General features: G+C 63.3%; 33 protein-coding genes and 1 pseudogene (1 of these 34 cut by a window edge). 20 read left to right on the forward strand and 14 right to left on the reverse strand.

Annotated features, from left to right (window positions below):
* Together BLR85_RS07285 and BLR85_RS07290 are read left to right on the forward strand one after the other, a co-directional pair.
* Window positions 1-1,086: the 3' portion of an aminopeptidase P family protein gene (locus BLR85_RS07285; RefSeq protein ID WP_093152802.1), read on the forward strand. 123 nt of this gene lie to the left of the window's left edge; only the last 1,086 of its 1,209 coding nucleotides appear in the window; the start codon falls outside the window, past its left edge; its stop codon occupies window positions 1,084-1,086.
* Window positions 1,087-1,175: 89 nt separating this feature from the next.
* On the forward strand, window positions 1,176-1,709 hold the full coding sequence (locus BLR85_RS07290) for an HD domain-containing protein (protein ID WP_093152649.1): 534 nt from the start codon (window positions 1,176-1,178) through the stop codon (window positions 1,707-1,709).
* Here BLR85_RS07290 and BLR85_RS07295 read toward each other — a convergent pair.
* From BLR85_RS07295 to BLR85_RS07305, 3 genes are all read right to left on the reverse strand, one after another.
* Complete coding sequence (locus BLR85_RS07295; protein WP_093152654.1) at window positions 1,706-2,866, reverse strand: MFS transporter; 1,161 nt, start codon at window positions 2,864-2,866, stop codon at window positions 1,706-1,708. The two genes, BLR85_RS07290 and BLR85_RS07295, sit on opposite strands and share 4 nt — an antisense overlap.
* Window positions 2,859-3,620, reverse strand: a complete 762-nt coding sequence (locus tag BLR85_RS07300) for a DeoR/GlpR family DNA-binding transcription regulator (protein ID WP_093152662.1) — start codon at window positions 3,618-3,620, stop codon at window positions 2,859-2,861. Before BLR85_RS07300 ends, BLR85_RS07295 begins: the two co-directional genes overlap by 8 nt.
* Window positions 3,621-3,864: 244 nt before the next feature.
* A complete protein-coding gene (locus BLR85_RS07305) occupies window positions 3,865-4,653 on the reverse strand; it encodes a DUF6635 family protein (RefSeq protein WP_093152667.1) in 789 nt (262 codons plus the stop codon).
* 452 nt (window positions 4,654-5,105) lie between these two features.
* Here BLR85_RS07305 and BLR85_RS07310 point away from each other — a divergent pair, with 452 nt between their 5' ends.
* On the forward strand, window positions 5,106-5,627 hold the full coding sequence (locus BLR85_RS07310) for a glutathione peroxidase (RefSeq protein WP_093152672.1): 522 nt from the start codon (window positions 5,106-5,108) through the stop codon (window positions 5,625-5,627).
* Window positions 5,628-5,693: 66 nt separating this feature from the next.
* Here the strand turns inward: BLR85_RS07310 and BLR85_RS07315 are convergent, their stop codons facing one another.
* Entirely contained in the window at window positions 5,694-6,416 is a 723-nt protein-coding gene (locus BLR85_RS07315; protein WP_093152681.1) for an SDR family NAD(P)-dependent oxidoreductase, read from the reverse strand.
* Window positions 6,413-7,186, reverse strand: a complete 774-nt coding sequence (locus BLR85_RS07320; RefSeq protein ID WP_093152805.1) for a DUF1365 domain-containing protein — start codon at window positions 7,184-7,186, stop codon at window positions 6,413-6,415. Before BLR85_RS07320 ends, BLR85_RS07315 begins: the two co-directional genes overlap by 4 nt.
* A gap of 169 nt (window positions 7,187-7,355) precedes the next feature.
* Here BLR85_RS07320 and BLR85_RS07325 point away from each other — a divergent pair, with 169 nt between their 5' ends.
* The 9 genes from BLR85_RS07325 (at window position 7,356) to groL (ending at window position 16,017) form a co-directional block, all read left to right on the forward strand.
* Window positions 7,356-8,684 (forward strand): NAD(P)/FAD-dependent oxidoreductase, encoded by a 1,329-nt coding sequence (locus BLR85_RS07325; RefSeq protein ID WP_093152685.1) that lies wholly within the window; start codon window positions 7,356-7,358, stop codon window positions 8,682-8,684.
* Window positions 8,635-9,795 (forward strand): SAM-dependent methyltransferase, encoded by a 1,161-nt coding sequence (locus tag BLR85_RS07330; RefSeq protein ID WP_093152693.1) that lies wholly within the window; start codon window positions 8,635-8,637, stop codon window positions 9,793-9,795. Before BLR85_RS07325 ends, BLR85_RS07330 begins: the two co-directional genes overlap by 50 nt.
* A complete protein-coding gene (locus BLR85_RS07335; RefSeq protein WP_093152700.1) occupies window positions 9,785-10,279 on the forward strand; it encodes a hypothetical protein in 495 nt (164 codons plus the stop codon). Before BLR85_RS07330 ends, BLR85_RS07335 begins: the two co-directional genes overlap by 11 nt.
* Complete coding sequence (locus BLR85_RS07340) at window positions 10,276-11,541, forward strand: MFS transporter (RefSeq protein ID WP_093152705.1); 1,266 nt, start codon at window positions 10,276-10,278, stop codon at window positions 11,539-11,541. Before BLR85_RS07335 ends, BLR85_RS07340 begins: the two co-directional genes overlap by 4 nt.
* Window positions 11,542-11,543: 2 nt before the next feature.
* A complete protein-coding gene (locus BLR85_RS07345) occupies window positions 11,544-12,122 on the forward strand; it encodes a DUF3833 domain-containing protein (protein WP_093152810.1) in 579 nt (192 codons plus the stop codon).
* 22 nt (window positions 12,123-12,144) lie between these two features.
* Window positions 12,145-12,672, forward strand: coding sequence for a DUF3833 domain-containing protein (locus BLR85_RS07350; protein WP_093152710.1), 528 nt, complete (start codon window positions 12,145-12,147; stop codon window positions 12,670-12,672).
* Between the two features lie 209 nt (window positions 12,673-12,881).
* Window positions 12,882-13,424, forward strand: coding sequence for a sigma-70 family RNA polymerase sigma factor (locus BLR85_RS07355; RefSeq protein WP_244520643.1), 543 nt, complete (start codon window positions 12,882-12,884; stop codon window positions 13,422-13,424).
* 1 nt (window position 13,425) lies between these two features.
* Window positions 13,426-14,061 (forward strand): ChrR family anti-sigma-E factor, encoded by a 636-nt coding sequence (locus tag BLR85_RS07360; protein WP_093152714.1) that lies wholly within the window; start codon window positions 13,426-13,428, stop codon window positions 14,059-14,061.
* Between the two features lie 330 nt (window positions 14,062-14,391).
* Complete coding sequence (gene groL, locus BLR85_RS07365; RefSeq protein WP_093152718.1) at window positions 14,392-16,017, forward strand: chaperonin GroEL; 1,626 nt, start codon at window positions 14,392-14,394, stop codon at window positions 16,015-16,017.
* 287 nt (window positions 16,018-16,304) lie between these two features.
* Here groL and BLR85_RS07370 read toward each other — a convergent pair whose 3' ends face one another.
* Window positions 16,305-17,066, reverse strand: a complete 762-nt coding sequence (locus BLR85_RS07370; RefSeq protein WP_212635031.1) for an Hsp20/alpha crystallin family protein — start codon at window positions 17,064-17,066, stop codon at window positions 16,305-16,307.
* Between the two features lie 64 nt (window positions 17,067-17,130).
* Here BLR85_RS07370 and BLR85_RS07375 point away from each other — a divergent pair, with 64 nt between their 5' ends.
* The 3 genes from BLR85_RS07375 to BLR85_RS07385 all read left to right on the forward strand — a co-directional run bounded on the left by BLR85_RS07375 (window position 17,131) and on the right by BLR85_RS07385 (window position 22,578).
* Complete coding sequence (locus BLR85_RS07375) at window positions 17,131-17,556, forward strand: DUF2267 domain-containing protein (protein ID WP_093152721.1); 426 nt, start codon at window positions 17,131-17,133, stop codon at window positions 17,554-17,556.
* Between the two features lie 84 nt (window positions 17,557-17,640).
* Window positions 17,641-18,084: a DUF3775 domain-containing protein gene (locus tag BLR85_RS07380; RefSeq protein WP_244520642.1), complete on the forward strand. Its 444-nt coding sequence runs from the start codon at window positions 17,641-17,643 to the stop codon at window positions 18,082-18,084.
* 465 nt (window positions 18,085-18,549) lie between these two features.
* Window positions 18,550-22,578: a chemotaxis protein CheB gene (locus BLR85_RS07385; RefSeq protein WP_170844475.1), complete on the forward strand. Its 4,029-nt coding sequence runs from the start codon at window positions 18,550-18,552 to the stop codon at window positions 22,576-22,578.
* A 74-nt stretch (window positions 22,579-22,652) separates the two neighbouring features.
* Here the strand turns inward: BLR85_RS07385 and BLR85_RS07390 are convergent, their stop codons facing one another.
* Complete coding sequence (locus BLR85_RS07390) at window positions 22,653-23,894, reverse strand: Crp/Fnr family transcriptional regulator (RefSeq protein ID WP_139188325.1); 1,242 nt, start codon at window positions 23,892-23,894, stop codon at window positions 22,653-22,655.
* Window positions 23,895-23,964: 70 nt separating this feature from the next.
* Here BLR85_RS07390 and BLR85_RS07395 point away from each other — a divergent pair, with 70 nt between their 5' ends.
* Complete coding sequence (locus tag BLR85_RS07395; protein ID WP_093152736.1) at window positions 23,965-24,708, forward strand: response regulator transcription factor; 744 nt, start codon at window positions 23,965-23,967, stop codon at window positions 24,706-24,708.
* 110 nt (window positions 24,709-24,818) lie between these two features.
* Here the strand turns inward: BLR85_RS07395 and BLR85_RS07400 are convergent, their stop codons facing one another.
* Window positions 24,819-25,508 (reverse strand): dienelactone hydrolase family protein, encoded by a 690-nt coding sequence (locus BLR85_RS07400; RefSeq protein WP_212635032.1) that lies wholly within the window; start codon window positions 25,506-25,508, stop codon window positions 24,819-24,821.
* 229 nt (window positions 25,509-25,737) lie between these two features.
* Window positions 25,738-26,265: pseudogene (locus BLR85_RS07405) on the reverse strand (universal stress protein).
* Window positions 26,266-26,439: 174 nt separating this feature from the next.
* Here BLR85_RS07405 and BLR85_RS07410 point away from each other — a divergent pair.
* Window positions 26,440-27,972, forward strand: coding sequence for a bifunctional aminoglycoside phosphotransferase/ATP-binding protein (locus tag BLR85_RS07410; RefSeq protein ID WP_093152745.1), 1,533 nt, complete (start codon window positions 26,440-26,442; stop codon window positions 27,970-27,972).
* 18 nt (window positions 27,973-27,990) lie between these two features.
* On the opposite strand, the gene BLR85_RS07415 is transcribed toward BLR85_RS07410, so the two are convergent.
* Entirely contained in the window at window positions 27,991-29,334 is a 1,344-nt protein-coding gene (locus tag BLR85_RS07415; protein ID WP_093152750.1) for a nicotinate phosphoribosyltransferase, read from the reverse strand.
* A 184-nt stretch (window positions 29,335-29,518) separates the two neighbouring features.
* Between BLR85_RS07415 and BLR85_RS07420 the strand changes: the two genes are divergently transcribed.
* Window positions 29,519-30,340 carry a universal stress protein gene (locus BLR85_RS07420; protein ID WP_170844476.1) on the forward strand — a complete coding sequence of 274 codons (822 nt, stop codon included), beginning with the start codon at window positions 29,519-29,521 and terminating at the stop codon, window positions 30,338-30,340.
* Window positions 30,341-30,631: 291 nt separating this feature from the next.
* On the opposite strand, the gene BLR85_RS07425 is transcribed toward BLR85_RS07420, so the two are convergent.
* Window positions 30,632-39,025 carry a GH36-type glycosyl hydrolase domain-containing protein gene (locus BLR85_RS07425; protein WP_093152758.1) on the reverse strand — a complete coding sequence of 2,798 codons (8,394 nt, stop codon included), beginning with the start codon at window positions 39,023-39,025 and terminating at the stop codon, window positions 30,632-30,634.
* Window positions 39,025-40,056 (reverse strand): universal stress protein, encoded by a 1,032-nt coding sequence (locus tag BLR85_RS07430; protein WP_170844477.1) that lies wholly within the window; start codon window positions 40,054-40,056, stop codon window positions 39,025-39,027. Before BLR85_RS07430 ends, BLR85_RS07425 begins: the two co-directional genes overlap by 1 nt.
* A gap of 304 nt (window positions 40,057-40,360) precedes the next feature.
* Between BLR85_RS07430 and BLR85_RS07435 the strand changes: the two genes are divergently transcribed.
* Together BLR85_RS07435 and BLR85_RS07440 are read left to right on the forward strand one after the other, a co-directional pair.
* On the forward strand, window positions 40,361-40,867 hold the full coding sequence (locus BLR85_RS07435; protein ID WP_093152766.1) for a CBS domain-containing protein: 507 nt from the start codon (window positions 40,361-40,363) through the stop codon (window positions 40,865-40,867).
* Window positions 40,868-40,878: 11 nt separating this feature from the next.
* Complete coding sequence (locus BLR85_RS07440) at window positions 40,879-41,430, forward strand: HPF/RaiA family ribosome-associated protein (protein WP_093152834.1); 552 nt, start codon at window positions 40,879-40,881, stop codon at window positions 41,428-41,430.
* Window positions 41,431-41,513: 83 nt separating this feature from the next.
* Here BLR85_RS07440 and BLR85_RS07445 read toward each other — a convergent pair whose 3' ends face one another.
* Together BLR85_RS07445 and BLR85_RS07450 are read right to left on the reverse strand one after the other, a co-directional pair.
* Window positions 41,514-42,308, reverse strand: coding sequence for a Crp/Fnr family transcriptional regulator (locus tag BLR85_RS07445; protein ID WP_093152770.1), 795 nt, complete (start codon window positions 42,306-42,308; stop codon window positions 41,514-41,516).
* Between the two features lie 349 nt (window positions 42,309-42,657).
* A partial coding sequence (locus BLR85_RS07450; protein ID WP_139188328.1) for a transposase occupies window positions 42,658-42,983 on the reverse strand: 326 nt, incomplete at its 5' end.

Genomic DNA, 42,983 nt, shown 5'->3' on the forward strand with positions numbered 1-42,983 from the left:
GAGGCAGCGGTTGTTACGTCGATGCATTCCATCGCCTATTATTCGGGCTTTCTCTATTGCAGTTTTGGCCGGCCATACGGGTTGGTCGTGACCGCGACGGATTGCGTGACGATTTCCGCCGGTATCGATGCGGGCCAGCCCTGGCGGCGCTGTTTGGGTGACAACATCACCTATACCGACTGGAGTCGGGACAATTTCTGGCGCGTGGTGGCGCAGGTCGCCGGGACCGGGCGCGTTGTTGGCGTGGAAGAAGACCACCTGACGATCGACGCCGCCGGCAAGCTCGCGACTTTTCTCTCCCCACGGCAGACCATCAACATTGCCCCCGCCTCCATGCAACAGCGGATGCGCAAGAGCCCGGCCGAGATCGCGTTGATACGTGCCGGCGCGGCGGTTGCGGATGTCGGCGGGTACGCCATCCGGGATTCGATCCGCGAGGGTGCCCGCGAGATCGATGTCGCCATGGCCGGGCGCGATGCGATGGAGTTGGAAATCGCGAGGCGTTTTCCGGAGGCCGAGTATCGCGACACCTGGGTCTGGTTCCAGTCCGGCATCAATACCGATGGTGCGCATAACCCTGTGACAGGGCGCAGGCTGAAGCGCGGAGATATCCTGTCGCTCAACACCTTTCCCATGATCTCGGGCTACTACACCGCTCTGGAGCGTACGCTTTTCGTCGGCGAGCTCGATGAAGCCTCGCGCGCGATCTGGGAGGCGAATATCGGCGCGCACGAGTTGGGCATGTCGCTGCTCAAACCCGGTTCCTCCTGTTCCGAGGTCACCGCCGGCGTGAATGCCTTTCTCGAAGAGCGCGATCTGCTGCAATTCCGGACCTTCGGCTATGGCCACTCCTTCGGGGTGCTGTCGCATTACTATGGCCGGGAGGCTGGGCTGGAGTTGCGCGAGGATATCGACACGGTGCTGGAACCGGGCATGGTGATCTCGATGGAACCGATGTTGACCCTGCCCGAGGGCATGCCGGGCGCGGGCGGTTACCGGGAACACGATATTCTCGTGATCACCGAGGATGGCTGCGAAGATATGACCGGCTATCCCTACGGTCCGGATTTCAACGTGGTCGGATAGTCGCACTTGCCCGACCGGGCGTTGCGGCATAAGTTCGGGGTGGAGACAGGGATGTCTCCGCTTCCCGACAATTGAAAACGGAGAATGCCATGACCGATCTGGTTCTGGCCGCCCGCAGCTTTGCCGAGACCCGCCATGCGGGTCAGTTGCGCAAGGATGCCGAGGGCAGCCCCTATTTTATCCATCTCGAGGAAGTCTCCGCCCTGACCGAACGGTTCGGTGGCGACGAGACGGCCATCTGCGCGGCCTGGCTGCATGACACGGTCGAGGACTGTCCGCCGACTTCTGTCGAGGAGATTGCCGCGGCCTTCGGTGCCGAGGTTGCCTCGGTGGTGGCTGAACTGACCGACGACAAGGCCCTGCCGAAAGCGGAGCGCAAGCGGATGCAGATCGTCAACGCCGTGAAGAAATCGCCGCGTGCCTGCCTCGTTAAGGTTGCCGACAAGAGCAGCAATTGCCGTTCGGTGCTCGAAACGCCGCCCTCGGACTGGAGCGACGCGCGCAGACTCGAGTATATCGATTGGTCCGAACGGGTGGTTTCCGGTCTTGCCCATTGCCCGCCAGAAGCGCTCGATCATTTCGAGGCGCTGGTGATCCGTGCGCGCCGCGAGATCCGGCTCTAGGCTCGTCTCAAGACTCGAGCGAATACCGTGATGGTGAGAGCCAGCACGGCCAGCAGGGCAAAGGCCAGGCGCAGGGAACTGGCCTCGGCCACGAAGCCGATCACCGGTGGGCCCAGCAGCAGCCCGCCATATCCCAGCGTTGCCACCGAGGCGATGGCCTGTCCGGGCGGTATGTTCGCGTCGATGGCGGCACGGCTGAAAGCGAGCGGCATGACCGCGGCGTAGCCAAGCCCCATCAGGACGAAGCCGGCAAGCGTCATTGGCAGCGTGGCGAAGCTGACCACAAGCAGCAATCCAGACGCCGACAGCACCCCACTGGCCTGTGCCATGCGGACCGGGCCGAATCGCAGGACCAGTTGGTCCACGACGAGCCGCATCGCCACCATTGTCACTGAGAAGACAGTGAAGCCGAGCGCGGCTTGGGACAGGTCCGTGCCGACGACATCGGCGAGGTAGATTGCGCTCCAGTCGGCAACGGCGCCTTCGCCCACGGCCGCCGAGAGCGCCATTATTCCAACCATAACCAACGCGCCACGCGGGATGGCGAAGATCGGCGCGTTCGGATCGTGCGGTCGCGTCGCGGATGTCCAGGGCAGGCTCAGGAAGGGCAATAACAGACCGGCCGAGAGCAGCGAGCCAAGGGTGAAATGCAGCTCGATCGACCAGCCAAGGCGTGTCGCGGCATAGCCGGTTGCGGCCCCGAGCCCGGCGCCGAGGCTCCACATCGCGTGGAAGGACGACATGACCGAGCGCTTCATAAGTTTCTCGACCTCGGTCGCCCATGTGTTCATCACCACGTCCATCGAGCCGTGCGCCATTCCGAAGACGAAGAGCGCCGCGCCGAGCCAGGCGGGCGAGGGCGCAAGCGCAATGAGCAGCAGCGTGAAGACATAGGCCGCCGAAACCGCTCGCGTGATCCGGACCGCCCCGAGCCCATCGGCGAGCCGGCCCGCCAGGGGGAACGAGACCAGTGCCCCAAATCCCATGAACAACAACAGCAGTCCAAGCTGTGCTTCGCTCAGACCGTGGCGGTCCACGATTGCCGGAATCCGGGAGGCCCAGATGCCGAGAAGGATCCCGTTGAAGGCAAAGGCCGCGGCAACGGCGCGCCAGGGGCTGCGCAAGGCGGTGACGCGGGGGAGGCGAATGTCAGACATGGCGGATTTCCAGGCCGGTTTCAGCAATCGGGGCGGTAATCTCGGGCGGGGCGTCGGTCACGAGCAGGTCCAGTTCATCGCAGCGGCAAACGCGGTGGCGCGCGCGGCGGCCAAGCTTTGCCGCGCCTGTCAGCACCACGGCTCGGTTGCTTGCGGCCCGCATGGCGCGGCTCACCGCCGCCTCGTCGGCATCGTCACCGCCGAGGCCGAACGCCGCGTCCAACCCGCAGGCACCGAGCAGGCAGAGATCGGCGGCAATGTCCGAGATCGCCGCGACCGCTTCATGCCCGACGGATATGCCGCCGAAGGCCGAGAGCCGCCCGCCGATCAGGATGGTTTCCGTGCCCCGCGCGAGCAATTCGGTTGCCACCACGGGCGAGGGCGTGACAGCCAGCGCCCGTGGCAGGGGCGGCAAGGCGCGCGCCAGCCGCGCCAGCGTCGTGCCGCCATCGAACATCACCACCATGCCGTCCCGCACCAGATCGAGGGCCGCATCCGCGATACGGTCCGCCACTTCCTGGCTGGCCTGCAGACGTTCGCGCAGCGGCGGGGCGGGGCGCGAGACGGGCAGGGCGCCGCCCCGCACCCGTTGGACTGCCCCTTCGGCTTCCAGCGCCAGCAGGTCACGGCGGATCGTGTCCGCAGAGACGCCGAACTCTTCGGCCAGCCGGACCAGCACCAGAGGCGCGCCCGACGCGGCGCGGGTTTTCAAAATACCCTGCCGGGCTTCGGGGCTGTTGAGTATCGGGTCCATGGGGCGAGTCGTATTCTGCTGCGTTTTGCACTGGTATGCGCATCTGTGCAGTAAATTGCAATATACCGCAAGGCACCCGTCAGCCGGAAGTCGCGGGCAGGCTTCCGCGCTTCGCGGCAACGGTGCTCTTGATGCGAGAGCCTGTAGGAATGACGCAGGTCTCACTGCGCGTGAATGCCGGTCAGCGCGCTTCGGTCTGGCCTCATCTACGTTTCTATCCGCACGCGCGGCGTATCGGCCTTCGTCAGCGCAGGATTCGGAAGAGGCTCACGCCCGCGTCGGTCAGATCCGCCAGCCGCGCCAGTGCATGTTCCCGCGCAAGGACCGGCCCGACCGAATCATTTGCTTCCAGGTTGTTGAGCAGTCGCGACAGGCGGCGGCGGTGAATGCCAAGATGCACCTGGATCGGATCGGCGACGATGCCGGCGAAGGTCGTCACCAGCGAGGCGATTGCCGCGAGGCTCACCCCGACGGTGATCACGTAGGTTATGGAGCGTTCCGGCGGAAAGACCCCGTACCACAGGTTTCCGAGACCCTGTCCGAGCGGGAAATGTGCGATTGCCGAGCTTTGTGTCATGTAGTCGGACACGAACGGGGTCAGCGAGACGACGCCCGGAGTCGGGTTCCGGAACATGAAATAGCCAAGCGCCAGCACCACAAACGTGGTGAAGATCTCGGAGACCGAGGTCCGGACGCTGGTATAGTCCCGCAGCAACCGCCTCTGGCGGTCGTTCATCGGCGTATTGGGTGGCCAAAGCTCCGTTTCGACCCGCTGCTCGACGGCACGCGCGACGGCCGAGTGAAGGAAGATCGGTTGCCGCAGGATCCACTGGCTGCCGCGGTGAAGGCGGAGAACGGACAGAAAAAGCGCGGCAAGGCGGGACAGAAGGAATATCGGCGCGAGCATCACGTTGAGCGGCGCAAAGAGCAAGTCCCAGCCGAGCGCGCTTCGGTGCAGCCGAAACGTTCCGGCAATGCCGAAATGTTTCCGGACAAAACCGTTCACTTTCTCATGGTCGCCGTCGTCTTGCATCTCGTCCTAACCTGTCCGGAGAACTCGCCCGCTCATCGCCCGGGTGTAGCGCGCCAAGGTGGCCTCGCTGCGAAGATCGGCAACCCATGTTGCCGACCGGCGAGCCCTGAACAAAGCGGCCTCTGCTGATCGACTAACTTAATGGCGATGCCCCCGCCATCCAACCTCTTTCGCCGGATATTGTCTTTGACGAAATGTCCGCCAATTCCCAAATCCACGTCTGTTCCTGTGCTCTGCTTGGCCGGACCCTTGCGCAAATGGCGCCTTGTCCCGACACCCAGTGTGGAGTGGATCCTGAGACGGGATGCTTCGGACAGCCCTTCAGACGCCGACCGAGGCGTCCTGCACGTGGCTACCACCGAGGCGGCAGCTTCAGCGGTCCGCGGTTTGCCGGTTTTTGTGATCCGATTGTCCGCCTGATCCGTATGTGATTGCGAACAGGAGGACACGGGATGTTTCGTATCATGTTGCTCACATTTCTGATCGGGTTCGGCCATCAGGTGAACGCGGGTGCCGTGTCTGGAGAGTTCCCTTCCATCGACGGCGGAACCATTTCGCTCGAGGAGTGGCGCGGTGGGCCGGTTCTCGTTGTCAACACGGCCTCTCGCTGTGGCTTCACCCATCAATATGACGATCTCCAGGCGCTCTATGATCGTTACCGGAAGCGCGGTTTCCAGCTGCTCGCGGTCCCTTCGAACGACTTCAAGCAGGAACTCGCGACCGCCGAGGAGGTCAAGGATTTCTGCGCGGTGAATTTCGACCTCGACCTACCGATGACCGAAATAACCCATGTGCGGGGCGCGAATGGGCACCCATTCTACAAGCAAGTCCGCGAGGCGACCGGATTTGTTCCACGGTGGAATTTCAACAAGATTCTGATCGGTCCCGATGGGGAAGTCGTGAAAACGTGGCGCTCGCGGGTGAACCCGTTGTCGGACCAGATCACCGGCGAGATCGAGGCTCTGTTGCAGTGACCGACGGCAAAAGAATCGCAATAACAACGCGGGTCGGCGTCCGGCAAAACGGGCGAAAGCGTCCGTTCAGCCTAGGCGAAAGGCCACGAAATCGGGCAAGAACTGAAGCCCGCGAATGATCCACGAAAACGGGGCCGGAAAGTCGGTGCGAAAACGTCGGGATTTCATGGCGCGCACCACGTGTCCGGCGGCCTGATCGGGCGACATCAGCATCGGCATCCGAAACGTGTTCTTTTCCGTCAACCGCGTGCGGATGAAGCCCGGATTGACGAGGCGGACAGTGACCCCACTTCTTTTCAGGTCATAGCGCATCGTCTCCGCGAGGCTGATCAATGCCGCCTTGCTGGCGCCATAACCCACCGCCGCGGGAAGCCCGCGATATCCGGCAAGCGACCCCACGAGGGTGATGTCCCCCGAACCCTGCTTGACGAATCCCGGCACGACCTCGCCAAGCATCCTTAGGGCGCCGAGATAGTTGACGTCGCACATGTTCAGCGCCTGATCCGTGTTCCAGTCGCCTGTCCGCATAGGGTCATAGGCGCCCGCATTGTATATAACGCCGTCGAGTGGCCCGACGGCTTCGGCGGAACGTCTCACAGAGTCTGAATCCGTCACATCCATTGCAACTGCGCGGGCGTTGGGAAGCTCGGCCACCAACGCCTCCAGCCGCGCAGCGTTTCGGGAGGAAACGACCAACGTGGCGCCTTCCTGTGCCAACTGCCGTGCAAGGGCGCGGCCCAGTCCTTCACTGGCGCCAACGAGCCAGTAGGTCTTTCCCTGAAATGTCATGCCTCGTTCTCCGACAGGGCATGACCATTGGAGACAAGCGTCTCTGGCGGCGGCTGCCGTTTCAGGAAGGGCGCGCGTTTCAGATAGAGGATCAACGCCTGCCAATGGATCAGCGCCAGTACACGCGCGGCACCGAAGGGCCGGCGCAGGGCGGACCAGGCCAGCGAATTGTTCGTCGCCGGGCGGCGGTTGCCCTTCAGCGTGGCGATCACTCCCTCGCGCCCGTTTTCATAAGTGATGCGGATATCCACCGAGCTGTCGGTCAGTCCGAAATTGAAATGGTACTCCCCGGCAATCTTCTGAAAGGGCGAGACATGCATCAGTTTCGTGGCTGTCAGCCTGTCCGTTCGTAGGATCGGACGAAAATCGTCATGGGCGCAGACGTAGCAGTGGCGCTGGCCGAAAGTGCTGTTGACCTCTGCCACGAAGGCGCAGGGCTGGTCGTCGCGCAATGCGATCCAGAAGCTCACGGGGTTGAATTGGAACCAGAGAAAGCTCGGCTGGGTCAGCAGCACAAGTCGAGCCCCCTCGAGAGGGAAGCCGCGCGCTGCAAGTATGTCCCTGAACCAATCGACGCCCCGACCGTGGCCGCGCGGCCCGCCGTGGTCACGGTCGGAAATATGCCAGAGGTTGAAGCGGTTGAACGACAGCAGTCCGGGCCCGTCCGCCGCAGGCAGATCGGCAAGCACGAAATCCACGCCATACTGAAAGGCGTTCTTCAGTTGCCCGCGTCGGGCGTGGAATGTCTGTCCGGCGATATGATCGATCATGTTTCCATTACGCAGGATGCCGGCCAGCGGATCGATCTTTTTTCGAAATCCGTAACGGGCAAGCCTTTTCCGGCCCTGTGGCACCGATGTCCGGGAGATTTCGCAAGAGAATTATTGATCCGATGCAACGCACCCTCCGTAATGCCTCGAAACACTGCTTGAGGGTCTCATGTTCGATTGCCAGCCAAATCCACGGAAAAGGATCGCCATCGTCGGCGGTGGAATCTCGGGCCTTTCGGCGGCCTATTACCTCTCACCGCACCACGATGTGATCCTCTTCGAGGCGGGCAGCCGGTTGGGCGGGCATGCTCGCACCGTCACCGCCGGGCTTCGTGGCGATCAACCGGTCGATACCGGCTTCATCGTGTTCAATTACGCGACCTATCCCAACCTGACCCGGCTGTTTAACGACCTCGACGTGCCCGTGATGCGCAGCGACATGAGCTTTGGCGCGAGTATCGATGGCGGCCGGATCGAATACGGCCTCGGTAGCCTGAACGGGCTGCTCGCGCAGCGCAGCAACCTGATGCGGCCGCAGTTCCATGGTATGGTGGCCGACATTATTCGGTTCGGAAAACGTGCCGAGGCGGCCGCGCGTGATGACAGCGTGTCTATCGGCGAGCTGGTCGAGGAACTGAAGCTGGGCCGCTGGTTCCGCGACTATTACCTGATGCCGATGTGCGGCGCGATCTGGTCGACCTCGGTCGATGAGGTCGACCGTTTCCCCGCGCGGTCGCTCGTGCGCTTCTTCCGCAACCATGCGCTGCTGGCGGGCTCCGGCAAGCACCAGTGGTGGACGGTTAAGGGCGGCAGCGTCGAATACGTGCGTCGTTTGCGGGACTCCCTCATGGTGCGCGGCGTCTCGATCCACCTGAATGCGCCTGCCATCGGCCTCAAGCGCGATGCCTCAGGGGCAACGTTGCGCATCGCTGGGGGACATGAGGCGTCTTTCGACGAAGTGATCCTTGCCTGTCATTCGGATCAGGCGCTGGCGATCCTCGGCGCTGACGCGCGACCGGCAGAACGCGTCCATCTCGGCGCGATCCGTTACCAGACCAACAGCGCGGTCCTGCACCGGGACCCGGCCCAGATGCCGAAGCGGCGCGCATGCTGGTCGAGCTGGGCCTATCGCTCGCAGGACGGGGCGATCGGCGTGACCTACTGGATGAACCGCCTGCAGAACATTCCCGAGAGCGATCCGCTTTTCGTCACCCTGAATCCGTCTTCGGAGATTCCCGATGACCTGGTGTATGATCGCAAGGACTTCGCCCACCCGGTCTTTGATGGTCCGGCGCTGAAGGCGCAGAGCGGATTGCAGGCGATCCAGGGAGAAAATCACACCTGGTTTGCCGGTGCCTATAACCGCCACGGCTTCCACGAAGATGGCATCGCCAGCGCGTTGCGTATCACGCGCAGGCTCACCCCGACACAGACAGAGGATTCACGCAATGAACCTGACTTCGAAAGCACTGAAGACCGAATTCCTGTCGACCTGTGAACGGTTGAGCGAAGGACGTCTGACCATCCGCACGCCCGACGGCGAGACCTATCACTTCGGCAGCCACGGCGCCGAGGCGGAAATGGAGATCCGCGACTGGTCGGCCGTGGCCGCCATCGCCGCGCACGGGCAGGTCGGGCTCGGAGAGGCCTATGTGCAGGGATTGTGGGACACGCCCTCGGTCGAGGGCCTTGTCACACTGGCCATGCGCAACCGGGAAGAAATGGGTGCTTACGATCATGCGGGCGCGTTTAGCCGGCTGAAGTTTCGCCTTGTCGATACGGTCCTGCGGGCCAATTCCCGGCGCGGTGCCCGCCGCAACATTCGCGCGCACTACGACGTTGGCAACGAGTTTTACCAGCTCTGGCTGGACGAGGGCATGACCTATTCCTCGGCGTTGTTCGACAACGGCGCCAACAGTCTGGCCGAGGGCCAGTTGCGCAAGAACGCGCGCGCGCTTTCGCGTCTTTCGGAGGGTTCCCGGGTTCTGGAAATCGGCTGTGGCTGGGGCGGGTTCGCCGAACAGGCCGCCGAATCCGGTCGGGACGTGTCCGCGGTTACCATTTCGCGCAGCCAGCAAAGCTATGCAGAGGCGCGGCTGGATGGGCGCGCGGACATCCAGCTTCGGGACTATCGCGATATCAAGGGGCGGTATGACAACATCGTCTCAATCGAAATGATCGAAGCGGTCGGTGAACGCTACTGGCCGAGCTATTTCGGCACTATCCAGCGCAGCCTCACCGAAGGCGGGCGGGCGCTGGTGCAGGCGATCACCGTGCCGGACGCGTTCTTCGAGACCTATCGCAACTCGTCGGACTTCATCCGGCAATACGTTTTCCCGGGTGGCATGCTGCTGTCGGACCGCGTTATCGCGGAGCAAGCGAGCGCGGCCGGGCTGGCGGTTCAGAACAGCTTTGCTTTCGGCCATGACTATGCCCGGACCTGCCGGATCTGGGCCGATCGCCTGGCCCGGCAGAAGCGCCGGATCATCGCGCTCGGCCATGACGAGCCCTTCTTCCGCAACTGGCAGTATTACCTCGAGATCTGCGCCGCGTCCTTCGCGGTCGGGCACACCAATGTCGTGCAGGTGGAACTGGCCCATGCGTCGTAGGGTTCTGTTGCTGGCCGCGCTGCTTGCCGCGAGTGTTGCATCGGTCTCTTCGGCGGATGCAGCGTTTTCGGGGGCCAGCGAACGTGGCAGCGCCGTCTATCGTCACCTCGGGTTCCCGGTCTACGAGGCGCGGCTCTTCACCAAGGGCGGCGCGCCTCTCGACTGGAACCGGGATTTCGGGCTGGAGCTGCGTTACCTGCGCAACTTCACCCAATACGACCTCGTGGAGAGCACGATGCGCGAGTTGAACCGCACGGGCGCCCCCTTGCCAGTGCGTTCCCAGCTCGAAACCTGCTTCTCCGACGTGCGCAAGGGCGATCGCTACCTCGCTGTGACGGACGGGCCAGACCGGATCTCCTTCCGGCTGAACGGCACTCGAACATGCACCTTGTCGCATCCGCAGATCACCAACCGCTTCATGGGGATCTTCCTTGGCGAGAACAGCCGTTCCGCCAGCTTCACCCGGAAATTGCTTGGACAATGAGCGAGCTCGCGCAGGCAGAACCGGTGCAGTCCACGCAGATTTATCCGCGCGTGAGCCTCTATGCGCTGATGCTCGCGGCGGCGGGGATTCCGCTCTACATCCACCTGCCGCGCTTCGCCTCCGTTCACCTCGATATCGGCCTGGCGGCGATCGGAACCCTGCTACTCGCAATCCGCCTCGTGGATCTCGTGCAGGATCCGGCGCTCGGCTGGGCGATTGACCGCTGGCCGAATGCGCAACCGCTCTTTGCGATGCTGGCCGCAGCCGGGTTGGCGATTGGCTTTCCGCTCCTGTTCCTGTTGGAGCCCGGCGCCCATGTGCTCTGGCAATTGATTGCGGTGCTGCTGCTGCTCTTCTCGGCCTACAGCCTCGGGATGATACTGCTCTATGGCCGCAGTTCCACGCTTGCCGCCAGTCCGGAGCCGCGCGCGCTGTTGACGCTCGCGGGATGGCGCGAAGCGGGCATGCTGGCCGGTGTCGTGCTTGCCGCGATGGCGCCGGCGCTGCTGGCAGGCCCGGGCGATGAGCTTACGGGCTACCGCGCTTTTGGCCTGATGCTTGGCGGCATAGCCTGCATCGTCGCCGCGGCAACCCTGCCGATGTGGCGCCGCCCTGTACGCCCAAGCTCGCAATTGACGATATCGGGGTTGCGCCAAGCGGGTGCGCTGCGCCTGCTGGCCCTTGCGCTGGTCAACAGCCTGCCCGTCGCGATCACCTCGACGCTGTTCCTGTTCTTCGTGGAAGACAGGCTCGCGCTCTCCGGCATGGCCGGGCCCTTCCTGATCCTGTTCTTCGTCTGTGCCGGGCTGAGCGTGCCGGGCTGGGCGCGGCTGACCAACCGCATCGGCCCCCGCGCAGTGTTGCTGATTGCCATGCCGCTTGCGATTTTGGGTTTTGTCGGCGCCGCTTTCCTCGGCCCGGGACAGGGCACCGCTTTCGCCGCGATCTGCATCGTTTCCGGTGCGGCGCTTGGCGCGGATATGGTGGTCCTGCCGGCGATGTTCTCAATCGCGTTGACCCGCTCCGGGCTCAATGCTTCCGCCGCCTTCGGCATCTGGTCCTTTGCCGGAAAGCTGGGGCTGGCGCTTGCCGCCTTTCTTGTCTTTCCCGCCCTGCAATCCAGCGGTTTCACCCCCGGGCAGGAGAACGCGCCCGACGCCCTGCGCGCCCTGACCATCGCCTATGCGATCATCCCCTGCCTGCTGAAATTACTCGCCATGGCCTTCGTCCTGGCGCTTCCAACCGAGGAGCCATCCCGATGAAGATGACCATCCTGCTGATAATAGTCGTTGGTGTGTTCACCATCATGTCCGCGCGCTCGCTGTTGCTGAGCTTTCGCGCCCAGCGACCGGCCGACTATGCCGCCACAACTCCGGCTTTCGATCTGAAGAAACACCTGGGCGGCCCGATCTTGTCAGAGGGGCTGATCTATGGACCCAACGGCCGGATGACCAACAGCTTCGTTGCGCAGATGCATGGCGAATGGGAAGGCAACACCGGCACGTTGAGCGAGGACTTCACCTATTCCAACGGCAAGCGCATGCAGCGAAAGTGGTTCCTCACGCTCGGCCCCGGCAATGCGTTCACCGCAACCGCCGATGATATCGAGGGAATGGCGACCGGGGAGATCTCGGGCTCCACTGTGATGATGCGCTACCGCATTCGCCTGCCAGAGGACGCGGGCGGACACGTGCTGAACGTGACCGACTGGCTCTATCTCACCGAGGGTGGCGTGATCATGAACCGCTCGGAGATGCGCAAGTTCGGCATCAAAGTGGCCGAACTGATCGCCACGATGCGGCCCGACCCTGCCGAGGCCCAGCAATCCATCGCAGCGCAATAGCTCCAGTGAAATGGGACATATCATGATCAGAATACTCATCACCTTTGCGCTGCTCCTGACCCTTGCCGCCTGTTCCGGGCGGCCCGGTCCGAAGGATGCCGTGCTCTCGGACAGGCAACTCAACCTCGAGGAATTCTTCGAGGGCCGGACCATTGCCCATGGCCAGTTCCAGGACCGGTTTGGCACCGTTCAGCGGCGGTTCGTCGTCGAGATAGAGGGCACCTGGGATGGCAGCAATCTGCGGCTGGTCGAAGATTTCACCTATGACGACGGCGAGACGGAGCAGCGGATCTGGACGCTGAAAAAGACCGGCGAGGACAGCTGGACCGGAACGGCGCCCGGCGTGCTGGGCGAAGCCAAGGGCGTCGAACGCGGCGACAGCTTCAACTGGGCCTACCGCATCGACCTGCCGGGACGCAAAGGCACCATGCGGGTCGATTTTGACGACTGGATGTGGCTGATGACGGATGATCGCCTTCTCAACCGGGCCTATGTCTCGCGCTTTGGCGTCACTCTCGGCGAGGCGATCATCATGTTCGAGAAGCTGTGAGCGGCCGTCCTAATACGCCGAACAAACGGAATACGGTTTCCCGAGAGTGGCTCCGTACATGGCGGATCGATTTTCAAAACTTTATTGATCCGCTCTCGCCAATCGAACGTAGCTAGACCATGCTGTCCGAAGTCCTTGATATCCACGATACGCCTGCCCATTACTTCTCAAGGGCCGAGGGGAGCGTGAAATTGGTTTCGGAACCAGAGATGGACATGTCGCCGGAGACAACGTGGATGCTTGCCGTGCGCGACAAGCGCTGCCGCGAGTCGTTCGGCGCGCTGTTCGATCACTTCGCACCAAGGCTCAAGGGGTTCATCATGCGGTCGGGAACGACAGCGGATCAGGCAGAGGAAATCGTGCAGGACGTCATGTTGACGGTCTGGCGCAAGGCGTCCCATTTCGATCCGCACAGGGCTCAGGTTTCTGCCTGGATCTACCAGATAGCCCGCAATCGCCACATCGACATCATGCGCAAGGAACGGCGCCCTGTTCCGGAGGCTCTGAAGGAAGAGCCGAACACGGAACCGGATGCAGGCCAGATACTGGCGCTTGAACAGGAAACACGGGTACTGAAATTGGCTATCTCACGCCTCAGCGAGGATCAGCGGGACTTGATCGAAAAAGCCTATCTGGGCGAGCTATCCCACACGGAGATCCAAGAGCAAACGGGCCTGCCGCTCGGAACCGTGAAGTCGCGGATCCGGCTCGGGCTGGAACGGCTGCGGCACGAATTGCGGGAGCTGCGATAAGATGACATCGATACATCACCATATCCCCGACCATCTCCTGCTGGCCTTTGCTTCGGGAAACCTCTCGCATCCCCTGGCGGCCGCTGTCGCCAGCCATGTCTCGATGTGCCTGGAATGCCGCGCGGCTCTCGAAGCGCATCAGGCGATCGGTGGCGAGTTGATCGAGGCCAGCCCGGATACCGCGTTGTCTCGGGACATGAAATCGAGCGTGCTTGCGCAGCTGGACCTGCCGGAAGCGCCGGTGCCGGAATATCGCCGGTCCGGGATCTACCCCGCGCCCGTGATGGAAGCTCTCAAGGGCCGCCAACCGAGATGGAAGAAGCTCGGTGCCGGCGTTCGTCAGTGCATCCTGTCGCACGGAGTCGAGGGCTCCGTCAGGCTTCTCCACATCCCCCCGGGAATGGCGGTGCCAGACCATGGGCATAGCGGCCTTGAAATGACCCTTGTCCTGCAGGGCAGCTTCAGCGACGAGACCGGTCATTTCGGGGTCGGTGATATCGAGATTGCCGATGACGATCTCGAACACACGCCCGTTGCCGATCAGGGCACCCCCTGTATCTGCCTCGCGGCGACGGAAGCGCCGCTGCGGTTCAATGCGTTTTTGCCCCGTCTGCTGCAGCCGATATTCCGAATCTGACAGCCAGACTGCGGATCGGATCCGGTGCCAGGCATTGGCGTGCCGCGTATGGGCCATGACAATCGGTATTTTCGTACGGGCATGACCGGGAAAGGGCTGTGACCCGCTCCCCCGAAAGTCCGCTTTTGACAGAGCGGTCGTCTACTTGCTGTGCTACGCAACGCGCCCCTGGCGGTTATCAGAGTTCCTGCGCTTTGATCGCGCGCATGGGCCGTCGAAGCAGTTGGCTGGGGAGATTTCGAAGATGAAAAGATGGTTTGACGGCCGTCATTGCCCTCGTCAGCGCGACAAGTCATACTGATTTCCGAAGTTATTCGCGGGAGTGCTTGAATGGCTTACAAGAAGCTCCTTTTCCATTCTGCTGCTCGGGAAAAGTTGCTGAGAGGCACACAATCCCTGGCGGACGCAGTCAGGGTCACACTCGGGCCGCGGTCGAAATCGGTTCTCATCCAGAAGAGTTTCGGGGCCCCCATCGTCTGCGACGACGGGGTTACGATAGCCAGGGAGTTCCGTCTCCGGGAGCCGGAAGAGGACATGGGCGCCCAGCTCCTGCGGCAGGCCGCCGAGCGTACCGGTGACGCTGTTGGGGACGGGACGACGACATCGACGATCCTCGCGAACGCGCTTTTCTCCGAGGGCCTTCGGAACATTGCCGCCGGCGCTTCCGGGGTCGATCTGAGGCGTGGCCTCGAAGACGGCCTTGCCGGCGCGCTGGCGGCGATTCAGGAACTGTCGCAACCGGTGAAGTCGGTGCAGGAAAAGAGACAGGTCGCCACCATTTCCGCGCACGGCGATGCCGCGGTGGGAGACCTGGTCGCCGAGGCGATCGAGAAAGTCGGTGACGACGGCGCCATCATGGTCGAGGAATCCCGCACCACCGAAACCGTTCTCGAAGTGGTCGAGGGGCTGCAATTCGATCGCGGCTTCATCTCGCCCTATTTCGTGACCGACCCCGAGTCCCTGACGGCGCGGCTCGAACAGCCGGCGATCCTGTTGCACGAGAAGAAACTCAGCGGGCTGAGACCGCTGATACCGCTTCTCGAGGCCGTGATGCAGGCCGGCCGCCCGCTTCTGATCGTCGCCGAGGATCTGGACGAAGAAGCGCTGGCAACCCTGGTGGTCAACAAGCTTCGCGGCACGCTCAAGGTGGTCGCGGTCAAGGCGCCGGGTTTCGGTGACCGCCGACGTGCGATGCTTCAGGACATCGCGGTGCTGACCGGATGCCAGGTCGTCTCTCCCGATCTCGGGCTGGATATCGAGAAGGTCACGATCGAGCAGCTGGGCGGTGCGACCTCCGTCACCGTCGACCGCGAGAAGACGACGATCGTCGGGGGAGAAGGCAACCGCACCGAAATCGAGGCGCGCATCGCGCAAATCCGCCATCAGGTCGAGGAAAGCACGAGCGACTATGACCGTGAGAAACTGCGCGAGCGGTTGGCCAAGTTGTCCGGTGGGGTGGCCCTGATCCGGGCCGGTGCCGCGACCGAGGCCGAGCTCAAATCGCGCAAGGAGGCGCTGGACGACGCGATCAGCGCGACCAAGGCGGCCGTCGAGGAGGGCGTCGTTCCCGGAGGTGGACTTGCGCTGGTGCGGGCCATGGATGCGGTGGAGGCCGTCGCGAAAGGCCTCGATGGCGACAGGCGAACCGGCGTGCTGTGCATGGTCCGGGCTCTCGCCGCGCCCGCGCGGCAAATTGCCGAGAACTCGGCGATGGATGGCGGGGTCGTTCTGGCCGAGATGCGGAAGGGCACGGGCGCGTGGGGCTTCGATGCCTCGCGCAACATATTTGCCGACCTTCTGGAGGTGGGGATCATCGACCCGACGAAGGTCGTTCGCATCGCGCTCGAGAACGCCGTCTCCGTGGCGGGGACGCTGCTTCTGACGGAAGCCACGATGGCCGAGGTCACCGAGGAGGCAGATAAGCCTCTCCACCGGCCCGTCGACGATTTCGTCTGACACTGAGTATCTGGCGTCGGTGCCACCGGCGAGGAATGCCAGGGTCGTTGCCCGGCGTCGGGATAATTCGAGCTTGCTCGCCTCGCAGGGCGTGGACGGGTTTCGTCTGTGGGCCTGTGGGAATGCGGCAGGTTGAATGTCTCGATGTTGATGGGTCAAAGGAACTGGAAGCCGTGCTTCGGCTTGTCCACCGCGGCGGAACTCCGCGTACCTGACATTCAAGGTATTTGACGGGCACTCTGAAAAGTCGAGTGCCCGCCCCGCGGTCATGGCATGTGAAGGCGCGGTCAGGCAGCCTTGATCTTGATAACCTTTTCGGAGGCCTTCGCCTCGGCAGATTTCGGCAGCTTGATCGTCAGCACGCCCTTGGCGAAGCTTGCCTCGATCTTGTCGCGGTCAACGTCCCGGGGGATGCGAATCGTGCGCTGGAAGCTGCCCCAGCGGCGCTCGCTGAGGTGGAAGTTCTTTCCTTCCGACTTCTCTTCCTCATGCTTCTCGCCACGGACAGTCAGCATTCCGTTGGAAAGCTTGACCTCGACATTCTCCGCGTCGAGGCCCGGCAGTTCGGCTGTCATCTCGTATCCGCCGTCGGTTTCGCAGAGATCGACGGCCGGAGACAGCGCCACCGCGCTTCTGATCAAGGGCACCGCCAGCGGCCGCCGTGTGAACCAGTCGCGCGGCTCGAAGGTGTCGAACAGACGGTCGATTTCCTCGCGCAAATTCGTGAGCCCTCCCCATGTACCTGTTTCGTGCAGCGCCGGAGCGTCGCTGGCCTCGCGCGTGACGGGGACATCTTTCTTCTTGCTCATTTCCAGACTCCTTGTGCAGCCGGGGTACCGGCCGGATTCTAAAAAATATGGAACCCGGCCGGCGGTTCGCCCTCTGGCAGCCTCAAAATGGAGCGCCGCTCTCGTGGTTGCCTCCTCCCCCTCAAGGCCCTTCGGCAACCAGCGATTCTTCAGAAAGCGCTCCAAAATATCGCCTCTTCCCTGCTTTGGAGCATTGATGGCCGTCAATGCTCCAAAGTTCGCGTCGGGATTGACGATCATCAATGATCGCCTCCCCCGCTTTGGTCACGATTGGTCCAGTTATTACGCGGGAGGACGAAACATCATGGCACATACCGGTCACCCCGCCATCGACGAGGCACCGCAGGTGGTGGCGGAATGGGTGAACCTGCTGTGCGAAGACCTCGAATGGGATGAAAAGCGGCGCGGCTACCTGCTTCTGCACGAGACGCTGCATGCAATCCGCGACTTCCTGACGGTGGATGAAGCGGCCGATCTTGCGGCCCAGCTTCCGTTGATCATTCGTGGAATCTACTACACGGGCTGGAACCCGTCCGCGACACCGATCAAGCCGCGCTCCAAGACTGCGTTTCTCGATCGCGTCTCCCGCCATTTCGACAAGATACCGTTGGAGGATCCGGAACGCGCGGTTGCGGCGGTCTTCGACCTGCTGCGCCGCAAGGTCTCGTTCTCGGAACTTCAACAGGTGAGCCACGCGATGCGCGGTCCGTTGCAGGATCTGTGGACGTGAAGGACACCTAAATGTTGGGGAGCGTCGGGTGCCATTGGGTCTGCCCGTTGCGTCGGACGCCATGCCAGGAGGAGGTAGCAGGCGATGAAGGATGACGCGAACACGGTGATCATGAGTTCTGAGGAGGAAATCGAAAGAACCGTTCCGCTCGATACGGTCTGCTTCATCATTGCAAGGGCGTGGGAATTGCAGGGCAAGACCGCCAGCACGGCCAGCGATGATGATAGTGACGATGACGACGACCCGGAAGTGCTGATCCTGGAAGACAGGGGCAACGATGCCGTCGAGGAAGAACTGACATCGGTGATCTGTGATCTGAGCGAAGAGGCCCAGGCGGATCTCGTGGCCCTGATGTGGCTGGGGCGGGACGGTGGCGATTGGGCGGAGCATCGCGTTCTTGCCGAACAGGAGGCCGGAGCGCCGACGGCCGAATACCTGCTCGGAACACCGCTTCTGGCAGACTACCTCATGGAGGGGTTGAACGCGCTCGATCTGGATTGCACGGACTGGCTGCTCGAAAACGAGTGAAAAATGATGCCCATCAATGAAACGGCGCCGTCCTTCCGTTAGATTGAGATTCTCGAAAAGGGGAGCCGACCCGGAGACGGGAGGCCGATGAAACGTCCTCTGGACGCGGAATGGCCCGACTATGGACCGGCGCAGCGATGGCCCTTGGCGAGCGGGAGCCGTCAGGTTCGGGTGAGCGCCCCGGGGGAGACCTTGGGAGTGGAAACCGGACCGGGCGGCTCTTGGGTTTGGAGCAAGGCTGGTGTGCCGTTTACCCCATGTGCCTTGAACGACTGTTTTCGCCGGGAGACCGCATTCGTACCGCCCGCGAGCGGGTTGCCTGTTCCCGGCGGAAGGAAACGGAAGGCAGGTTGTCCATTTGGTTTCCAAGGCCGAAAGCTGTGTTAAGACGGAACAGCGTGTCGAAGGACGGAGGCCACATTCATGAAAAGGCCGGGTAATCCAGGGAATTTCGGGACGAACCCAGTGGCCGGTCATCCGTTCACTGTTGCCATCGGCAGTTCGGCCGGTGGGCTTGCGGCGCTCAAGTCCCTGTTCGAGGCGCTTCCGCCGGATCTCGGCGGATCATACGTTGTCGTCGCCCATCTTGATCCTGACCACGCCAGCGAACTCGCGTCGATTCTCTCGCGGCATACCCGGATGCCCGTGGTGGAGATGCGCAAGACGCAGAGCCTTCAACGCGACCATGTCTACGTGATTGCACCCAACAGCGAGATCGTCGCCACGGATGGCGGGATCGTTTCCCGCGCTTTCGAGGCCCCCCGAGGGCGGCGCTTGCCGATCGACCGTTTCTTCCGGTCGCTGGCTGAGTTGCATCACAATGATTATGCCATCGTCCTGTCGGGGACCGGGTCGGACGGATCGATTGGTGTCCGCGCCATAAAAGATGCTGGCGGTTTCGTGATGGTACAGGATCCCAGCGAGGCGGAATACCCGCCGATGCCGCGAAACGCCATGGCAACCGGCTGCGCGGATATCGTCCTGCCGGTCAGGGAGCTGGCCGCGAAACTGGTGGAACTTGTGCAGGCCCGGAACCGGCTCGGCGCACAGGATTTCGGGGGAGGCGATCAGGCCGTCAGCGAGGACCGCAACGAGCTGCTGCGTCGAGTCATCGCTGTCCTTCGCGCCCTGACGGGGCATGACTTTTCCAGCTACAAGACTCCGACTGTCGAGCGCCGCGTCGCGCGGCGCATGCAGCTCAACAATCTCGACAGTATGGAAGACTACCTGGAACTGGTGCGTACCAGGAACGACGAGGTCGAGGCGCTGTTCGGCGACCTGTTGATCTCGGTGACGACCTTTTTCCGCGACCCGCCTGCTTTTGAAGCATTGGCCGAGCGGGTGATCCCGGAACTGCTGAAAAAGCCTGTAGAGGATGGGCCGGTGCGCGTCTGGGTTGCGGGTTGCGCCACCGGGGAGGAGGTCTATTCGCTTGTCATCCTGATCCTGGAAGAAGCGGCCAAGCGCGAGACCGTGCCCGACCTTCAGATCTTCGCGACCGATATCGATGCGCCCGCGCTCGATTTCGCCCGCGAGGGGCTGTATCCCTGGGCGATCGAGGCGGACGTGTCCGAAGAGCGCCTTGCGCGCTACTTCCGTCGGGAGGGCGACCACTACCGGATCAAGAAGAACGTTCGCGATCTTGTCATGTTCGCGGATCACAGCATCCTGAAGGACCCGCCGTTCTCGCGGCTCGATCTCGTCTCCTGCCGTAACCTGCTGATCTACCTCGAGCGCGACATCCAGAAACGTGTCCTGGCAACGCTGCATTACGGGTTGAACACGGGCGGCTACCTTTTCCTGGGCTCGGCAGAGACCGCCGATGTGCTGAGCGAACGGTTTTTCGCAGTCGATTCCAAGGCCCGCATCTACTTGGCGCCGGCCCCCGCAAGGAGGACGGCGCCGCTGTTGCAGCGAGAGCTGTCCACGCTCGCTTCTCTCGGCTCGAGCGGAAAGACAATTCCCTCCTACCCGGCGAGTCCGGCGGATGTCGATTTTCACCGTGATGCGCTCGAGGAGTCGGCGCCCCCAAGCCTGTTGGTGGACGCGAACCACAACGTCCTGCACCTATCCGAGACCGTGGGGCGCTTCCTGCGGCTCCCGGGCGGGACGCCGTCCAGCAACGTTCGAAAGATCGTTCTTCCCGAGCTCAAGCTGGATCTTGGCCGTGGCCTGCAGAGGGTCTTTCAGAGCGGCGAGGCGACCATCAGCATGCCGATCCTGGTGAAGATCGACGGAGTGCCTCGGCATGTCGTCCTGCAGGTTCGGCCGGTCAGGCGCGAGGACAAGGTTTCCGGGGCGCTCGTCCTTTTCTGCGAGGGCGCGGTTCAGGACCTGGAACGGGCCACGGGCGCAGAGGCGGGAACCGAAGGGACCCCGGACGGGCTCGTTGCCCGCCTGCAGGAGGAACTGGAGATCGCATACAAGCGCTTGCGGTTGAACCAGGCGGAATTCGAAACGACGAACGAGGCATTGCGGGCGACCAACGAAGAGCTCCAGTCGGTCAACCAGGAATTTCACTCGACCTCGGAGGAACTCGAGACCAGCAAGGAAGAACTGCAATCCATGAACGAGGAATTGCGGGCTCTCAACACGGAACTGAAGGTCAAGGTCGACAGCGTCAGCCAGGCCAATGCCGACTTGAAGAACCTGATCGCCGCGACGGAAGGCGGCACGCTCTTTCTGGACACGCAACTCCGCATCAAGCTGTTCACCGCCGGCGTCGGTGAACTTTTCAACATCACCGCCGGCGATGTCGGCCGGTCGATCACTGATTTCACGCATAACCTCAACTACGATCAGGTCGCGGAAGACGCAGCGACCGTTCTCCGCGACCACGCGCCGAAGGAGCGCGAGGTCACCAACGAACGGGGCGAATGGTTTCTGCTGCGGATGCGGCCCTACCGGACCCTGGAAGACCGGATCGACGGCGTGGTGGTTACCTTCGTGGATCTGACGGAACTGCACAGCATGGAGCGAGCCTATCGGAAGGCAAACGAACGATTCCGCGCGCTTGTGAATGCCACGTCCTATGCCGTCTATCGCATGAGCCCGGACTGGACGGAAATGCGCGAACTCGACGGCCATGGCTTCATGCGCGACATGACGGAACCCAGCAGCAACTGGCTCGACGAGTACATCGATCCCGCGGACCAGCCACGGGTGATCGCGGCGATCCGGCAGGCCATCCAGACGAAGTCTATTTTCGAGCTGGAGCATCGGGTCAAGCGACCAGATGGCACTCTTGGATGGACGCTGTCGCGCGCGGTCCCGATGCTGGACGAAACCGGGGCCATCGTGGAGTGGTTCGGCGCGGCGCGCGACACGACCCTGAAACGCCATACCATCGACGAGTTGGCCCGCAGCCGCCGGATCGAGTCGATCGGACGGCTGGCCGGTGGGGTTGCGCATGATTTCAACAACCTGCTGACAATCATTACCGCCAGTATCGAGCTCGCGCAGATGCGTGTGCAGGATGAGCAGGTCCGCGAGCTTCTCGACCGTGCCGCGAAAGCGGCGGATCTTGGGGCGAGCTTCAACGCGCGGTTGCTGTCTCTCACCGGTGCGGGCGTCCTCGAACCGCAGGAGATGGTTCTCAATGATGTCGTCGAAGACATGTGCAAGCTTCTCTGCCGGGTCCTTGACGAGCGGATCGAACTGGTCTGCGACCTCGCAACGGACCTCTGGCCCGCCTTCGTGGATACCGGCGAGGTCCAGAATGCCCTGCTGAACCTGGTGCTCAACGCCAGGGACGCTATCCATGACAGTGGGATGATTACCATCCGGACCCGCAACGGGACGCTTGATCCCGAGCGCGCCAAGACCCTGGAGGGCATTCTCCCGGGGGACTTCATCTGTCTTGAGGTGGCCGACACGGGCACCGGCATGTCCAAGGAGGTTCTCGAACAGGCCACCGAGGCCTTCTTCTCGACCAAGACCGAGGGAACAGGGGTCGGGCTCGGCCTCTTCAGCGTGCTGGAATTCGTCAAACGGTCCGGCGGGTATGTGGATATCGGAAGCACGCCCGACAGGGGAACCGTTGTTTGCCTCTTCCTGCCAAGGTCGGTTGGTACCCGCTCTGCGGCGATAGGGTCGGTTGAGCCGGAAGCGGCCATGCAGCGCGGAAATGGAGAAGTCATTCTCGTGGTCGAGGACAACGCGGATCTTCGCGACTCGACGCGTCAGCGGCTGGAAGCTCTGGGGTACAAGGTGCAGGAAAAAAGAACTGTCGCCGAAGCCAGAAGACTTCTCGACTCCGGTGCCGGGATCCGGCTGGTCTTCAGCGATGTGATACTGCGCGGAGACGAGACCGGGGTGGACCTCGCGCGATGGGTCAGGTCAACGAAACCGGGGATCGCGGTTCTGCTTTGCTCGAGCTACAGCAAGGAAGTCCGGGATCTCGCGGAAAACGGCTTGCTGGGCGAGCAACGCGTGCTCAGCAAGCCCTACTCTTTGGCCCAGCTGGCCCGCGCCGTCAGCGACGCCTTGCAGTGATGTGGCAACAGGAGCCTCTGCGGTGCGGGCCGGGATCGCGAGGGTCCTTTATCCGTTTCCCATAGCGCGGAGCCTCAGCCCTGCTTTTCGTCGGAGGACGCGTATGTGCGGGCTCCCAATCGGTCGAGTGCCGCGAGAGACGGAATGCGGAACCGGTTGGGAGAGAGGATTTCGATTGCGCCGCATTGCTGAAGCCCATGCGTGACCCGGCTGAACGTCTCCACCGTGGTTCCGATGAGGTCGGCGATTTCCGGACGCGGGAGAGCGAGCGTCAAATCGCCGCCACCTTTTCCGTCGGGACGGAATCCGGACTTGGCGGCCTCGAACACAAGATATGCCGCGACCCGCTCCGGTGCGCTGAGCGCGGCGATCAGGTTCCGTTGCAGGGTACGATCGAAGCGTTCCGCACCATCGCGCATAACCGCCCGGCACAGGCTTTGGTCGTTTTCCAGGAGCCGTTCGAAACCGGCGGTATCGAAGCGACACAGCTCGGCCGGTGTTACGGTTTCCAATTCGAATCCCGCCGGTACCCCGTTCAGTTCGATTACGAGATCTCCGGGTTCGAAGATGTCCGCGATCTTGCGCTTGCCGTTCCTTGTATAATGCACCAGGCGCAGCCAGCCATGGCGCACGACACCGGAGAAACCACCCTTGTCACACGCCCCTGCAACGGTGCAATTCGCCTTGAAATGGACGCGCCGCGAAATCTCCCTGAGCCGGCCAAGCGAAGGGCCGGCCAACTGCGTGCATAAACGCGTGCCTTGGAGCGGGCAATTCCCGCAAGCCTCCGAAACCGCTCCGTCGTGAAGACCGTTGCAAATTCCAGTTTCTAGCCTTTCCGGCCCGGTAGAGCCGGATCTGGTGTGGCAGGGGGCGCGATGGTAGCGTCCGGGGCCGGGAATTTCGTGGCCCCAGGCAGATTCTCCGATATCCGGTAGTTTCGAAATGTCGTTCGGCATTCGGCTGGGCAATGCCTCCTTCCGTATTTCAAGAATACATAATTCAACAAGAAAACGTCTGAACGCGGACCCGTGGGAGGCAGGTTTTCGGGTGTGTGCCGCGAAGGCGCCTTGTTGGATCTTGCAAAGCATGCGACCGGACCAACGCTTCGCAAGAACGACCGGAGTGCGTTTCATCTCCGGAAAGGCACTCCCGGCGCGCAGCTTCCACCTGGAATTGCCCGTTCCATGGGCGCAACCGACGGAAATGTTTACTGACGGCCTATAATCACACAAAATTCCCGGCAGATGACCGCGCAAGGGAATCGAAACGGAATCGGATTGAATCCGATAATTGCGGCTGCCGGGCAAATACACTTTGGGAAGCAGGCGCGCCTGTTCGCGGCATCGGGAGGAAGAGCCCGTTCGAAACGGGAAGGGAGGTGGGATGTCAAAGGCTACGCCATCTTGGAAAACCCATATCGTGGTTGTGGATGACGAAAAGGCGGTTCGGCAGACCCTGCGGGACTGTCTCGAAGCCGGCGGCTTTCGGGTTACCGAGGCCAGGGGGCGCGAGGAACTTTTCGACGTCCTTTCCCGCGATCCGGCGAACCTGATCACCCTCGACCTTTGGCTCGGAAAGGACGACGGGATCGATGTCGCCCGCGAGATCCGCACCCGTTGGGACGTTCCCATCATCATGGTGACCGCGAAACGCGACATGATTGATCGGGTTGTCGGGCTCGAAATCGGCGCGGACGATTACGTGACCAAGCCATTCCATGTCCGCGAACTCCTTGCCCGCATCCGCAGCGTCCTGCGCCGTTCGCAGCACGACCATACCGGACCCTTCATCCCCGCGGACGGACCCAGTCGCATCTCGTTCGACGATTGGGTCCTCGATTGCAGGCGTCGTTCTGTCCTCTCTCCCGCCGGCAAGTCCGGCACGCTGACCGCGGCCGAGTTCGAATTGCTCAGGCTCCTGCTGCTCAACCCGAACCGCGTCCTGAGCCGAAACGAGATCATGGACAAGCTCAAGGGACCGGGCTGGATCGCCAATGATCGCGTCATCGACAACCAGATCAGGCGGCTAAGGCACAAGCTCGAAAGCATGAATGGCGAGATCGACATGATCCAGAGTATCCGCGGAAGCGGCTACATGCTGAGCGCCAATGTCGCCGAAGAGGCGTAACGACGGGGCTGGCCGACGCCGGAAGTTTCAGCCCGTCGCTTTCATCTGCGCCGGAAGCCGTTGAAAGACGTCGCCTATTCCGGGACTGTCGCCGTTTATGGAGAGGTCTCCTAACGGCTTTGCCCGAGGTAATGCTCGAACCACTCGCAGGCGATCCGGGTCATTGCTTCGAGCGTTCCCGGTTCCTCGAAGAGATGCCCCGCACCCGGGACAATCCGGAGCAGCTTGTCGCAATACAGCTCGCCAAGCGCATGCCGGTTGAGGGCGATAACCTCGCTGTCAGCGCCTCCCACGATCAGCAGCGTGGGGGCCGTCACCCGGTCGAGTTGCCCTTCCGCCAGATCCGGCCGGCCACCGCGCGAGACCACCGCACTGACCTGCGTGCCCAGTTTCGCCGCGGCCACAAGCGCGGCTGCTGCGCCCGTGCTGGAGCCGAAGAGGCCCATCGGCAGCTTGTTCACCTCGCTCTCTCCGACGACGTGGCGCACCGCCTCCGTGACGCGATCCGCCAACAGCGGGATGTCGAAAACATTGCGCCGGTCCACAGCTTCGGCCGGGGTCAGCAAGTCGAAGAGCAAGGTCGCGAGACCGTGGGCATTGAACGTCGCTGCCACCGCCCGGTTGCGCGGGCTCAGATGGCTCGAACCGCTGCCATGCGCAAAAAGCACGATACCGCGCGGGTCTAAGGGCACGACCAGTTCGCCTTCGAGCCCGTGCGGTGCAATCGTGACTATCCGGTGTGATGGCGCAGTTTCCTGTGATCCTTGTGGGTGGTTTCGGCCCTTTTTCAGCTGGTTCATGGTATCCTCGTCGCTCATCTGGTGGACGTCGCCGCAAGAGCCGCCAATGCCTGGAAAACAGGTCGCCGGATTGAGGCATGGGACCCGGTCGGAAAGCTGTTCGAATTCTTCGGCCACCTCGCTCCGGAACATCGTTTCCCTGCGCTGCGCCAGGGCTCTCTTTTCCGGCCGGATAACGCCGGGATCGCTACGCTTCGCGCAGGGCAACGCTTTCCAAGGACAACCGGCATCATCGCGCCACAACGACGGTGCAGTTTGCGCGGTGCAGGACCTTTTGCGACACGCTTCCCACAAGGGCTTCGCGCAAGCGGCCGAGCCCGCGGCTGCCAACGACGACGATCGCCGCTTTCTCGGTTTTTGCGGCATTGATGATCTCGTCGGCGTAGTCCCCCGCGAGCAGCCGGGTCTTCACGTTGCGGGCGCCTGCCGCTTCCGCGCGTTCCTTCGCCTGGCGGACGATAAGCTCGCCAAGGGCTATAATATCCCAGGCGTGCTGCAACTGGTCCTCGGTCGCCATTCCCGACAGGTCTTCCTCTGGTTCGAGCGCATCAGCTCCTGCGATTTGCCCTGCCGCGAATGTTTCGAGCATTTCCCGTGCTCCGGGAAGCCGGGCCAGCTACTTCGGCGAGTAATCGTGGAGGTAGACATGCACGATGCAGAGATTTCGGGAGAGATTGGCGGACAGATCCGCTGCAAAGTCGACGGCATGGTTCCCACCGTCGGAGCCGTCGGTTGCGACAAGGATTCCATTTGGCATTCGGATATTCCTTCCGATGGAATTCCTTGCAGTCTACCGCCCGGGGCACTGGCGCTCATTGAGCGCTGTCAACGAATAATCTTGCCTCGGATGGAAGTTGGCATCGATCAAGGCGGATGCCGTCTCTTGGCTGTAGAGTGACAGCACAGAGGTTATCAGCGAAGCGAGACCGAGTTGATCGTCGAGGACCAGAGCCAAGTCATTGCCTTCCTGTCGGATGCCGATAGCCACGGCGGAGTCGGGCCGGTGGAAGTCATCCAGACCCATATTTCAGCGGTCTTTCTTGTTGGCCGAACGGCCTACAAGCTCAAGAAAGCCGTGCATTTGCCTTATGTGGATTTCTCGACCGCCGACATCCGGATCGCTGGGTGCGAGAAGGAAGTCGCGCTGAACCGGGCCACCACGCCGGAACTTTACCGCGGCGTGCGCCGGATTACCCGCGAGCCCGGGGGACTTGCTTTCGACGGGCCCGGCCCGCTCGTCGACGCTGTGGTCGAGATGGAGCGCTTCCCGCAGGACGGGCTGTTCGACGAACTGGCATTGCGCGGCGAGTTGACCCGGTTTCTTCTGGCCGAGCTTGCCGGAGCGATCGTCTCCGCCCATGCCGGTGCCCGTGTCATCCGGGGCGAGCGCGGATCGGAGAACGTCGCCGCGGTTCTCGACATCAATCGCGCCGGTTTCGGCGAGAGCCAGGTGTTCGACGCGGCTGAGGTCGCCCGGATCGACGACGCCTTCCGGGAAGGGTTGGAACGTCACGCCGCACTGCTCGACGCACGTGCGGAGGCCGGGGCAATCCGGCTGTGCCATGGCGACTTGCACCTGCGCAATGTGTGCTTGTTCCAGGGGCGGCCGGCCCTGTTCGACTGTATCGATTTCAACGACCGGATCGCCACGATTGACGTTCTCTATGACCTCTCATTCCTGGCCATGGACCTCTGGCACCGCGGGATGCGGAACGACGCGAGCTTCGTGACCAACCGCTACCTGGACATGGCGGGGCAGGAGGACGGCGTGCCGCTGCTGCCATATTTTACCGCGCTGCGGGCGGCGGTACGGGCGCATGTTACCGCGACCCAGGCCGCGGGCATGAAAGGCGAGAGGGCCGAGACGGCGTGTGCGGCAGCGCGGGCTTACTACGATCTTGCGCTCGACATCCTGACCCCACGCCCTGCCAGGCTCGTTGCCATCGGAGGGTTGAGTGGCAGTGGAAAATCCACCATTGCGGCGGCGCTGGCGCCCAGGCTCGGCGCGCCGCCCGGTGCGCGCCTGCTGGAGAGCGATCACCTGCGCAAGGCAATGTACGGAGTGCGCCCGGAAGAGCGCCTGCCGGAGCAAGCTTATACCGCCGGTATCTCGGACACGGTCTATGCCGACCTTGCGGAGCGGACGCACAGGCTGCTCGAAGGGGGGTGTTCGGTCGTGACGAATGCGGTCTATGACCGTCCGGAACGCCGGGACGCGCTGGAGCGGGCCGCCGAGGCTGCACGGGCACCCTTCCTCGGGATCTGGCTTGAGGCCGACCCGGCGCTTCTACGGCAACGGGTCTCGACGCCACGTGACGGCGTCTCCGATGCCACGGTCGAGGTTCTGGAAGCCCAGTTGGCGCGCGATACTGGCCCCCTCCATTGGGCGCGCGTGCCGACCGCCGGACCGCTTTCGGAAACGCTTTCCGCCATTGACGCTCTTCTCGCTGGCGAGCGGTCGTGAAACGGCTGCCGATACTTTCTACGTGGGATTGACGATCCGGTCGGCTTCCTGCGCAAGCGCGACAAGCGCCGGCGCGATCTCGACCGGAAAGTGCGCGCCGGGCGTCAGGCGCCGGAGTGGCTCCGGCAACCGTTCGAGGCCGGATGCGGTGGTTGCGCGGATTTCATCGAGCGACGGAGGCGGCAGGACCCGTTCACCCGCGCGCATTACCTGTTGCAGGAGCGGTGTGCCCTCTCGCGGCTCGCCATCAACGGAAATGGTGTCGCCCGCGATCCGGCCGTCCGGTCCGATGCTGCGCCAGACCTGCTTGCGCCCGGGCCAGGTGGCCTTGCCCGTGGACCGCTTTCGCCGCGGTAGACCGGCATATTCCTGAAGCTTGTAGGCGCAATCGAGCGCAGCGGCGTCCGAGGACGTTGTGAGGCTCGTGCCGACCCCGAAACCGTCTATAGGGGCGCCGTTCCGCAGCAGCCGGGAGATCTCTGCCTCGTCGAGCCCGCCGCTGGCCAGGATCCTGACGGCGCGCAACCCGCCGGAGTCGAGGATCTGCCGCACCGAGACCGACAGCGCGCCGAGATCGCCGCTGTCGAGCCGCACGGCGCCGATCGTGATCCCCATCTCCCGAAGTCGCGGGGCGAGCGCGACGACCTTCCGCGCTCCGGCCTCGGTGTCATAGGTGTCGATCAGAAGGACGAGGTTCTCGGGCCGCGCCCGGGCGAATTGCTCGAAGGCAAGGGTCTCGTCCGCAAAGCAATGCACGAAGGAATGCGCCATCGTGCCGAAAGCCGGCACGCCGAAGGCCCGCTCCGCTTGCACGTTGGCCGAGCCGTCGAAGCCGGCGAGATAGGCCGCACGGGCGGCCAGCAGGCCGGCCTCGGCTCCGTGCGCCCGGCGCAGCCCGAAATCGATCAGTGTCCGGCCCTTGGCGGCCAGCACCATCCGCGCGGCCTTCGACGCGATGAGCGTCTGGAAATGCAGCAGGTTGATCAGCCGGGTCTCGACATATTGTGCCTGCGGCAGGGGGGCGGTAACGCGCAGGATCGGTTCGTGCGGGAAGAACACGGTGCCTTCCGGCATCGCGTGCACGTCACCGGTGAAGCGGAAATCTCGCAAGCGGCTGGTGAGGCTCGGCCCGACATGGCCGCTGCGCTCCAGCCAATCCAGCTCCGCCTCGGAGACGTGCAGGGTTTCGAGGAAATCCAGCGCCTGCTCGAGACCGGCTGCCACGAGAAATCCCCAGGTATCAGGCAGTTTGCGTACAAAGAACTCGAAAACGGCCGTCCCGGTCTCGCCAGCTTTGAAATAGGCCTGCATCATCGCCAGCTGGTAAAGGTCGGTCAGCAGGAAGCTCTTGTCCTGGCCCATGACGGTTCCTTTCAGACGGTCGGTCAACCCAAGTTAAGCCGCATTCCGCGTGCCGCAAGGCGTGGCGCCGTCGCAGGACGACCCCTTGGAAATCAGTCTGTTGTCGGCGGTCAATGCGCCGGTCCCCAGTGGTCGTAGAATGTACCGCGCGCGGCAGAGACAGTGTCCGCAATTGGAGGCAGAAATGACAATTCGAACGATAGCTCTCGCCCTTTTCGAGAAATCCGAGTGTGCTTGGCTCACACCTCTGGCCTGCGAAATGGCACGGATTTTCGACGCGCATCTGAACGGAATTCATCCGCTTCGCCCGATTCCGGTGTATTTCGACTCGGATGGCAACATCACCTACATGCAGGCATTGCGGGATATCCGCAGCGACGAGACCAGGGAGATCGAGAAGACCTTTGAAGACGCGGCACGCCGGACGGATATCCGTGGCGAGTTTCGCAGCCAGCCGGACACGATCCATGCCGAGGAGGCCTTTCTTCTTTCGGCTATTCGCGGGGCCGACGTCATCGTGACGGCGCCGGTGGCGAAGAGTGGCGATGCGACGACGAACAGTGTCAAGCGGACCCTGATACGGAGCGCCGGACGTCCGGTTCTGCTGCTGCCGGAGAAAGCCGCCATGAGCGCAGCACCCGACCGCATCCTCGTGGGCTGGAGCGACACGCGCGAGGCGACCCGCGCAGCCCATGATGTGCTGACGCTGGCTGCGCCCGGCGCGTCGATCGACCTTCTGTCCATGGATGACGAGGATGGGTTCCTCGACAGCCGGGAGGACTTCGCGGTTGCATTGGATCGCCTGGGGTACCGCGCCACGCTTGTCGACCGGAGGGCTCCGGCCCGCGAGCGCGGCGAGACCCTTCTGGAAGTGGCGCAGGAGCGGGATGCCCAGATTGTCGCGACCGGCGCCTTCGGCCATTCGCAAGTCTACGATTTCGTCATCGGCGCGGTGACGAATTATCTCCTGGAGAATGTGCGCTTGCCGGTCCTGCTTTCCAAGTGATCGCTCGCGTTCCGCGCCCGAAGGCGGATCACGCCTCGGCAAGAACCTCCGAAGGGTCATTTCGACGTTCCGCACGTGCAGGATTAGAAGGATTTTCCCGGCCTGATCGGCGAAGCTGACGGGCCTGCCCCGGCGTGCCGGGAATGAAAAGGACACGCTGCCCGCCGGGCGTCCCGGTCTCAAGATAGCCGATGTCGTACGACCCGTTTTGCCATGCGAAACGTCGCCGCCGAAGCCGGTTTCCATTTTGCCGCCTCCTGTTGTCGTTCTTGGAACCCGTGGCCGCGGCTTTTATCCCGCGGTTTCCTCGCAGGTTCGTGCGTGAGACGCAGCCTGCATTATTACCCTGGCCGAACGTACCGAGCCGTCCTCGGGGAATTCGACCAATGGTTCCGCCTCGATCCTGCCGTCGATCTCCAGCACGATGTCGGTTTGGCCAGCTTCGGTCTCGTTGAGGATTTCCAGGTCGATGACGCCGCGCGGCCCCTTTACGAGCGCGCGGACGCGGCCCCAGCCGTCCGGCAGGCAGGGTGCGACACGCAGCTTGCCTTCGCGAAGATCGAGGCCGAGGATTCCTTCCACCCCGAGCCGCCAGGCCCACCCGGCCGCGCCGGTATACCATGTCCAGCCGGCGCGGCCCTCGAAGGGAGGCGCGCCGCCAACATCCGCTGGCATGACATAGGGTTCGGCCCGGTAATTCTCGGCATCGGTGGCGGTCTCGCTGCGGCGGACCGGGTTGATGAGGTCGAAGATCTCATGCGCGGCATTGCCGTCGCCGAGTCTCGCGAAGGCGAGCCCGAGCCAGGTCGCTGCGTGGGTATATTGCCCACCGTTCTCTCGGATGCCCGGGGGATAGGCGCGGATATATCCGGGATCGCGTGGTGTTTGGTCAAAGGGCGGTGCCAGCAGGCGCACAAGTCTCGCATTCCGGTCGACAAGGTGCTCCGCCGCGCTGCGAATGGCGTGCGCGGCCCGGTCCATGTCGGCGCTACCCGAGAGCACGGACCAGGATTGCGCAATGCTGTCGATGCGGCATTCGTCGTTGCGCGCGGACCCCCAGGGCTCGCCATCGTCATCGAAGGCCCGTACAAACCAGTTGCTGTCCCAGGCGGCGGTTTCGGCCGAATGCCGCAACCTTCCTGCGCGACCGTGCCACAGGTCCGCGAGATCCGTCCGTCCCGTTCGTGCCGCCAGATCCGCGAAGCCGTCACTGCAGACCGATGCGAACCAGGCCAGCCAGACGCTTTCGCCCCGTCCGTGATGTCCGATGCGGTCCATCCCGTCATTCCAGTCGCCCGCCCCGATCAGGGGCAGGCCATGACGCCCGGCCGTCACGCCGCGTTCCATTGCACGGCGACAATGGTCGAAAATCGATCCGGGCGCGGCTGCGAGGAAGGACGCGTAGCGATCCTCCTCGTTTTCCGCGAGCGGCGGCGCGGAAAGATAGGGGACCTCCTCGGCAAGGATGGATTCATCCCCCGTGGCAGTGACGTAGCGATGGGTCGCCAAGACAAGCCACATCAAGTCGTCGGAACAGCGCGTGCGAACGCCGCGTCCGGTGGGCGGGTGCCACCAGTGGAGCACGTCCCCCTCTTCGAATTGGTGCGCCGCGCAGTCGAGGATATGGGACCGTATCCACGCGGGATCGGAATGCAGGATCGCCATCACATCCTGTAACTGGTCGCGGAACCCGATGCCACCGCCCGCCTGGCTGAAGCCGGCACGCGCGAGGATGCGCGAGGCCCAGGTCTGGTAGGGAAGCCAGCGGTTCACCATCAGGTCGAAGGCAGGCTCGGGTGTTTCGACCCTGACCGCGCCGAGCCGGGCATTCCACAGGGCGCGCGTTGCCTCCAACGCTTCCGAAGCGCTGCCTTCCCGTGTCCACCTTGCGGCGAGCTTCTCCATCTCGGCCGGATTCGCTGCGTCTCCCAGCACGAAGACAACCTCCTCCGCGCCCTCGGGCGGCAGGTCCAGGTGGACCTGGAAGGCGGCGCAGGCATTGCCGGTAACATCGGTTCGGCCACCGAGATTCCAGCGGCGCAACCCTTCCGGAATTGCACTGGCATCCGGGCCGAGGAAGGCTGTTCGGTCGCAGCTCAGGCTGTGCGGTGGCCGGTTGGCGGTCAGGAAAGCGACGCGCCCGGCAAAGTCGGCCGCCCAGCCATTGCGCGCCACGAGCGCCCGGGCCGTGGCGTTATAGCCGCAGACCACGTGAGGCGCCGACATGCTTTCCAATGCGCCGAGTTGCCATCTGGCGTAGTAGGTCGCCGTGATCCGCCGCGGTCGGGCCTCGGCGTTGGTCAGCGTCAAGCGGACAAGTTTGACCGGCGCGTTGGGCGGTACGTAGGCGCAGAGCCTTTGCGCGATGCCCTTGCTGTTGCGCGCCCACGTCGTCGTCCCGGCGCCGTGCCGGATCTGGACGGGACTGCCATCGCCCACCGGCAATTGCGTCATGGTCCAGATTTCTCCGGTCTCTTCGTCTCGCAGATAGAGCGCCTCTCCCTGTCCGTCCTCGACCGGATCATTGGACCATGGCGTCAGGCGGTGCTCGCCGCTGTTCAGGCTCCAGGTGAAGCCCAGCCCGGCCTCGGAAACGATGGTGCCAAATTGCTCGTTCGCCAGCACATTGCACCATGGGACGGGCGTTCTCTGCCCCGGGGCGAGATGAATGACATAGCTCTCGCCATCCGCGGCAAAGCCGCCATACCCGTTGTCGAACAGCAACCCGTCCGGCCGCTCGAGCGGGACAGCCGTTTCTGGCCCCGCGATACCACCGGGTTTGAAGAGCGGAGGCAAAACATCGCCGCTGGGCAGGGTTGGCAGGGCAACCGCGATCGTTGCGGCGGAGCCATCGAGATCCAGCCGGGCGAAGCTCTCCAGAGCATGAAGCTGCGTTGCCGAGAGCCGGTCCACGCTGTGAAGGTGCACACCGCCCTTGCCGCCGAGACCCTCACCAAGCCCGATTTCGCGCAAGGTGTCGCGCAGGCGCGTGCTGATCGGCGCTTCGTAGCTGGACGCAGTTGTCCCCAGGACAACGAGATCCGTGGGCAGATCATGTCGCCGCAGCCAGCGGTGCGCACCGACAATGGCAGGAAGAAGGTCGGCATGCTCGGCATCTGGCACGCGAAGGAGGATGATCGGGTGGTCGCCTGACAGGCCCAGCCCCCAGAGGTCGGACTGGCTCGGAAGTTGCTCGTCGGCCCTGACGCTCGCCGCTGTCGGCGGCCGCACGAGACGGTTCGCCAACTGCTGCCCTTCTTCCATTTCCACCTGCCCTATCCCGAGGCGGTTGGCCTCGATATTTGCGCTTCGCGCGGCATCGGTGAATGCCCAGTCGAGCGTCGCATCGACCTTGTAACGGGAAGCGACCTCGAGTGCGGTTTCGCGGGATCCGGAGGCGATGGTCATGAAGGCAAACTGTGCCCGCGCCCCGGACGCAAGCTGTACCCGGACGCGAAGGGCCGAGACGGGATCTAGGGTCCACCCCGTCCTTCCCGACAGCGCACGCCCCGAAGCGCAGGCCCGGGCGGAGCTTCCGTGCCGGCCAAGCAGGGCGCGCCGGTCGCTTTCAAAGCCGACCGCCTGCACCGACGGATCTTCCGTAATCAGCCGGCGCAGCATGACCGGTGGCGCCTCGCCCAGCCGTCGCGGCCGGCGGGTGAAGAGTAGCCCGTCCAGGGCCTCCACATGCTCGCTGTGCACGAAGAGCTTGCTGAAGGCAGGGTGCCGTTCGTACGCGGCATCCGGGTCCAGCACCGGCTCGGCATAATCCGTAACCTCGATTTCCCGCGGGCGATCGGACTGGTTTATCAAAGTGATCCGGCGAATTTCGACATCGTCTGCCGCGGCAACGGTGATTTCCTGTGTCGCTGCGATTTCGTGGTGCTGCATGTGAAGGGACGCTTTTGCCGGGTGGAGCATGACGTCGACCCAGTGCTGCGGACGCCGGCGGAAGTCCCACGCGGTTCCGTCGGCAGCGTCGCGCAGGAAAAGTCCCGCGCTGCCTTCATCGCGCAACGGGTCCGCCACCCACCGGGTGAGCGCCTTGCCATGCCACCAGAGTGTCCCGCAACCTGTATCGGACAGCCATAGCGACAGGCGCCCGTTGCCGACCGTGTGGAGCTGCGGTTCGCCGTTGTCCGGCATCGGCCATCCCTCCAGTTCCGGAACGGGGCGGCTCTCCTGATCGGGCAAATCGGCACCGGCGTCGGGCAAGGGCTCGGGGATGTATTCCCACGGTACGCGCTCGTGCAGCAAAAGGTCATTTGCCGAAATCCGGCGATCGCGGTTGAAGCGTTGGACAAGGATGTCGTTGCAAAGCGCGTTGCAGACCGCCGAGAGCAACATTCCCTGGTGATGCGCCATGTAGTTCCGCACAGGCGTGTATCCCGGGGGATCATCGCGGCGCGACGGGGTGAAATCGACCGAGTCGAAGAACCCGTAATGACCGCGCACACCCATTCTTTCGAGACGCCGCAGGTTGTTGATCGCTGCATTGGGCCGCACCGCGAGGGCCAGCGCGCTGGCATAGGGGGCGACAACGTAGTCATCGGATAACCCCTGTTTCAGCCCCAGGCCGGCGACGCCGAAGGCACGGTACTGGTAGCGATGCGCGGCGTCCCTGGTGGCGAAGGCCGCTTCGGACACGCCCCATGGCAGCCCGAGCAGTTGCCCGTAGTGGATCTGAATGTCCACCGCCGCGATCTCGCTCTGTCCGAGAAGCTGGCCCGGAACACTGCGCAAGAGGAGCGCCGGCATCAGGTATTCGAACATGGAGCCGTTCCACGACAGGACCGTGAGCATGCCGTAGTCACGCGAGAGCGGCCTGCCGAGATGGAACCAGTGTTCGGCCGGCACGTCCCTTTTGGCGATCGCTAAATAGCTTGCCAGCCGTGCCTCCGAGGCGAGCAGGTCGTAGCGGTGCTCGTCCATCTGGTCGACGCTGAGGTTGTAGCCGATGAAGAAGGTCCGCGTTTCGGGGTCGTAGAGGAAGCTGAAATCCATGGCCGTGGCAAACTGCTCCGCACGATCCGCACTGGCCTTCAGCGAAGCGTGCAGATCTGCCTGAGCGGCAATGCCTCGCCGGATGACTTCGGATAGTGCCTCGCGTTCGGTCGCGGTCAGTTCCGCCGCTTCGAGCGATTTCAGAAGGCTCGTCGCGGTATGCTCGAGCTTCTCCATCGGCAGGACCGGCGGCAATTCGTTTGCGATCTGGGCGGCCAGCCCGCCCGGCACCGCGCCCGGTGCCAGCCACGGACAGAACGCCTCCAGATCCCGAACCATACTGTGAACGTGATGTTGGCAGCGTTCCAGCCACAGGTGGATGTCGTGCGGGTCTGCTCCGTCTGCGGCATCGAGTGCCGGCGGGATGGCCCTGGAAAGGTTGGCGAGCGCGCCATCCCGGATCCGGCAGGCCTCCAGATGCCAGCGCGCCGGATGGGCGCGCGCGTCTTTCGCGATCTCCGCCGTGGCATCGAGTTGCGCCAGAGCCGTTGCAGCCGCGTCTTCCGGCAGCTTTTCCAACGCCCCGCGCAAAAGGTCGAGCGTGTCGGCAAGCCCGTCCCAGGACACAGGCAGAAGCGCGGGACCGGCCATGGCCTCGAGAAGGCCCTCGCGCAACGTCAGCAGGGCAACCGCCAGGTTGCCGCTGTCCACGGTCGATACATAGCGGGGTTCGAGCGGCTCAAGCGTCCGCGTGTCGAACCAGTTCACGACATGGCCGCGGTAGTGTTCAATCTGGCCAAGGGCGTCCAGAACGCAGGAGACCCGTGCCGCAACCTCGCGCGTGCCCGAATAGCCGAAGTCATGCGCCGCCAGCGTCGACAGCAGCATCATTCCGACATTTGTCGGCGAGGAACGATGGGCCACCTCCTCGTGAGGAGCGGCCTGGTAGTTGTCCGGAGGCAGCCAGTTGTCCTCCGGTCCGGCGAGAGTCTCGAAATAGGCCCAGGTATGCCGCGCGAGGTGACGCAGGTAGACCCGGTCATCATTGGAGATGGTTTCGCGCATTGCGCGCCGGGGGCGGCCGATAAAGCGGGCGATCTCGGGTGAAATACCCCAGAGCAGCAGCAGCGGCATTGCCCCGGGAACTGCGGCCGGAGCCAGAAGGAACAGCACCGTCACGATAGCTATCGCAAGGATCGGGGCTCCGGCCATCTCGCGCCAGAACCGCGCGCGGCTGTCGGTGCTGGCGGCCGCGATCTGAGCGGCGGTGACCCATTCGAGCATGCGTTGTCGGGAAACCATGAGGCGCCAGAGCGTTCGGGCGATGGCGTCGAGTGAAACGATGGCCTCGTTGGCCATGAAAATGATCTCCAGCACCCAGCGTCCGGCGTGGTCCAGGAACTGCCGGCGGCGGTCTTGCACGGTGCCCCGGCGGCGTCCGCGCGAAATGCCGGAGATGACATTGGTGAACAGGTAGGAAGCGGGCGCCAGGATTGTCAGGAACGTCCAGAACAGGGCCGCCTGCGGCTGGAGAAGCCAGCCAAGCACTGCCATCAGCACAAGCGCTGGCGCAATCAGGCTACGCCGCAGGTTGTCGAGGATCTTCCAGCGATCGAGCCGGGACAGCGGATTGCGCAACCGGATGCCGCCCCGTCCCGGTGCATGCCGCCCGAGCCAGGGCAGGAGTTGCCAGTCGCCACGGATCCAGCGGTGCTGGCGGCGCGCGAAATCCGGGTACCGCGCGGGGAAGCCCTCGTAGAGCACGATATCGGAGGCGAGCCCGGTCCGGCCATGCAGCCCTTCGAACAGATCGTGGCTGACGAGCGCGTTTTCGGGGACCCGGCGATGCAGGCTCTGCCGGAAGGCGGCCGGGTCGTAGGCGCCTTTTCCGGTGAAGATCGCTTCGCCAAAGAGATCCTGGTAAACGTCGGAGACGGCGCGGCTGTAGATGTCAATCGCGGTGTCACCGGTATAGAGCCTAGCAAAGAGTGAAGACGCGCCGATCTCCGGCGAGATCTCGATCCGTGGCTGGATGAAGGTGTAGCCGTCGACAACCCGTTCTCCGGTGGAATCGAACCCTGTCCTGTTCAGCGGGTGTGCCAGTGTGCCGAGCAACCTTTGCACCGAACCTTGCGGCGCCTGCGTGTCCGCATCCAGCGTGACAACAAAGGTTGCGTGCCGAAGCGAGTCCACATCGCCCTCGGCCAGCGCGAAAGCGTCGTTGGCCTCGCCGTGCAGAAACTCGTTGAATTCCTCGATCTTGCCGCGTTTGCGTTCCCAGCCCATCCACACGTCTTCGGCACCGTTCCAGCGGCGGTGCCGGTGGAGCAGCACGAAGGGCGCGCCCTCCCCGTGCCGCGTGTTCAACGACCGGATGCCCGTCAGGAGAGCCGCTTCGATGGCGGTGTCCCCCGGCATCGCTTCTTCGGTGGCGTCCGCGAAATCGCTCAACAAGGTGAAGCGCAGGCGCGGGTCGGGATTGGTTAACCAATGCCGCTCGAGCTGTGCGATCAGGGGCGGAACCTCCTCGGGAGAATGCAGGATCACCGGAACGATGACAGCGCCGAGCAGTCCATCGGGCAGGCCATCGCGGAAGTCCATCTTTGGCAGGATCCTCGGCGGAACGATCCGGGTCACGATCCAGTTGGTCAAGGTCACCGCCATGATGGATGCCGGGATGAGCAAGATCACGAAGGTGAGGACCAACATGCCCGCGCCGGCGCCCTGAAGTGATGCAAAGGCCATCGGCAACAGGATCGCCATTGCCCCAAAACCAAGAAGCCCCGCGGCGTAGAGCCAGCCGGGTCGGGCGAGAGCCCGGCGACGCAAGGCCTCCCCGGCGCGCGCCCGGTAGCCCAGGATCGCCTCCAGTTCCGCCCGTCCGCGACCGACCAGCCACCATCCGGCATGCATCTGCCGCCCGGCGCCGGCATGCGTGCCGGACAGTCGGACGACCTCCCGCGCGATGTGCGGCTCCGTGCAGCCCGATCCTCGCGCCAGCTCCTCGACGGCCCGGCGATACAGGTCGCGCGTCTCGAAATCCATCAGCGCATGTGTCCCGTCGGGGGCGTCGCGCAGGATCTCTTCGATGACGCTCGTGGCTTCGACGAAATCCTTCCAGTCGATCCGGGTAAGTGCTGCGAGCGCGACAATGGCGCGGGACATTGCCTCGGTGGCATCGCGCTTGCCGGTATCGGGCTCCAGGGGCAGTTCGGAAAATGGCGGCTCAAGGCCGGGCAGCAATTCCGAAAGCGTCAGGATGATCGTCTCGAGGCAGGCCAGACGCAGCATTGCCGGAAATGCCCAGAGCTCGGCAATCTGCAGGCTGTGCACACTCTGGTACGCAGTTACGAAACGTGTCGCCGACGGAAGCCCGATTTGCGCATGCGTGGCTGCGAGATAGCCGCAGGCGGCGGCGTAGATGCGCGGCAACCCATGGTATTCCGGCGCCGCCAGGCTGGGCAGGAGTCGGTAGAATGCCGGGGGCATGTCGGAACGGACCTGACGGATCGCCCGGCGGACGTGGTACTCGTTGTCCAGCAGCCATTCCGCCGCCTTTGCCGCCTCGGCGGGCGGACTGCGGCATGCGCTGCGGGCATCGTCGAGCCAGGCCGTAAGCGCATCGAGGGAACTCCAGACCGGAACCGGACGCGGTGGAGCGGCGTGGACCGCGTGGCGATTGCCCAGATCGGCTCCGATGCGCGCGAGGGAGTTCCCGGTCTCAGGCGCAGGCTCGGTCATTACTTGATGCCCCGAACGGTTGTCCGTCTTGGCGGAGCGCGCTCGGCGTTCCGATGGGTCGCCCTATCCGCATTTCGGACCAGGAGCATCGGAGTGGCGGCATGGGTGAGAAGATAGTCTCCCGTGCTTCCGATCCGCAGGTCGGGATCGTTGCCATGCCCGCGCGCTGACAGCACTACCAATTCGGCTTCATCCGCACAGAGCGCGCGTGCCAACGCGCGGCGCGGCTCGTCGCCGCTGAGCAAGCGGACGCGGCTTTTGATGTCGCCGGTCGCCAGAAGAGCCTTGATCCGGCCCATGCGGGTCTTGGCAGTCCGCTCGGCACGTTGTTTGAGCTCCTCGCGCAGTGTTTCGTCTCCCGGCTCCGGTGGACCGTCGCTGAAAATGTCGATTTCCGGCAAGGCATGCATGAGCAGCAGTTCCGCCGCCCGGCTGCGTGCAATCGCGGCGGCGATGGGCAATACGGAATCTGCCTGTGGAGATCCGTCCAGGAGAAAGGCGATGCGTCGTTCCGACCTCGGCCCGCTCCGGGTCTGTTCCGTCCCCGGAGGGATGATCAGCACGGAGCCATCGAAATTCTCCGCCACGTGGCGTGCTGTCCCGCCCAGCCCCCATCCGTGCGGATCTCCGAAATCTCTCGCTCCGAGCACGATTAGGTCGACGCCCGCGTCATGGCTGAACTTGCATATGTTATGCGAGGCATGGCCCGATACCACCTTAACGTCCATATCCTCGGGCGCGCCGGTCTGCTCTCCCATCCGCTTGACCCGTTCGGTCTCGTCGCGGCTGGACAGTTGCCAGTCGACCGGATCGACCGGCTGCTCCTGATGGGGGGGTGGTATCACGCGCATGGCGGTCAGTTTCGCACCGGCGGCCAGGGCAATTTCACAGGCCCGTTCGAGGATTATCATCGCGCCGGCAGTATGGTCGAGGCAAGCCAACACATGCTCGAATGGCGATTGGAGCTTCGGTGCTTCGACCAGCTTGGTTGAGGTATCGAATTTGGCCTCGGTGAAGGAACGTTCGGACAATTGACCTCCTTTTCCCCACATGCAGGGTCGCTTCGGCTGCGTTGCAACAAGGTGCCCACATCGTACCAGTGGTGGGCGGGCCGTATCATTGACGGTGCGCAACGAGGCCGGACCGTGCGCCGGTGAGTGTGTGTTCAGGCGGCCCGTCAGTTGGGTGCGCAAGTCCCCTGGCAGAGGTGTCCGCCGGCAGCGGTTCGAGGGTGCTCGCCGCTCGATCGCACCGGCCCACGCGATGGTTGACGGTCGTCAATGCGCGTGGGTGCGAATTGGCTTCATCAATGAGACAGCAAGGGAGGGAAGCAAGATGGACGTCTCGAAAGCAATGCATCCGCAGGTGGATTGGGCCAGTGCCGACATGCCTGTTAGCGAGGTTGCGTGGATGATGCGTACGGATGACATCGGTGCCGTGCCGGTGGGCAAGGACGACCGGCTGGTCGGCATGATCACCGACCGCGACATCGTTTTGCGCGTCGTGGCCGAGGGGCGCGATCCGGACAGGACGAAAGTCGAAGACGTGATGACGAAGGGCATCATCTATTGCCAGGCCCACGAGACGGTCGAGGATGTCATTCACCTCATGGATCAGAAGAAGATACGACGCCTGCCGGTGATCGACGAAAACAAACGGCTGGTTGGGATACTGAGCCTCGGCGACATCTCGCATTTGGCAAGCCGGGAGCTGTCAGGCGAGTTGCTGCAGGGAGTCTCGGATCACCACGTCATGAAAAGGAAGGTCAAGAGCGGTCTTCCCGGGCGTCCGGCCCCGACAGAGACCGTACTCCTGAAGCCGAGGGTATCGGAACCGACATAGTGGAGGGTAACGTGCAAACAGCCCCGATAATATCCTATCACAACCTCGATTCCTCCCCGGCGATCGAGGCTCTCGTGAAGCGGCGCGTCGAGATGCTGGAAAATCTCGAAGACCGCATGACGGCTTGCGAAGTGACGATCGAAGCGCCCCAGAAACGCAAGCGCCACGGGCGCGTCTTCAAGGTTCGGCTATATGTTCACCTGCCCGGTCCGGATCTCACGGTTTCCCGCGAAGTGGGGCAGGGCTGCGCGCAGGACGACGTCACGCTGGCTGTGAACCGAGCCTTCTCTGCTGCCGAAGTCCAGTTGAAACGGCACAAGAAGACAATGGCGAGGGTCGAGGTGAAACACCACCAGCCAATACGGCATGGTGAGGTCACATTGCTGGAGAGGGAGCTCGGCTACGGCTATCTCCACGCCGATGATGGAAAAGAGGTCTATTTCCAGCGCGATGCGCTGTCCTCTGAGGACTGGAGCCGGCTCGAAAAGGGTTCACAAATTCGCTTCCGCGCGTTCGAGGGGGAAAAAGGTCCGTTCGCGGCCGCTGTAACTCTGGTTGACTGAGCGTTGGGGCGTTCAGGTCGCCAGTGCTATTGCGCTGCGCAATCGATGTGACGCCGTTTCGGAGACCAACATGGTCCGGTCGTTCAGACGTCATTCGGTGCCCTGCAAGGCGCGCATTCTCCGTCGTGGCGTGACGTCTTGATATTGTATAGGAAATCTTCCTCGTCAGCATGTTCGCCGAGCATCCCGATATCGAGGATACGGATCTGATTGGGCGTGATGATCTCGATCAACCCGGCCCGCGCCAGAGTATGGAAGGCGCGGCTGATGGATTCCGGGCGGGTTCTCAACAGATCCGCCAGTTGTTTCCGGCCGATCGGAATCCTGATCGCCGACACGATCTGTTCGGACTGGCGCATGGGGCCTGAACTGGCACCCGGCGAACTCAGAAACAGAAGGAAGCCGGCGAGCCGGCCGGAAATCCTGTGGTTTGCCAGGATCATCGCCCAATTGCGGGCGCGAACGAGGCCGTCGAGAATGTTTATCAGAACCGCCCAGGACAGACCCGCGGATTGCGATAGCAATCCCTCCAGCACCTTCCGTTCCAGCCAGTAGATCCGCGCGCACGTCACGGCCTCCAATTCGAAACTCGGCGGCCTATCTTCGACCCAACCGAACATGTCGCCCGCTTTCAGCAGACCTTGCGCGATCTTGCTTCCGTCCGACTGTGTTCTGTGCATGCACAGGAACCCGGTTTCGAGCCAGCCGATGCAGTCAGGGACTTCTTTGGCTTCCATCACGGTCTGGCCGGAGGAATAGCTGCGCAAACGGCATGCTGCATCCAATTGCTCGAGCGTCTCTTTCTCGAAGATTGCCGGGGAGAAGATGTCGGCCAGACGGAAGCTGTCATGATGGAAGACGGACCTGTCGGTGTACATGGCTTCCCTCCCGATACGCGAAAGCGACTTGCAGCCTCACTCATCAGCGAAGCTGCCGGAAAGCCGATGGGCGCCCCCCTTGTGTCCAATCTGCAAGAACCACCAGCCTTGACCGGCAATCAAGCTCTCCGCCCGCGTGACAGTTTGGTCCGACCCTTGTTTGCTGTCATTGACGACGGTCATTTGGCCGTCTCGCGAGCAGCCCGCCTTAGCGGACAGGATCCCAAGCGTTCATATCATCGGGGCCGTTCAGAGCTATCCTGATCCTCCCTCGACGAAATTCCAGAAGCATCCAATATCACGCTCCGCACCCCTCGTGGGACACAATTGAACCTAAAGCACCCCGCCATTAACCTGAGACATATCCGGCAGCCTTGAAGTAGCTCCAGCATTCTTGCGGAGAATAGAGATCGCAGACCTGGGCGATGGCGCCGAACAATTCGGTGAAGGTGCGAGCGCCGATCCTGCGGAGGTGAGCCTTGAGCTTCGAGAACGCCATTTCGATGGGGTTGAGGTCGGGGCTATAGGGCGGCAGGAACAGGAACCAGCATCCGGCGTCTCGCATGGCCTTGGCCGCGGCGGCGCTCTTGTGTGTAGCGAGGTTGTCCAGAATGACCACCGTTCCCGGCGCAAGTTCCGGAACCAATACTCTTTCCACGTAGGCGGTGAATGCTG

It is taken from the genome of Aliiruegeria lutimaris, assembly GCF_900099935.1.
GTDB classification, from domain to species: domain Bacteria; phylum Pseudomonadota; class Alphaproteobacteria; order Rhodobacterales; family Rhodobacteraceae; genus Tropicimonas; species Tropicimonas lutimaris.

Bases quoted from the DNA above. Each gene is read 5' to 3' on its own strand.
- BLR85_RS07290 (WP_093152649.1), top strand. From the start codon at position 1,176: ATGACCGATCTGGTTCTGGCCGCCCGCAGCTTTGCCGAGACCCGCCAT.
- BLR85_RS07295 (WP_093152654.1), bottom strand. From the start codon at position 2,866: ATGTCTGACATTCGCCTCCCCCGCGTCACCGCCTTGCGCAGCCCCTGG.
- BLR85_RS07300 (WP_093152662.1), bottom strand. From the start codon at position 3,620: ATGGACCCGATACTCAACAGCCCCGAAGCCCGGCAGGGTATTTTGAAA.
- BLR85_RS07305 (WP_093152667.1), bottom strand. From the start codon at position 4,653: ATGCAAGACGACGGCGACCATGAGAAAGTGAACGGTTTTGTCCGGAAA.
- BLR85_RS07310 (WP_093152672.1), top strand. From the start codon at position 5,106: ATGTTTCGTATCATGTTGCTCACATTTCTGATCGGGTTCGGCCATCAG.
- BLR85_RS07315 (WP_093152681.1), bottom strand. From the start codon at position 6,416: ATGACATTTCAGGGAAAGACCTACTGGCTCGTTGGCGCCAGTGAAGGA.
- BLR85_RS07320 (WP_093152805.1), bottom strand. From the start codon at position 7,186: ATGATCGATCATATCGCCGGACAGACATTCCACGCCCGACGCGGGCAA.
- BLR85_RS07325 (WP_093152685.1), top strand. From the start codon at position 7,356: ATGTTCGATTGCCAGCCAAATCCACGGAAAAGGATCGCCATCGTCGGC.
- BLR85_RS07330 (WP_093152693.1), top strand. From the start codon at position 8,635: ATGAACCTGACTTCGAAAGCACTGAAGACCGAATTCCTGTCGACCTGT.
- BLR85_RS07335 (WP_093152700.1), top strand. From the start codon at position 9,785: ATGCGTCGTAGGGTTCTGTTGCTGGCCGCGCTGCTTGCCGCGAGTGTT.
- BLR85_RS07340 (WP_093152705.1), top strand. From the start codon at position 10,276: ATGAGCGAGCTCGCGCAGGCAGAACCGGTGCAGTCCACGCAGATTTAT.
- BLR85_RS07345 (WP_093152810.1), top strand. From the start codon at position 11,544: ATGACCATCCTGCTGATAATAGTCGTTGGTGTGTTCACCATCATGTCC.
- BLR85_RS07350 (WP_093152710.1), top strand. From the start codon at position 12,145: ATGATCAGAATACTCATCACCTTTGCGCTGCTCCTGACCCTTGCCGCC.
- BLR85_RS07355 (WP_244520643.1), top strand. From the start codon at position 12,882: ATGGACATGTCGCCGGAGACAACGTGGATGCTTGCCGTGCGCGACAAG.
- BLR85_RS07360 (WP_093152714.1), top strand. From the start codon at position 13,426: ATGACATCGATACATCACCATATCCCCGACCATCTCCTGCTGGCCTTT.
- groL (WP_093152718.1), top strand. From the start codon at position 14,392: ATGGCTTACAAGAAGCTCCTTTTCCATTCTGCTGCTCGGGAAAAGTTG.
- BLR85_RS07370 (WP_212635031.1), bottom strand. From the start codon at position 17,066: ATGATCGTCAATCCCGACGCGAACTTTGGAGCATTGACGGCCATCAAT.
- BLR85_RS07375 (WP_093152721.1), top strand. From the start codon at position 17,131: ATGGCACATACCGGTCACCCCGCCATCGACGAGGCACCGCAGGTGGTG.
- BLR85_RS07380 (WP_244520642.1), top strand. From the start codon at position 17,641: ATGAAGGATGACGCGAACACGGTGATCATGAGTTCTGAGGAGGAAATC.
- BLR85_RS07395 (WP_093152736.1), top strand. From the start codon at position 23,965: ATGTCAAAGGCTACGCCATCTTGGAAAACCCATATCGTGGTTGTGGAT.
- BLR85_RS07400 (WP_212635032.1), bottom strand. From the start codon at position 25,508: ATGAACCAGCTGAAAAAGGGCCGAAACCACCCACAAGGATCACAGGAA.
- BLR85_RS07415 (WP_093152750.1), bottom strand. From the start codon at position 29,334: ATGGGCCAGGACAAGAGCTTCCTGCTGACCGACCTTTACCAGCTGGCG.
- BLR85_RS07420 (WP_170844476.1), top strand. From the start codon at position 29,519: ATGACAATTCGAACGATAGCTCTCGCCCTTTTCGAGAAATCCGAGTGT.
- BLR85_RS07425 (WP_093152758.1), bottom strand. From the start codon at position 39,025: ATGACCGAGCCTGCGCCTGAGACCGGGAACTCCCTCGCGCGCATCGGA.
- BLR85_RS07435 (WP_093152766.1), top strand. From the start codon at position 40,361: ATGGACGTCTCGAAAGCAATGCATCCGCAGGTGGATTGGGCCAGTGCC.
- BLR85_RS07445 (WP_093152770.1), bottom strand. From the start codon at position 42,308: ATGTACACCGACAGGTCCGTCTTCCATCATGACAGCTTCCGTCTGGCC.